The organism is Acrocarpospora corrugata, from assembly GCF_009687845.1.
Lineage (GTDB): Bacteria > Actinomycetota > Actinomycetes > Streptosporangiales > Streptosporangiaceae > Acrocarpospora > Acrocarpospora corrugata.
Genome location: NZ_BLAD01000050.1, coordinates 56,416 through 114,086, shown reverse-complemented (window position 1 = coordinate 114,086; position 57,671 = coordinate 56,416). Strand labels below are relative to the sequence as shown.

The window sequence follows — 57,671 nt, the reverse complement described above, 5'->3', positions numbered from 1 at the left end:
GACTCGGTCCCGGTGGTCCTGCATGCCCTCCTGTACGGCACGCCCGACCTCTCCGGTGTCCCCGACAATTTACGCCCCCTTATCGCGAAATGTCTCGACAAAGAGCCCGGGAACCGGCCCACCGCCGCCGACCTCGTCCGAACCCTGACCGGCGACGACGCCCCGGCACGCACCCCCGCACCCGACCTCCCCCTCCCTCCCACGGCGCACCTCCCTCCCACCGAGCAGCGCACCGAGCAGTCCACGGCGCAGCCCACAGAGCAGCTCCCTCCCTCGAAGAGGTCCAGGCGGCCGGTCCTGCTGGGAACCGCCGCTCTCGTGGCCGCGGCGGCGGTGCTGACGGCCTACATCCTGTGGCCCCAGAACGACCCCGCAGACCCCACCCAAGCCACCACATCAACCCCGAGAGCCGGCACGACAACTCCACAAACCAGCACAACCCTTGTGCCCTTCGGCGCCCCCGTCGGCCCCCCGATCAGCGTCCACACCGACGACGTCCGCACCATCGCGATCGGCCGCCTCGGCGACACCCCCATCTCCGTGACCGGCTCCGACGACAACACCGCCCGCGTCGTCGACCTGGCCAACGGCACCGAACTGCCGCCCACCCTCACCGGCCACACCAAATGGGTGCGCTCAGTCGCGATCGGCACCCTCGACAACGCCCCGATCGCCCTGACCGGCAGCGACGACGGCTCCGCCGTGATCTGGAACCTCGACACCCACAAGCGCAGCGGCCCGCCCATCGACGCGAACCAGGGCGGCGTCAAAGCCGTCGCCCTCGGGGACCTGGACGGCACCCCCATCGCCGTCACCGCCGGCGTCGACGAGACCGCCAGAATCTGGAACCTCCGCACCCGCGAACAGATCGCCGAGCTCACCGGCCACACCGGCACCGTCTGGGCCGTCGCCCTGACCCGCCTCGACGACATCCCGGTCGCGGTCACCACCGGCGACGACAGCACGATCCGCGTCTGGAACCTCCGCACCGCCCGGCAGATCGGCGCCCCGATAACCGGACATCAAGGCTGGGTACGCTCGGTCGCGGTGGGCGAACTCGACGGCAAGCCCATCGCCCTCACCGGCGGCGAGGACAACACCGCCCGAATCTGGGACCTCTCCACCGGAACCCAGCTGGGCGAGCCCCTCACCGGCCACACCAGCTTTGTCTGGGCGGTCGCCCTGACCCAGATCGGCGGCAAACCCGTCGCCCTCACCGGCAGCGAGGACAAAACCGCCCGAGCCTGGGACCTGACCACCGGCGAACCGCTTGGCCCCCCGCTCACCGGCCACACCGAATGCGTCTGGAGCGTCGCGTTCGCCGAACTGGACGGCCACCCGGTCGCCGTCACCGGCAGCAAGGACGAAACGATCAGACTCTGGCGTCTCGCCTAGCGCGGCGAATTCGCCGGATCGAAGTGGCTCCCCGGGTGATTTCACCGGATCGAAGTGGCAGCCGCGATCGCGGCTCCCCGATCGCGGCTCCCCGATCGCGGCTCCCCGAGCCGGTGAATCAGTGCCCGCCGCAGCACGCCCGTGGATCGAGGATCTCGAACGGCACCAGCCCGATCGACCCGTCCGGCAGCAGTCCTGGCGTCGTCGCCAGCGTCAGCACGCCGGTCTTCCGTTCCGGCCGCAGGTATCCCCGCGTGTCCAGCATGATCTCCGGTTCGGCCGGGTCCGGCGAGGCCAGCACCGACACTTGCTCGATCGCCGACCGTTCGAGCAGTTCGGCCACCGTGAGCACGCCGGACAGGCCGGGGGAGCCGGGGAAAACGACCGCACGCCCGCCGCCCGCTTCGAACTCGGCCAGTGCCTGCCCGGCTCCGGCCGCCAGGTCCTCAGGGCCACTGCGGTGGGAACCCCAGGCGACGCCGTACTCTGCCGGAAGTTCTCCCGGGGCGAGCACGAGGGTGATCGCGACGTGGGGCCGGCCGACCCGCACGAAGTGCGTACAGGCCAGGACTGGCGGGCCGAGCACCGTCGCCACTTCGTGGATCAGGTGCTCGGCCGAGGCGACGTCGGGGCTGCCGGCGTCGACTGCCAGGATGGTCATCCGCGCGGCCGCACCCAGAGCGGGTTGCTGTAGAACCACAGGTCGAGCCACGGGTCGGCGTCGCCGAGCACGTCCATCTTCGGCCCGGCCGGGTCCACGCCGGGGCCCAGCAGGCCCACCTCGGAGCGCTTGCCGTCGGTGCCGCGCACCCGCAGGTAGATCGGCCGGTCGACCGGGCCGAGGCCGTACACGAACCGGATGGAGCCCTTCGCGCCCGGGGTGACCTCGAAGGACTTGATCACCTTCGTGGCCGGGGTGGTGAACACGTCGGGGTTGGCGGCGGGGCCGGTGACCTCGCCCTGGATGACGTCCACCCGGGCCAGCACCGGCACGAACTGCGCCCAGTTCGGCTCGGCGGCCAGGTCGATCTCGATGACGAGCTCGATCGGGGTGCCCTTGCGTACGGTCAGCGTGTCGCCCAGCGTGATGCCGGGCTCCGAGCGGTGCCCGGCGGCGCGGGCGCGCACGTCCAGGCCCTTGATCAGGTTGCCGTGGTCGACCCAGACCCTGCCTGCGCGCAGGCCGCGCATGACGGCCGCGTAGGAGAAGTCCTCGGCGCCGACGTTGGTGCGGCTGTAGAAGCCGGGCCAGAAGTCGCCGGCGGTGACCTGGGTGGGCTGGCCGTAGACGGGGTCGTTGTAGCGCCCGTTGGCCTCGAAGTCGCTGTTCGGGCCGCGCTGCGCGGTGTCGCCGTACACCTGGTGGGCGTCGGAGTTGGCGGTGATCCACCAGGGCTTGCCCTCAGCGAGCAGGCTGTCCCAGAGGCCGCCGACGGTGGAGGTCATCCAGTCGAAGCCGCCGAAGGTGCGGTAGCTCTCGACCGGGTAGCCGGGGAACGAGGCCGCGCTCGGGCTGCCGCTGTAGAAGCCGCGCCCGCTGCCGGGACCGAGCGGCGCCTTGATGCCGGCCGCCTGGTGGCCGGGCGCGCCTTCGAAACCGACCGCGATGCTCGGGTCGGAGTCGCGCCAGGCGCGGATCTCGTGCGGGGAGTCGACGCCGCGTCGCGCCGGGTGGTTGGCGAAGAACAGCGCGTCGGGGATGCGGCGGCGGCGGACCTGCTCGCCCAGGAACGCGATCCCGGCCACGGCCAGCGCCTCGTTGGCCGGGGTGCCGTCGCCGGCGTTCTTGACCGTGCCGTCGTAGGCGTTCTCGAACTCCTTCAGGACCGCGACCTCGTTGCGGCCGGGGTGCACGAAGACGGTGGCGTGCTCAGCCGCCGGAATGTTCCACTCCAAGCCCTGAAAAATCAGGACATCCTCGAACGCCTCGCGGGCCTGGACGATGTCCGGATTCACCTTCTCCACACCGATCCTGGCGTGCGCCACACCGCCGTGGTCAGTGATGACCATCCAGTCCAGCCCGTACGCGTTGGCGTGCCGGACATGGTCGACCACCCGGTAGTAGCCGTCGCTGCTGTGCTGGGTGTGGATGTGGTGGTCGCCCGCCAGCCACTGGTAGCCGTGGCGCGGCTCCCGCCCGGGGTGCCGCGTGGTGGCCGCGGCGGCCGGCGTGGCGACCGCTCCCGCGGCCATCGCCGCCGCGCCGAGCAGCCCCGCCCGGCGCATCAGCGACCGCCGGTTCAGCTCGCCGGGCTCCAGCTCCCGGTCCGGTACGGACAGGTCGCCCGCGTGATCGTGCCCATGATCGTGCTGGTCATCGTGATGATGGTGGTGGCCCATGATGTCTCCGTTCGGTCCGGTACCGACCGACCCTGGGCCACCGGGGAGAACACGCGATGACAGAGATCAATCCGCTGAGTGAAGCGTGTCCGTTGATCGGGGCCACTGGTTTCCCCAGGAGACGTCGCGGGCCCGCTGGTAGAGCTCGCCCTGCCGCTTGGACACGATCTCGTCGGTGATGCCGGGTTCCGCCATGCACAGGCGCATGGTGACCATGCCCTTGCGCAGGGTGGGGTGGCGCAGGACGCGGCCGGCGGCGCGGGGCCAGGGCCGGCGGGCGGCGGCGACGTAGGAGAACTTTTCGTCCTCGAAGCTCAGGGCGCCGACCTTGATCTGGCGGTGCAGGGCGGTGCGGTTGAGCCGTACCGAGAAATGGCACCAGTCGCGCCCGCGCGGGATCGGGCAGGCGCGGTCGTGCGGACAGGGCGCCACCAGCGACAGACCCTGATTTATCAGGGTCTGTCGGGCGGCGAGGATTCTGGCGTATCCGGCGGGCGTGCCGGGTTCGACCAGCACGATCATCTCGGCGTCGGCGGCCACCGAGCGGACCACGCTCTCCTGCACGGCGGGCGGCAGCTCACCCAGCACGTACGACATGGTGACCAGATCCGCCGGAGGTTTATCCACAGAGCTGTGGATAACTCCGCGCTTCCACACACCCGACCGCACGACCGCGCTCTCAGACCGTTTCGCCAGCCATTCCCCCATGGCGATGGCCTTGGGAGACTGCTCCAGAACCGTCACGCTCTCCAGCGAGGACCAGACCTGCGCCGCGGCCCACACGGACGCCCCCGTGCCGCCACCGATATCCACCTGCGTCCGCGGCGCGAACCCCGGCGTCAACTCCGCCGTATGCCGCAAAGCCGCCGACACCGCCGCGAACGTGGCAGGCATCCGATACCCGGCATACGCCGCCACATCGATGGCCGAATCGAGGATGACATCCGCCGGAGCGCCGCCCTCCCGGTACTGCCGCATCAGATTCTGTACGGATCGCGCCATGTCAGCGGGAGCGAATCTCCTGAGCGCCGCGTCGAGTGCGTCATAGAGATCGCCCGGCAGCCCGGCCGTGACGGTCATGAGGTTGTCGCTCCAAGGTCCAGGACGGCCATGCGTCAGTTCAGTAGGTGACCTCCTAAGGTCGTGTCGATGATAAAGAACGGTGAGGGGGTGTCGCGATGCCGAAACCAGCGTGGTCACAGGAGGAGAGCCGGCGCCACAATCTCGGCGATCTGCTCCGGCAGGTGCATGTGGCGGGCCCGCTCTCCCGGTCGGCGCTGGCCGAGCGGATGGGCCTGAACCGCAGCACGATCATGGGCCTGACCGCCGAACTCACCGCCGCCGGCCTGGTCCGCGAGGAACTCCCCGGGGAGACCGGCCGGGCCGGCCGCCCGTCCCTGGTCGTGCGGGCCGAGTCCGACCGCGTCTACGTGCTCGCCTTCGACGTCCGGGTGGACCGCCTGGTCGCCGCCAGGGTGGGCCTGGGCGGCAAGATCCTCGACCGCCGCGAAACGGTCCGGCAGCGGGCCGGGGCCGACCTCGACGATGTCGTCGGCGTGCTCGCCGAGTTCGGCCGGGAGATGTACCGGCGCTCGGACGGGCTGTGCGTGGGCGCCGGCGCGGCCTACTGCGGCATGATCCGCCCCGGCGACGGGATGGTGCGCTTCGGCCCAAACATGGGCTGGGTCGACCAGGCGTTCGGCGCCGAACTGGGCCAGCGGCTCGGGCTCGGCCTGCCGGTGCCGGTGGGCAACGAGGCGCACCTGGGCGCGCTGGCCGAACACGTCAGGGGCGTGGGCGCCGGCGTGCAGAATCTGGTCTACCTGCACGGGGACGTCGGCGTCGGCGGCGGGATCATCGTGGGCGGCAAACTCCTGGACGGCGACGGCGGCTACGGCTGCGAAGTCGGCCACATGATCGTGAACCCGTACGAGGGACGTCCCTGCGGGTGCGGTTCGCGCGGCTGCCTGGAGGCGGAGGTCGGCGAGCAGGCCCTGCTGGAGATGGCCGGCCGGTCCGCGGAGCTGGTCGGCCGTGACGGTATTTCGGCCGTCGTGGACGCCGCGGCCAACGGCGACGAGGCGGCGGCCGAGGCGCTGCGCCGGATCGGCGACTGGCTGGGCATCGGGGTGGCCAATCTGGTCAACCTCTTCAACCCCGGCATGGTGATCTTCGGCGGCATGTTGCGCGAGGTCTACCGGGGTTCCGCGGCCCAGGTGCACAGCCGGGTGGCGGCCAACGTGCTGATGATCTCCCGGGAGAAGCTGCAGCTCAGAACGGCGGCCCTCGGATACGACTCAACCCTGGCCGGCGCGGCCGAACTGGCCTTCGCCGAGCTGCTCGCAAGCCCGCTGGAGGTGCTCGCCCGGCTGGAATCCGCATAGCCTGCGAAGATCGTTCAACCTCTGTACGATCAGTTGGAACTTGTCACCTTTTCGGTAGGTAGTCCTCACGGGCGGGATCGGCGACCATGAGTCGGCCGAATCGGGGGCTTAACCGGAGGGGACCTACCGCGTGCGAAGCGATGCCTCATTACCCAGCTACGAACGGCTCTTCGGAGAACTGGACTTCCGCGAAGGGGATGAGGCAAGGTCGGTCTACTCGCCGGCCGCCTACCTCGCCGACCTGCTCAAACTGCTGCAGGACACGTTCGACGACACCGACCTGCTGCGCCGCAGGGCCGATCTGGGGCAGATCCCGCTCGACACGAAGAACACCTTCACGCTGACGCCGTACCTGGACATCGTCAACCGGATCCTGGAATCCCTCGTCGACGACGTGCCGTACGAGAAGCTGCGGCAGCTGAAGCACCCGTTCGGGTTGCCGTTCTCGCTGCGGAACGCGCGGCTGGCCACCTATCTGCGCCATCTGCAGATCGACCCGGTGGAGTTCTACCGGCTGTTCGCGGCGCGGGTGGACCGGGACACGGTGGCCAGGGAGTTCCTCGGCCTGACCCCCGAAGACGTGCTGATGGTGACGAGCGTACGCGGGACGGACGTCGGCGAGGTGTACGGGCTCGCGCCCGGCGAGACCACCGCGGTGCTGGCCGAGGTCGAGCGGTTCCTGGCCGCGACCTCGATGACCGGCGCGGAACTGCGCGAACTGCTCTACCAGGACCCGCTGCTGGAGCGTTCCGCCGCGACCTTCTTCGTGCACCAGGGCGGCCAGGTGGTGACGGTCGCCCCCGACGACCTGACCCTGGTCGCGAGTGACGGGCCGATTCCGGCCGCCTGGTTCGACCGGGCCAACCGGTTCGTCCGGCTGTCCCGCCGGACCGGCCTCTCCTTCACCGACCTGGACCTGATCCTCACCTCCTGCTGCGGCAACACCCTGAACACCGCCGCGCTGCGCGCCGTGGCCGCGGCCGTGCACCTGAACCGCGTGCACAGCCTGCCCTTCGACACGATCGCCGCGCTGACCGCCAGGACCCTCCCGGTGACCGTCAACGACGTGCCGATCCCGTCCGGCGACATCCTCGCCCCGCAGAACCGCGAGTATCGGCGTCATTTGGCACGATCCATCGACCTGGCCGAGGCCGACATCGTCGCGGTCGTCCAGCGCTACCGGGACCGGTACGCCGACCCCAACGAGTCCAGCCCGTTCGACCGGGACCTCGGCCTGGACGCGCTCTCGCTGCTGCACCGCGCCGGCCGGCTGGTGGACGCGCTCGGCGTCTCGGTCGACGAACTGTTCGGCGTGCTGGCCGCGCTGGAGGCCGACCCGTCGCTCCAGCGGTACACCTCCTTCCCGGTGCTGCCGGTGACCGAGCCGGGCAGCTACGACTGCTACCGCATCCTGGAACGCGCCGACGCCGCCTCCAGCCTGTGGCTGGTCCAGACCCTGTTCGCGGTCGTCACCTGGATGCGCACCTGGGGGTTCAGCGGCCAGGAGCTGACCGAGATCCTCGGCGAGCCGGCCAAGGCCGAAGCCGAGGAGGAGAAGCAGGCCGTCCTGACCGGGATCACCGAACGGTTCGAAACGGTCGGGCTCTCCCCGGAGGTGTTCAGCTCCGACCGGTTCGACGAGCGGGCCGCGCAGACCATCCACGACGTGCTGATCGCGCACGACGACGGCGTCGTCTCGCCGCGCGACTCCCGGCTGCTCCGGCTCGACCCGGCCAAGGCGCCCGCCGCGGCCTACGACGCGGTCGCCGACCTGGCCGTGCTCGTGCCGGAGGACTTCCTGGGGATCGGCCTGGCGGAACGGCCGGCCGCGAAGATCTTCGCCAACCTGGTCATCGCGGGGCTGCTGCAGGCGGACGGCCTGCTCACCACCGACGAACTGCCCGACGAGCTGGTGCTCTCCAGCGACTTCGACGAGCTGACCGGCGACCTGTTCGCCGCCCTGGCCGGGCTCGAAGGCGGCTTCTACCCCTCCGATCTGGCCAACGCGTTCCCCGACCTGACCGAGGCCGAGCAGACCGAGCTGTACGACAACCTGATCTACCACGGCTACCTCGACGAAGCCGGTGAGCGGCCCGACCCCGAGTTCTTCGCCGAGCCGGGCAACGCCGAGCTGTTCACCCCCAGCGTGCTGCTCGACGACATGGCCGAGGAGGTGCTGACCGCGCTGCGGGACAGGATCGCCTGGTTCCGGACCAGCAAGACGCCGATCGACCTGGGCGTCTTCGCCGACCTGCGGCTGACCGAGACCCAGCTGCTCGCGCTCACCGAGAGCCTGCGCTTCAACGGCGTGCTCGACCAGAACGACGCCATCAACGACGTCGTCGCGCTCGGCGCGGTCGCGCTGGACGACTTCGGGATCGCGCTGGAGTTCTATCCGATGCGCCGGCCCATCCTGGACGCGTTGAAGGGCCAGATCTCCGCGCACTGGGCCGAACTGTTCACCTTCACGCCCGACGACTTCCTGTCCATCGCCGACGACGCGATGGCGCAGCGGGTCGTCGAGCGGCTGGAGGGCACCGCCACCGAGGAGGGCCGGGTCCGCGAGGACGTCCGCGACCTGTTCACCGATCCGGACGGCTGGCTCGACCTCGGGGAGGGCTTCACCGGCGACGACGGCGCGCTCGTCTACGGGCGGATCGCGGCGATCGTGCGGGCGCAGGCGCCGTACCGGCTGGATCTGGCGGCGGTCACCGAGCTGGGCTTCGACGAGGAGGAGCTGACGCTGCTGGTCGCCATGCTCGCCGACGCCGGCCACCTCAACCCGGCGCTGGGCGTGCCGCAGGAGCGGCTGGACTACTTCCGCACGGTCACCAACGCGCTCGACTTCACCCTGCCCGGCGTCGAGGACTACAGCAAGGACGTCTTCTTCCTGCTGCACGCCGTCGCCAACGAGCTGGCCGCAGGCGTCGACGAGGTGGCCGAGCGCCTCGGCGACCTGGCCGGCAAGCAGCGCCGCGCGCTGCTCACCGTCCTGCAGGACGTGTTCGGCATCTCCGCCCCGGTCGTCGAGGCGATCTGTACGGCGGTCTCGCCGGACGCCGTCGACATCCTGGTGGCCCCCGCGCTGGCCGAAGCCGGCACCCCGGAGGAGCCGCACTTCCGCCGCTCCTACCGGCGGATCCGCCGGTTCGCCCGGCTGGCCGGCAAACTGGGCCTGGACCCGGTCGAGGTCGGCGTGGCCTTCCGCGACCAGGACCTCACCGGCAAGTTCCCCGAGCCACTGGCCCTGCCGCCCGGCATCGACCGGTTCGACGCGCTGCTGGCCGGCGGCGACGGCAAGATCTACCTGTTCCTCGGCACCGACTACTGGATCTACTCGGCGACCAGCTACGAACTGGCGGACCCCCGGAAGAAGCCGCTCACCGAGCTGTCCGCGAACTTCGCCGGGCTGGCCGGGGTGGACGCCGCGTTCGTCCAGCCGGACGGCACCGAGTGGATCGTCGGCCGGAGCCTGGACGGCCTCTCGCGGGCCTTCGTCCGGACCCGCGGCGGCACCCGGTGGGCCGGCAAGGAGCAGGTCTGGGGCAAGGTCAGGAACAACTTCGCCGAGCCCAAGCGGATCGACAGCGCGTTCGTGGACGGCGAGGGCCGGACCTACCTGTTCTGCGGCGACCAGTACCTGCGCTACTCCGGCTCCGACTACAGCTTCGCCGACGAGGGCTACCCTCGGGCGATCACCGAATGGTGGGAGGGCGAAGGCCACGACGTCCCGCTGCCTGAGGCGTTCCGGCGCACGGTCGACGCCAGCTTCCAGGGCCGGGACGGCCGGACCCACCTGTTCACCGGCGAGCGCTGGATCGCGGTCGGCGACGGCGCGGCCGAGCAGCCGCTGGTCGAGCGGTGGGGACGGCTGCGCAACACCTTCGCGACCGCCGAGCGCGTCGACGCGGCCTACACCGACGCGGCCGGCTACCTGCTGTTCGCCGGGAACCAGGTCGTCCGCTACACAGACAGCCTGGAGAACGACGAGGTCAGGGTGGCCGACGGCTACCCGAAGCGGATCGAGGCGTGGCGGCCGGACGTGCCGGTCGAGTTCGAGGGCGCGGTCGAGGCCGCGTTCGCCGACGGCGCCGGGACCGTGCACCTGTTCAAGGACGGCAAGACGGTCTCGCTCGGTTCGACCGGGGTGTCGGCCGCGCCGACCGCGGAACGCTGGGGGCTGCTCGCGCCGGTGCTGCCGAGCGGCACCGTGGACGCCGCGTTCGTGGGCCTGGACGGCAAGACCTACCTGTTCAGCGGCGACCGCTACCTGCGCTACTCCACCGCCGACTACTCGGTGGTGGATCTCGGCTATCCGCGCGCCATCGCCGGGGACTGGGGTGGCCTGGACCGGGTGGACGCGGCGTTCGTGATGGACGGCGCGACCCACCTGTTCGGCCCGGTCGGCCAGATCCTCGACCTGCCCGCCGACTACGAGGCCGAACTCGCGGCCGGACGGCTGTCGCCCGCGCTGCGCCGCCGCCTCGCCGAGCACGGCGTCAACGTGGCCATGGACGCGCCGGTCACCGGCCAGTCACCGCAGTGGGAGGTCACCGCCGACCGGTCGATCCGGCTCACCATCCGCCGCGCCGGCGACCGGATCAAGGTGTCCGGCGACGACACCCCGTTCTACGTCCGCTACTCCACCAGGAACTACACGACGCCGGACGCCGGTTACCCGAAGCCGCAGTCCGACAACTGGTGGAACCTGCCGGTGACGCTCGCCGACGATCCGGAGTTCGCGCAGATCGACGCGGTGTTCACCGCGCGCGACAACCAGACCTGGCTGTTCTCCGGCGGACGCTTCGTGGTCTTCGACACCCGGCACCGCTGGTGGTCGGAGCCGCGCACGCTGGTCGACGACTGGGACAGCATCCCGTTCCTGAAGGTGGACGCGGCGTTCGTCGGCAAGGACGGCAAGACGTACGTGTTCTCCGGCGCGAAGTATGTGCGGTATTCGACCGCGAACTACACGCGGGTGGATGATCGTTATCCGGCGACGGTGTCGGTGTTCTGGGGCAATGTGGTCAACACCATCACCCGGACCGGGCGGGTGGACGCGACGCTGGTGATGGACGCGGTCGAGCTGGCGGACGGGGTGGAGGTCACCCGCACCTACACGTATCTGTTCTCCGGCGATCAGTATGTGCGTTATCTGAACCACGACTACAAGGCCGTTCAGCACGGTTATCCGCGGGCGATCTCGGAGCTGTCGAAGGAGCCCCGGCTGGCCGCGCTGACGACGCCGCTGGACGGGGTGGACGCGGCGTTCGCCGACCGGCGCAACGTGTACCTGTTCCGGGGCGGGCAGTGGCATGTCGTCTCCGGGACGCTCTACCGCAAGTACGACGATCTCGATCTGGCCGGGATCTCGTGTGCGTACATCGAGAACGGCGCCGTGCTGGTGGAGGGCCCCGGCGGGTGGCGGCGGCACTCGGCGCTGGAAGGGCGCGCGTCGTCGGCGGCGGTTCGGCCGCTGGCGCTGCGGGGGGTGCCGGCCGAGTTCAGGACCGGCCTGGACGCGGTGCTGACCGGCGCGGACGGGAACACCTACCTGTTCAGGGGGGCGACCTGCTTCAACACGGGGATCAACCGGGCCTACCCGCTCACCGAGGAGTGGGGCCGACCCCGTAACGCGATTTATCAGGACAACGCGGTTGATGCGGCGTTTGTTGGGCGGGATGGGAAGACCTACCTGTTCAGCGGCGACCAGTTCGTCACCTACTCGACCGCCGACACGATCGACGGTGAGCCCCGCCAGATCGCCGAGCACTGGGGCGGGCTCGACAGCGTGGCGCTCGCCTACCACCGCAAGGGCGTCACCTACCTGTTCGAGCACGCCGACGAGGACGGCGTGATGCGGCACGTCGCCTACACCGGCGAATTCGGCCCCTACCTGGAGCCGGACCCCGGCTACCCGGTCACGGTCGACGAGACGTTCTGGCAGGCCCCGGACGGGTTCGGCATCCCGGACGCGGTGCTGTTCGAGGGCGACACCATGCTGCTGCTCGGCGGCGAGCGCTGCCTGCCGTTCAACGAGACGACCCGCCAGTGGGCGTACGCGCGGCCGGTCGAGCGGATCTGGCCCGGTCTGGGCCGGGGCCTGGAGCCCGAGGACACGGTCCGGGCCGCGTTCACGGCGGCCGACGGCTCGACGTACTTCTTCTTCGGCGAGCAGTACGCCCGCTACACCGGCCAGCAGGTCGGCCCGCTGGCCCAGATCCGGGACCGCTGGGGCAAGTCGCTCAACCCGTTCGTCCCCGAGGACGGCACCGGCACGGTCGACGCCGCGATCGTCTTCGGCGACGACACGACGTTCCTGTTCTCCGGCGGGCAGTATGTCCGTTACACCGGGTCCGAGTACCGCTTCGTCGACCCCGGCTACCCGAAGGCGATCGCCGTCAACCTGCGCGCCGAACCCGCGTTCGCCAACCTGCCCGAGACGTTCGAGGACGCGGTCGTGGCCCGGGGCGCCGGCAAGGTGGTGGACGCGGCCGTGGCCAACGACCGCACGGCCTATCTGGTCGTCGGCGGGGCCCTGCACGTCGTCTCGCGCGCTCCGGCGGCCAGCTATCCGATCGCTGCGCTCGGCAAGGTGCGCAACACCATCGCCGACAAGCGCAAGGTGGACGCCGCGCTGGTCCGCGACCAGTACACGTTCCTGTTCTCCGGCGACCAGTACGTGCGCTACTCCGGCACCGAGTACGCCTTCGTGGACGAGGGCTACCCGCGCACGATCGCCCCCTCATTCGCCGAGGAACTAGGCGTCAGTCCGCTGCCCGAGGAGTTCGAGGACGGCCTGGACGCCGCCTTCCGCGCCGCCGACGGCCGGGTCTACCTGTTCAAGGGCGAGCGCTTCCTGGCCGGCGACACCGTGCGCCCGGTCACCGAGCAGTGGGGCAAGATCCGCAACGCGTTCACGGCCGGCGCCCCCCTCGACGCCGCCTTCGTCTCCCCGGGCGGGGAGCTGTACGCCTTCCGCGGCACCCAGTTCATCCGCTACAGCCCCGGCGTGCTCGACCTCGTCGAGCAGGGCTACCCGCGCACGATCGACGACGACTGGGGCGACCTGCCCGACACCTTCGAGGCCGGCATCGACGGCGCGTTCACCCTGGAAGGCGCCACCTACCTGACCAAGGCCGACCAGTACGTCCGCTACACCACCCGCTACGACGTGCTGGACCGCACCTTCCCGCAGGCGTTCCGGCACCGCTGGTCCGAGCTGGTCGACTACCGGCTCAGCGACGTGCACACGATCGTCAGGTTCGCCGAACTCTCCAGGTCCAGGCCGGGGCTGGCCCCGCTGCTCGGGGTGGGCGCGGCGGAGCCGCACGAGCGGCTGGCCGGGCTGTTCGGCTGGGATGTGGACGAGCTGCGCTGGCTGAAGCGCAACGCCGGGCTGCTGACCGCGTTCCCGGCCGAGGAGGAGCGCTTCGAGATCGAGTTCGTGCTGAAACTCGTCGAGGTGTTCGCGCTCGCCGCGAAGGCGGGCACCGGGCCGTCCCGGCTGTATCCGGATGTGTGGACGCGGATCTGGTCCCGTACCGACCTGGAGGCCGCCGCCGACGCGCTGTTCCAGCTGCTCGAACGCAAGCACAGCCCGGCCGACTGGCTGGTGCTGGACAAGACCATGCACGACGAGCTCAACCTGCTCAAACGGGACGCGCTGCTGGGCGCGGTGCTGCACCTCCACCCCGACCTGCGCAACAGCCGCGAGCTGTACGAGCACCTGCTGGTGGACGTCGAGATGGGCGCGGTCGCCACCACCTCGCCGGTCCGTGAGGCCATCGCCGCCACCCAGCTCTACGTGCACCGCTACCTGCTCGACCTGGAGCAGGTGACGCCGCAGGTCGGCGTCGACGAGGAGCGCACCCGCCAGCAGCTCAGGGCCTGGTGGTCGTGGCTGAAGAACTACCGGATCTGGGAGGCCAACCGGAAGGTCTTCCTCTACCCGGAGAACTACATCCGGCCCGAGCTGCGCGACACCAAGACTCCGGCGTTCAAGGAGCTGGAGAACGACCTGCTGCAGGGCGAGATCACGGCTGACGCCGTGCTGGGCGCCTACAAGCGCTACCTGGACGAGTACACCGAGGTGTCCCGGCTGGAGATCGCCGGCGCGTACGTCTACACCGAGGACCACGCGCCCGCCAACACCCGCCGGCTGGTGCTGTTCGGCCGGACCAGGACCGAGCCGCGCCGCTACTACTACCGGAACGCGGAGTTCCGGGACGGCGTGAAGCTGTCGGCGACCTGGGAGCCCTGGCTGAAGGTCGACGCCCAGATCGAGGCGGACCGGGTCGATCCGGTGCACGCGTTCGGCCGGGTGTTCGTCTTCTGGACCGTCGTCGAGACCGTCCCGCCGGACACCGCCAACACCACCACGATCGTCACCAAGGTGGACGGCAACAAGCAGGACGTCGCCGCGCCGCCGCCCAAGTACCGAGTCCGGATCTCCTACTCCTTCTACAACCTGAACAAGCAGTGGGTGTCGGCCCAGCTGCTGCCGCCTGGCACCCTCGCGGACGGCCCGATCACCGACGTGCGGCTGTCGGTGCGCGCCTCGGCCACGCTCTCCGGCGACACCCACGACTCCATCGTGATCACCTGCACGTACAACGTGCACAAGCCGGGCGGGCCGGTCCCCGGTCAGACCGCGTTCGCGCTCACCCCCGAGCTGTACGCGGTGCCGGTGCCCGGGATCGCGGAACCGCCCAAGATCGTCGAACTGACGAAGATCTTCAAGGAGCCGGTCGAGGAGAAGTCCCTGGTCCGGTTCAACAGCCCGGCCGGCTCCACCGACGGCCCCTGGTTCAGCGTCGACCACAAGGGCGGCAGCCTGCTCTGCCGGCCGATCACCGTGGTCCCCGGCGAGGACCCGCCGCTGCTGGCGCTGAAGAACAACGGCAACCGGCTGCCCGACTGGACGCGCATCGACGCCGCCTTCGAGATGGCCGACGGCTCCCGCTACTTCTTCGACAACCTCAACAAGCAGTTCCTGGCGACCAAGACCAAGGGCAAACTGAACGCCACCACGGAGCCCATCAAGAGCCGGTGGGGGATCACCGGCAACGCGCTGACCTCGACCGGAATCGTCGACGCGGTGCTGATCCGCAGGGACGTCACCTACCTGTTCTCCGGTCGCGAGTACTACCGCTTCAGGGGACGCCCGTTCGGCCCGGTCGACCCCGGCTACCCGAAGCCCATCGAGGACAACACCGAGGACCTGCCGCACTGGTCGAAGATCGACGCCGCGTACACGGCCGCCAACGGCGTCGAGTACTTCTTCGCGCACCACCCGGACGGCACGGTGTACGTCGAATCTGGCGCGCTCGACCAGCCCAAGCAGGTCAAGGACAAGTGGCCGGTGCCGACCAGGCATCAGGTCGAGGCCATGTTCAGCAAGAGCGGCAAGGTGTTCGTCTTCTACGGCGAGCACTACCTGCGCTATTCGACCGAGGGCCGGGTCGACGAGGGATACCCGAAGCGGCTCGCCGAAAACGAGGACGGGCTGCCGCGCTGGAGCCGGATGGGGACGGCGTTCAACTACCGCAACATTTCGTACTATTTCGACAACAACGATGGCATCTACCTGGCGCTGACCGGCCAGGAGAAGCCGGGCAGCACCCCGGAGCGGCACTCCAGCCGCGAGCTCGGCAAGATCCCGACGGCGATCACCCGGACCGAGTCGGTTGACTCCGCCTACCTCGCCAACGGGTACCTCTACCTGACCTGCGGCCAGGAGTACGTCCGCTACACCATCGGCGAGAACGGTGTCATCCCGGACATCATCGACGCCGAGTATCCGAAGCCGCTGGCCCGGCGGGTCAAGGGCGTGTTCCGGCGCGGCGACATCCGGTACGTGTTCGCGGCCGGCGAGTACGCGACCCTCGACGCCACCAAGGAACTCGACACCCTGACGGTCACCTCGTTCCACCCCTTCGCCGACAACTGGCGCTCGCTGCCACAGAACTTCCACCTGACGTTCACCGGCGCGATGGACACCGAGACCGACCTCTTCCTGTTCCTCGGCGACCACTACGTGGTCAACCCCAAGAACGCGCCGGTGCCCCGCCCGTTCGAGTTCACCACCCTGCCGCACGAGGTGGTGCGGCTCACCTCCAGCACCGCGTTCGAACTCAACCGGAGGCTGCTGGTCGGCGGCCTGCCCGCGCTGCTCGCCCCCGAGACCCAGGAGATCAACGAACTGCCCGGGTTCACCCGGGACGCGGCCGAGGCCGACGCCACCACCATCCTGGTCCAGTCGTGGGTGCCGGACATGCCGGTCAGCTCGCACCTGGACTTCCAGAGCCCCAACGGCCGCTACTACTGGGAGATCTTCTTCCACGCGCCGCTGCTGATCGCGCAGGCGCTCAACACGGCCCAGCGCTTCGAGGACGCCCGGCGCTGGTACGAGTACGTCTTCGACCCCACCGAGCAGGACAGGTACTGGCGGTTCCTGCCGTTCCTGGCCATCGACGTCACCGCGCTGGTCCACGCCATCCGGCTGGAGATGGGCGCGCTCGGCTCCCAGGCCGCGACGCTCGGCCAGATCCTGGACGAGGTGGCGGCGATGGCCCCCGTCTTCGACCAGGCCCGCAAGTGCAGCCCGGAGGAGCTGGCCTTCCTGGTCCAGCTGCCCGCCCGGCTGCGCCCGCTGGACGGGGCGCTGGCCGCACTTCCCGCGCTGAGGGAGAAGGTCGCGATGGTGGCGCGGCTGGAGCAGCAGTACGAGTTGATGGGGGACCGGGAGGCGCTGCTCAAGGCGTACCTGGACGATCCTTTCGACCCGCACGCGATCGCCGAGCTGCGGCCGACCGCCTACCGGCGGGCGGTCGTGATGGCCTACATCGACAACCTGCTGGACTGGGGCGACATGCTCTTCCGGCAGTACACGATGGAGACCATCGACGAGGCGCGGATGCTCTACATCTTCGCCTACGACCTGCTCGGGCAGCGTCCCGAGGGCATCGGCACCCGGACGCTGCTGCCCACCCGCACCTACAACGAGCTGCACCAGGCCAATGAGGTGACCGATCCGTACGCGGTCCGGCTGACCGCGGGCGGGAGCATGCTCGACGGCCTGGGCGCCATCCACGCCAGCGTGGCCGCGCCCTACTTCTACATCCCCGACAACACCCTGCTGGACGACTACTGGACCAGGGTCGAGGACCGGCTGCGCAAGATCAGGCAGTCGCTCAACATTCTCGGCATCAGCCAGCCGCTGCCGCTGTTCGAGCCGCCGGTGGACGTGATGGCGCTGGTCAAGGGCGCCGCAGCCGGGCTCAGTCCGGACCAGGCGGGGGCGGGCCTGACCGTGCCGGTGCCGCACTACCGGTTCGGTTTCGTGCACCGCAAGGCGCAGGACCTGGTCGATCGGCTGCGCCAGTTCGGCAACGACCTGACCAGCGTGCTGGAGCGGCGCGACAACGAGGAACTGACCGTGCTGCAGAACCGGCAGGCGGGCGCGATCCAGACGATGACGCTGGCCATCCGGGAGGCCCAGGTCAAGATCGCGACGGAGAACCTGAGCGAGGCCGAGGCGTCGCTGGCCGCCGCGAAGGCGCGGGCCAAGTACTACGCCGACCTGATCGAGGCCGGCATCTCCTCGCTCCAGCAGGCCCAGCTGGACTCCATGAACAGCGCCATGATCTCGCACTTCGTGTCCAGCGGCCTGAAGATCGGCTCGGCCATCGCGTTCGTGATCCCGGAGATGCTCATCGGGCCGTTCATCATGGGCACCTCGTTCGGCGGCAAGCAGATCGGCGAGGCGCTCGACAAGGGCGCGGAGGTCGCCGAGTCGTTCGGCGAGGCGTTCAGCGTGCAGGGCGAGATCTACGGGGTACGGGCCGAGCACGAACGGCAGGACGGCGACTGGAAGTTCCAGAAGCAGATGGCCGAGGCGGACATCGTCCAGCTCGGGCACCAGGTCACGGTGGCCGGACACCAGGTCGGCGTGGCCAAGCGCGAGCTGGAGGTCGCCAACCAGGAGGTCGAGCACACCCGGGAGGTGGCCGCCTTCCTCAACGACAAGTTCTCCAACGTCGAGCTTTATCAGTGGATGTCGGGGCGGCTGTCGGGGCTGTACTTCCAGTCGTACAACATGGCCCACGAGATGGCGAAGACGGCGGAACGCGCCTACCACTACGAGCGCGGCGTCACCGACTCCTTCATCCAGCCGGTCTACTGGGAGAGTCGGCGCAACGGGCTGCTCGCGGGCGAGACCCTGAGTTCGGATCTGGAGCGGCTCGGCAAGGCGTACGTGGACAACGACAGCCGCGGGCTGGAGATTACCAAGAAGGTGTCGCTGCTCCAGCTCGACCCGCTGGCCGTGCTCACCCTCAAGAACGAGGGCCGCTGCGAGTTCACGCTCACCGAGGCCCTGTTCGCGCGGGACTTCCCCGGCCACTACCGGCGGCGGATCAGGACCGTGTCGGTGTCGTTCGGCGGCTTCGAGGGGCCGCTCGGCGTCAACGCCACCCTCACCCAGACCGGCCACAAGACGGTCCTGTCGGCCGACCAGAAGGCGGTCAAGTTCCTGCTCGACCCGAAGGGCGCCGCGCCGGCGTCGGTCCGCGCCGACTGGCGGCCCAGCCAGCAGATCGCCCTGTCCGACCTGGAGGAGGGCCGGGACAACAACGGGCTGTTCGAACTGCGCTACGACGACGACCGGTACCTGCCGTTCGAGGGGACCGGCGCGGTGTCGAGCTGGCGGCTGGAGGCCCCGAGCCGGCCGGCCGACCTGTTCGACGTCACGATCACCGTCAAGTACACCGCCGAGCAGGGCGGCGAGGTCTTCGGCAACGCGGTCAAGGGCATGCTCAAGCCGTACGCGGCGGCGCGTTACGTCGACGTGGCGGGCGAGTTCCCGGATGAGTGGGAGGCGTTGCTCACCAGTGCGGAGGGCTCGCTTTCGCTGCCGCTGACGGCGGAGATGTTCCAGAGCATGAGCGGACGGCAGATCTCGGGCGTCTACGCGACCTACACCCTGGCCGAAGGCGGCACCGCCCGATTCCTGCTCAACGGGGACCAGCGGCTCGCCCTCGACGAGGGCAAACTGCTCCGCACCCCCGGCCTCAACGTGGGCGGCGCACCCTGGTCACTCGTCCTTGAAGGAGACCGGGAGGCGCTACTCAACGTCGGCCTGATCCTCAACTACCGGGCGCAATAGTTAGATCGGGGCGGCCGGGCCTGGCCGCCCCGATCAGGCGTCACCCGGCGGGCGGGACGTTCTGGTTCAGCCGGAACACGTTCTCCGGGTCCCACGTCCGCTTGACCTCGGCCAGCCGTTCGTAGTTGCCGCCGTGGGCGCGGCGGATCCCGTCAGGTCCTTCGTCGCGAGGTGGTTGGCCTCGGCGCCGACCGACCACGGGCGGGTGGCCGCCCACAGCTGGTCGGCCCATTCGGCGTGCCGCCCCGGGTTCTCTTCGTCGGCGGACCAGGCCGCCGCGATCTCCAGGCAGTAGGCCGCGCCGCGATGCCAGAACGCGGTCTCCTCGGGGGCGACCGCGCCGGTGGTCCCGCCCATCGGCAGCAGCAGGATCAGGTTCTCCGGCGAGCTCGGCCGGCCGCCGAAGTCGACCAGGGTCTCAATCAGCTCGGCGGTGATCGGGCCGCCCAGGTGGGAGCGCATCCGGTAGGGGGTGGGCGCGGACTGCGCGTCGAAGAAGTGCTGCAACACCTCGAACGAGGTCGGCCCGACCAGGTCGGCCAGCGGCTTGCCGACGGCGCGCAGCGCGGCCAGTTCGCGTACGCCTGCGGGGATATCCCCGACGTAGCAGACGGCCAGCGCGAACACCGGCTGGCCGTGCAGCTCCGCCGGGACGAAGGGGGCCGGCGGCGCGGCGAGGATGGCGGGGGCGACGTTGACCTCGTCGTCGGGGGCGTCGTACTCGGCTAGGAAGCCGAGCACCTCGGGCGCGTCTTCCAGCCGGTACATGAGCAGGCCGCCGAGCAGGTCGCCCACCGGGTGCAGGCGCAGCGTGAACTCCAGCACGACGCCGAGGTTGCCGCCGCCGCGCAGCCCCCAGTACAGGTCCTGGTTCTCGTCCGGGCCGGCCCTGACGATCTCGCCGGCGGCGGTGAGGACGTCCGCCGCCAGCAAGTTGTCACAGGCCAGCCCGAAGACCCGGGCGAACCAGCCGTTGCCGCCGCCGAGCGTCAGCCCGGCCACGCCGACGTCGGCGACGTGCCCGCCGCCGCGTACCGCGACCTCCAGCCAGTTGGACCAGACTTCGTCGCGCCAGCCGGTGAGGGTCTGCCAGTAGCGTTTGAGGACCGTTTCGACCCTGCGGGGGACGGCGCCGGTGGAGTTGCTGTTCAGGTAGAGGCAGGTGTCCAGCAGCGGGAATTCGGCGCGTAAGGAGTCGTGGTCCATCACGTCTCCGTGTTCGCGGTTCGCGTCGCGCCTGGCGCGTATCCGCCGTCCCGGTTCCAGTTGGCGGTCATTTGCTCGCGGACTCGCCACAGTTGGCGGAAGAGCGGCTGCGTCATGCGGCCGGGCAGGACCTGGGTGGATACGCCGTCCAGTGCCGCCGTGTTCCGGCTGACGCCGATCGTCCGGCGGACCAGCATGAAATGGGTGAAGAGCCAGGTCTGATACGCCTCGTCCACGTCCACCAGGCATTCGAGGGTGCGCTTGAGGTGAGGGTGGGCTGACCACCATCCGGCTCCGGCTCACGCTCATCTACTCCGGGCTCTACCTGGTCAGCTCGATCCTGCTCCTCGTCATCGTCAACCTGCTGCTCCAGGACGCGCGGCACAGCCGGATCGGGCGCGGGCCGCAGGCACCGGAGGCGCCGGCCTTCGGGCAGCCACGGCCGCCGCTGCCCCACCTGGTGGACGACGTGATCCACTACCAGTGGGAGGTGACCCTGCTGGCCGCCGGCGTCCTGTCCCTGGTGTCGGTGATCGTCGGCTGGCTGGTGGCCGGCCGCATGCTGCGTCCCGTGCACCGGATCACCGCCACCGCGCGCCTGCTGTCGGTGTCCAACCTGCACGAACGGATCGGGCTGGCCGGCCCGAAGGACGAGCTGAAGGAACTGGCCGACACCTTCGACGCGATGCTCGACCGGCTCGAACGCTCGGTGACCGGGCAGCGGCGGTTCATCGCCAACGCGTCACACGAGCTGCGGACCCCGCTCGCGGTCCAGCGGGCGGCGATCGAGATCGGCCTGCCCGAGGACATCGGCGAGATCCGCGACAAACTGCTGTTCCACAACCACCGCACCGAGAACCTGATCGACGCGCTGCTCATACTGGCGCAGGCAGAACACGGCCTGGACCGGCGGAAGCCGGTGGCGCTGGACCAGGTGATCCAGCTCGCGCTCACCGAAACCGCCCCGGCGGACGTCACCGAGACCTCGCGGACCGAACCGTTCATCGTCTCGGGCGACTCGGTGCTGCTGAACCGCCTAGTCGCCAACCTCGTCGACAACGCGATCCGCTACAACCATCCCGGCGGAACCGTCGACGTGACTCTGTCCCACGGCGTCCTGACCGTCCGGAACACCGGTCCTGAAGTGCCGAAAGAACGCTTCGGCGACCTGTTCGAGCCGTTCCGGCGGCTGCACACGTCCCGGCAACAGGGCAGCGGCCTCGGCCTGTCGATCGTCGCGTCGATCGCGAAAGCCCACGACGCCGACGTACGGGCCAGACCCAACCCGGGCGGCGGACTCGAACTCACGGTGGCCTTCCCGGGACATCGGGCCCGTTGACTAGAATTCCCGCATTCAGTCGAATGTGACGCGTGCGGCGCCGGTGAGGGGCGAGACGTGGACGAGACTTTCACCGCGCGGGACGCCAGAACCGTTCTCCGCACGGCGGCGTCGTTCCAGACGATCACCCAGACGTTTCTCGCGGACCACAAGCAAGCCCACGATGATGTCAAAGCCACGCTCTCCGTGGTCCGCATCGACGCCGCCCAACGGGAGCTGGCTTCGATTCCCTTGAGCCGCCTGAAGGATGTGACGGACGGCCGCCTCCGGCTGGGGCCGCTCGAACAGGCCGGCTACACGACGGTGGGGGACGTCCTGCGGACGACGCCCTACGCGTTACAACTTCTCCCCGGCGTCGGCCAGCGTTCGGCGCGGCAGATCCACGCCGCCGCACGTCAGATCGAACGCGCCGTCGCCGACACCGTCAGCGTCGAGATCGACATCGATCGTCAGACCCCGCACACCACCGACCTGCTCAAGGCGCTGCTACGGCTGGTGAACGCCGGCCCGAGCCTGGAGCGCGCCCACCGCCTCGCCGCCGACACCGAGAAACGCCTGGCCAAGGCCATCCCCGCCGCCAAGCCCGCGGGAAGCCGCCTGCGCATGCTGCTCGCCGGCCGGGACGGCCGCCGCCGGGCGCGCGAGGCGGTAAGCGAGGTCGCGTCGCTGCTCGCGGAAGCCGCCGACACCGAAGCGCGGATTCTCTTCGCGCAGGCTTCGGTGGACCTGCTCCGTCCGATCACGAGCGATTTCGAAGCCTGGACGGACTATGAGATCCAGTCCCCGGAATACCACGGCCTGCTCGCCGAGATCGCCGGACTCGAACCGGACGGCTCAGCCGCCGAAGGATTCCTGTCCGACGGCATCGCCGCCCGGGTCAAGGCCCAGGAACTGGACGACACCCACCGGAGAGTGTCGCTGCGCGGATACCAGGCTTTCGGCGCTCGCTACGCGCTGGCCCAGCGCCGAGTGATCATCGGCGACGAGATGGGGCTGGGCAAGACCATCGTCGCCATCGCCGTCCTCGCCCATCTGAAGGCCGACGGCGGCGGCCATTTCCTGGTCGTGTGCCCGGCCAGCGTTCTCATCAACTGGTTACGCGAGATCGAACGCCGCAGCACCCTCACGGCGTACCCCGTGCACGGCCGGGACCGGGAGGCCGCGCTCGCGGAATGGCGGCGGAACGGCGGCGTCGCGGTGACCACGTTCGCCATGCTCGACGAGATCGACATCGACGAGCCGGCCGTGGCGATGGTCGTCGTCGACGAGGCGCACTACATCAAGAACCCCGCCGCCAAACGTTCACAATTGGTCGCCCAGTGGTGCGCGCGCACCGAACGTGTCGTCTTCTTGTCCGGTACGCCCATGGAGAACCGCGCCGACGAATTCCGCAACCTAGTGACCTACCTGCGGCCCGATCTGGTCTCCGAACTCCGGGTCAACGGCAGCGTGGTGGGCGCCACCGCTTTCCGCAAGGCGGTCGCCCCCGTCTACCTGCGCCGGAACCAGCGGGACGTCCTCGAAGAACTCCCCGACGTGGTGCACGTGGACGAGTGGGTCGAGATGAGCGCCACGGACGCGGCGGCCTACCGCAGCGCCGTGGCGGACGCGAACTGGATGGGCATGCGCCGCGCCGCCTACACCGTCCCGCGCGAGTCGGCCAAACTCGAACGGCTCCAGCAGATCGTCAAAGAAGCCGCCGACAACAACCTCAAAGTAGTCGTCTTCTCCTTCTTCAAGACCGTGCTCGCCACTGTCGGAGATGCCCTCGGCCCCCAAATCCACGGCCCGATCACCGGCAGCCTCCCGGCGGCCCGGCGGCAGCAGGTGGTCGACACCTTCTCCGCAGTACCCGGCCACGCCGTCCTGCTCAGCCAGATCGTGGCCGGCGGCACCGGCCTGAACCTCCAGGCCGCCTCCGTCGTGGTCATCTGCGAACCCCAGGTCAAACCCACCTTGGAGCACCAGGCCATCGCCCGAGCCCACCGCATGGGCCAGATCCGTACGGTCCGCGCCCACCGCCTGCTCACCGTGGACAGCGTGGACGAGCGCATGCTCCAAATCCTGGACACCAAGACCCAAGTCTTCGACGCCTACGCCCGCCGCAGCGAGGTCGCCGAAGACATCGCCGACGCGATCGACATCTCCGACCCGTCCCTGGCCAAACAGATCGTCGAAGAAGAACAGCGGCGACTGTCGGTCGTGCCGACGCTGGACCAGACCTGATCGTCGGAAAATGTCGTTGATCTCCTCTACGCTCTCGCCAACTGATCACGAGAGTGGGAGATGACATGACATATCTCGAACTGTCCGAGGACAGCGGCAGCGCGCACAAGTTCTACGAGGTCGTCGTCTCCGGGACTGATGTGTCGATCAGTTATGGGCGGATCGGGGTGCCGGGGCAGGTCAAGGTGTCGTCCTTCGCCACCCCGGCGAAGGCGCAGGCCGCGGCGCAGAAGAAGATCGACGAGAAGATGCGCAAAGGGTATGCGCCCGCGGTGCGCGGGGTGCGGTTGCGGCGGGCGGTGACGCATCGGCCGACGGTCAGCCGGGCTTCGACCGCGAAGAGGGCGCCGGTGTTGTGGCGGTTCGCGAGTGGGTCCGCGGCGTTCGGGATCTTCGTGGATCAGGAGCGGTGCTGGGTGGGGAACCAGCGGGGAGACGTCTACAAGGTGACGCACGACGGCACGGTGGTCGGGCACTTCAAGTTGCCCGACGGGGTCAAGTGCGTCGTGGGTGATGATTTCTGGATTTATGCGGGTGCGGATGACGGGCGGGTGTACGACCTGTCGGGGAAGGTGCCCCGGGTGGCGTACGAGATCGCCGAGGACGTCGACATCTACTGGCTCGACATCTGTGACGGCGTGCTCGGGGTCTCCGACGTCGCCGGGCGGGTGACCGCGATCGACCACGAGGACGAGTTCCAGTGGGAGCGCAAGAGCGACGGTTCCTCCGGGTGGATGGTCCGGTGTGACCGGGACGGGGTCTACCACGGGCACTCCGAGGGCGTCGCGCGCTACGACGCCGGCAGCGGCCGGCCGGTGTGGCAGGCGCGGATTCCGGGCGCGGTGCTGTTCGGCTGGCAGGAGGAGCGGTCGGTCTACGCGGGCACCACCGCCGACCGGGTGGTCCGGCTGGCCAAGGCCGACGGCCGGGTCGAGGCCACCTACCACTGCGACGACACCATCTACTCGTGCGCCACCGCCGCCGGCGGCAAGTACGTCTTCGCGGGCGACAGCTCCTCCTCGGTGTACTGCTTCGACGAGAACGGCACCCGGCTGTGGAAGCTGGCCACCGGCTGCGGCTCCGCCCTGTCGATGCAGTACCTCGACGAGCGGCTCTACATCGTCACCGGCCAGGGCACGCTGGCCTGCATCGACGCCTCCGAGGCCGCCATTCTGGCCGCGCAGGCGGGCACCGTCCCCGACCCGGTGGACGTGAAGGCCGCCGCGGGGCTGGTCCCGGTGGTGCCGACCCTGGTGCTGGAGACGGCCGCCGACTCCGACGAGGGCGTGATCGTTGAGTGCTACGGCGAGGGCGACCGCCTCCGGGTCCGGGTGCTCTCCCCCGGATACGACCAGGGCTGGCACGTGCAGTTCCCGAAGGGCATCCGGGAGGCGGGGGCGCGGTATCTGGTGGAGGGCATCCGTACCTCGGGCGGGGGCGGCTTCTACCGCGCGTACGGCGAGATCCGCCGCGTCCGCTGAAATATGGCGCTATTCGTCCATGAACTAGACTAATTACTAGTTAAATAGGATGGTCACCTAAATAGAAAGAAATCTGCCCCTTGCGCGGTGGCTCCTGGTTGAGTACTCCAGTGATCGTCACATCTCTGGATCCAGGGAGCCACACGGACAGCGAGATCTGGGAATCGGTGGAAATCGTCTACTTGGACGATGAAGGCCGGTCGAAGGCCATGGCCTCGGTCTTTCAGCCCGATGCCAGGCTGGCCGAGCGGATGGCGGAGCCGGGGATGGCCGGGGAGCCTGATCTCGATCTCCGGTTGCGCGCTCTCGGCGCGGTCCCCGTGCACGTGCTCACCCTCCGGGTCGACCTGGCGGGCCATTTCGATCGGGAGGTCCGCGTCCTCGATATCCGGCCGGTGATCCTGGAGCGGATCCCCCCGCTGAATGGAACACTCTTCTCGGTTCCCCCGCAGGCGGGGACACCCGCCATGGACATGACCTTCGACATGGACGAGTTGTCGCCGACGGCCCGCGAGAGCGGCCAGGGCACCCCATTCTTCGAAAAGCAGTCCATCTCCTTAACGGACAAACAGCAAGAAACCATAACCATCCGCACGTTCGCCGAGCAATACTGCGTAACGTTCTTTCTTCGGATGAAGTACCTCGTCGGCGATGAAGTCAAAGAAAAGGACCTCTACGGCCAAGGACAACCATTCCGCGTCACCGGTCTGAGTCGCGACATGCGCTACCGGCGGGCATTCGCCGTCATCGGCGACTCCCTCCAGCAGGCGCCCGATCCCGCTGCCCTACAGTCATGAGCCGTGACCGTCGTCCGCTCGCTGATCCTGTTCGTGCTGGCCGCGCTCGCTGAGATCGGCGGAGCCTGGCTGGTCTGGCAGGGCGTGCGGGAACAGCGCGGCCTGCTCTGGGTCGGCGCGGGCGTGATCGCCCTCGGCCTGTACGGCTTGGTCGCCACCTTTCAGCCGGACGCAAATTTTGGACGAATCCTCGCCGCGTACGGTGGCGTCTTCGTGGCGGGTTCGCTGCTCTGGGGCATGCTCGTGGACGGCTTCCGTCCCGACCGCTGGGACGTGATCGGCGCCGTCATCTGCCTCGTCGGCGTCTTGATCATCATGTACGCCCCCCGCGGCTGACGTTCGCCCAGTTCATAAAGCGGTTTTCCACCCGTTGACGCGTCCGTAGCCCATATGTAACATTTGGCCAGCGCCGCGCAAAAATCTTGCATACAAGTGTTCATTTCCTCGCCGTTCCTCGCAACTTCAGGGATGCACTGCGTCCGTGCACCTGCCCCCGCCTCTATGAGCGGTGAAGGCGCATGCCTTCAAGCCCAGACCAGTCGTGCCTGACGAGAGATAGAGAACGCGAATGAGACAGCCGAACGTACTGTTACGGCTGGTGGCGACCACGGTCGCCGCCGGCCTGCTCGTGCTTGGGTCGGTAGTCCCGGCCTCCGCCGCGGGCGGACCCAACCTGTCGCTTGGAAAGGCGACCCTGGCCAGTAGCGCCACCGCCGGACACGCGGTGTCGGCCGTGAACGACGGCGACCAGTCCACCTACTGGGAGAGCGCCAACAACGCCTTCCCGCAGTGGGCCCGGGTCGACCTGGGCGCCGCCACCAGCGTCGACCAGATCGTCCTGAAAGTCCCCGCCCCCGCCGCCTGGCAGATCAGGACCCAGACGCTCACCGTCCAGGGCGGCGCCGACGGCAACACCTTCGCCAACGTGGTGGCCTCGGCCGGCTACACCTTCAACCCGGCCACCGGCAACACGGTCATCATCAACTTCCCGGCCGCGAGCCACCGCTACTGGCGGATCAACGTGACCGCCAACACCGGCTGGCCCGCCGCGCAGATCTCCGAGTTCGAGATCTACGGCGCGGGCGGCGGCGGTGGCACCAACCTCGCCTCCGGCCGCACCATGACCGGCAGCAGCGTCTCCCAGAGCTACGTGGCGAGCAACGCCAACGACGGCAACCAGGGCACCTACTGGGAGAGCGTCAACAACGTCTTCCCCGAGTGGCTCCAGGTCGACCTCGGCTCCAGCGTCGCGGTCAACCGCGTGGTGCTGAAGCTGCCCGCCTCCGGCTGGGCGACCAGGACCCAGACGCTCGCCGTCCAGGGCAGCCAGAACGGCTCGACGTTCACCGACATTGTCGGCTCCGCGGGTTACGTCTTCAACCCGGCCAACGGCAACACGGTGACGATCAACTTCACCACGGCGTCCACCCGGTACGTCCGGCTGAACATCACCGGCAACACCGGCTGGGCGGCCGGCCAGATCTCCGAGTTCGAGGTGTACGGCCCGACCACCGGTGACACCCAGCCGCCGACCGCGCCTGCCAACCTGGCCTTCACCGAGCCTGCCGCCGGCCAGATCCGCCTGACCTGGACCGCCGCCACCGACAACGTGGGCGTGACCGGCTACGACATCTACGCCAACAACACCCTCCGGGCCAGCGTCGGCAACGTCCTGACCTTCACCGACACCCAGCCGGCCAGCGCCACGGTGACCTACTTCGTCCGGGCCAAGGACGCGGCGAACCTGGTGTCGGGCAACAGCAACTTGGTCACCCGCCAGGGCCAGAGCGGCGACACCCAGAACCCGACCGTGCCGGGCAGCCTCGCCTTCACCCAGCCGGGCGGCGGCCAGATCCGGCTGACCTGGACGGCGTCCACCGACAACGTGGGCGTGACCGGTTACGACATCTACGCCAACAACACGCTGCGCTCCAGCGTCGCGGGCAATGTCCTGACCTACACCGACACCCAGCCGGACAGCGCGACCGTGACCTACTTCGTGCGGGCGAAGGACGCGGCGGGCAACGAGTCGGGCAACAGCAACAGCGTGACCCGCAACGGCACCGGCGACCCCGGCTCCAACCTGGCCATCGGCAAGGAGATGGTGGAGTCAGGGCACGTGCACTCGTTCGTGGCAGCCAACGCCAACGACAACAACACGGCCACCTACTGGGAGGCCAACTCGGGCGCGTTCCCGAACACGCTGACCGTGAAGCTGGGCTCCAACGCCGTGGTCAGTTCGGTGGTACTGAAGCTCAACCCGAGCGGCGACTGGGGTTCCCGTACCCAGAACATCCAGGTGCTGGGCCGTGAGCAGAGCGCGACCGGCTACAGCAACCTGGTGTCGGCGGCCAACTACACCTTCAACCCGGCCGCCGCGAACACGGTCACCATCAACCTGAGCGGGACCGTCGCCGACGTCCAGCTGAAGATCAACAGCAACACCGGCGCGCCCGGCGGGCAGATCGCCGAGTTCCAGGTGTTCGGCGTCCCGGCCCCGAACCCCGACCTCACGGTCACCAACCTCACCTGGACGCCGGCCTCGCCGAACGAGACCAGCGCGATCACCCTGTCGGCCACGGTGCGCAACTCCGGCACCGCAGCCTCGGTCGCGGACAGCGTCAGCTTCTACCTGAGCGGCGCGCTGGTCGGCAGCGCCGCCATCCCCGCCCTGGCCGTCAACGCCACCGCGACGGTGAGCGCCAACATCGGCACCCGCGCGATGAGCAGCTACGAGGTCAGCGCGCGGGCCGACGTGGACAACACCGTGTTCGAGCAGAACGAGACCAACAACACCCTGATCGCGCCCACGCAGCTGGTGGTCACCCAGGCTCCCGGCCCTGACCTGCAGATCACGGGCATCACCTCCAGCCCGCCGAACCCGGCGGTCGGCTCCGCGGTCACCTTCACCGTGGCCGTGAACAACCGCGGCACCACCGCGTCGGGCGCGACCACGGTCACCCGGGTCACGGTGGGCGGCACCACGCTCAACACCAACACCGCCTCGGTCGCGGCCGGGACCACCGCGAACGTGGCCATCACCGGCAGCTGGACCGCCACCGCGGGCGGCGCCACCATCACGGCCACCGCCGACGCCGCCAATGTGGTGACCGAGACCAACGAGGGCAACAACACGCTCTCGCAGGCGATCGTGGTCGGGCGCGGCGCGGCCGTGCCGTACCTCAGCTACGAGGCCGAAGCCGCCAGCTACCAGGGCGTGCTGCTGACGGCCGACCCGCTGCGCACCTTCGGGCACACCAACTTCGCCACCGAGTCCTCCGGCCGCCGGTCGGTCCGCCTGAACAGCAGCGGCCAGTACGTCGAGTTCACCTCGGCCAACCAGGCCAACTCGATCGTGGTCCGCAACTCGATCCCCGACGGCGCGGGCGGCGGCGGCATCGACGCCACGATCAGCCTCTACGTCAACGGAACCTTCGCCCAGAAGCTCAACCTCTCCTCGAAGCACAGCTGGCTCTACGGCAACACCGACCAGCCCGAGGGCCTGACGAACACTCCGGGTGGCGACGCCCGGCGGCTGTTCGACGAGTCGCACGCGCTGCTGGCGCAGAGCTATCCGCCCGGCACGAAGTTCCGGTTGCAGCGTGACGGCACCGACAACGCGCCCTTCTACATCATCGACATGATCGACCTGGAGCAGGTGGCCCCGCCGACCGGCCAGCCGGCCGGCTGCACCTCGATCACCCAGTACGGCGCCATCCCCAACGACGGCCTGGACGACACCACCGCCATCCAGCGCGCGGTCACCGACGACCAGAACGGCGTCATCAGCTGCGTCTGGATCCCGGCGGGCCAGTGGCGCCAGGAGAAGAAGATCCTCACCGACGACCCGCTGAACCGGGGCCAGTTCAACCAGGTGGGCATCAGCAACGTCACCATCCGCGGCGCGGGCATGTGGCACTCCCAGCTCTACACGCTGACCGAGCCGCACCTGGCCCAGGGCAGCATCAACCACCCGCACGAGGGCAACTTCGGCTTCGACATCGACAACAACACCCAGATCTCCGACATCGCCATCTTCGGCTCCGGCCGGATCCGCGGCGGTGACGGCAACGCCGAGGGCGGCGTCGGCCTGAACGGCCGGTTCGGCCTGAACACGAAGATCAGCAACGTCTGGATCGAGCACGCCAACGTCGGGGCCTGGGTCGGCCGTGACTACGACAACATCCAGGACCTGTGGGGTCCGGGCGACGGCCTGGAGTTCACCGGCATGCGGATCCGCAACACCTACGCCGACGGCATCAACTTCACCAACGGCACCCGCAACTCGAAGGTGTTCAACTCCTCGTTCCGTACCAACGGTGACGACGCGCTGGCCGTGTGGGCCAACAAGTACGTCAAGAGCACCTCGATCGACGTCGCCCACGACAACCAGTTCATCAACAACACGGTCCAGCTCCCGTGGCGCGCCAACGGAATCGCGATCTACGGCGGCTACGGCAACAAGATCGAGAACAACCTGATCTACGACACCATGAACTACCCGGGCATCATGCTGGCGACCGACCATGACCCGCTGCCCTTCTCCGGGACGACGCTGATCGCCAACAACGCGCTCTACCGGACCGGCGGCGTCTTCTGGAACGAGGACCAGGAGTTCGGCGCGATCACCCTGTTCGCCCAGGGTCCGGACATCGTCGGCGTCACGATCCGCGACACCGACATCTACGACTCGACCTACGACGGCATCCAGTTCAAGACGGGCGGCGGCAGCATCCCGAACGTCGCGATCTCGAACGTCAAGATCGACAAGTCGAACAACGGCGCGGGCATCCTGGCCATGAGCGGCGCTCGTGGCAGCGCGACCCTGACCAATGTCACGATCACCAACTCGGCCACCGGCGACATCGTGCGGCAGCCGGGCACCCAGTTCGTGATCAACTGATCCATCTGAGGTAGAGCGACCGGCCATGCGGGCATCCGCATGGCCGGTCGTTTTCGTTTCCCCCGGAACAGGCCGCCGGTCATCTCTGATCGCTAAGTACCAAGAAGTGTTCTATTGACACCAAACCAAGCGTGATGTTCCAATGGCACCACTTAAATGGCAGGTAAGCGACGCCCCCCGCTTGCCATTCTCACTAGGAGCGGCGCGATGAAGCCCCAACCCTTCGCAGCCGGTGTCTCCGCAGCACTTCTCGCCGTCACCCTGGGTGCCTGCGGCGCCAGCGGCACGGACGGCGAGACCGGTTCCGGCGATACTGCGGTCACCCTCACGTACTGGGCCAGCAACCAGGGCGCGAGTCTGGAAAACGACAAAGAGATCCTGACGCCGGAACTGGAGAAGTTCACCCAGCAGACCGGGATCAAGGTCAAGTTGGAGGTCGTGCCCTGGTCCGACCTGACCAACAACACGCTCGCCGCGGCGGTCAGCGGCCAGGGCCCCGACGTGCTGAACATCGGCAACACCAACGCGACGACCTTCCAGTCGACCGGCGCCTTCTACCCCTTCGACGACGCCGCCCTGCAGAAGATCGGGGGCAAGGACCGTTTCGTGGCGAGCGCCTTCGCCTCGGCCGGCCCGGCCGGCTCGCCGCCCACCTCGATCCCGCTGTACAGCCAGGTCTACGCGCTCTACTACAACAAGAAGCTGTTCGCCGACGCCGGCCTGCAGCCCCCGGCCACCTGGGAGGAGCTCGTCTCCACCGCCCAGAAGCTGACCAACCCGGCGGAGAAGAAGTACGGCGTCGTCATCCCCGGCGGCACCGTCAACGTGAGCATGCACTTCTCCTACATCTTCAGCGAGCAGCACGGCGGCGCGGCCTTCGACGCCGCCGGCAAGCCGACGTTCACCTCACCCGGCATGATCAAGGGCGTCAAGCAGTACGTCGACCTGGTCAGCGCCAACAAGGTGGTCAACCCCAGCGCCGCCCAGTACACCGACTCGGCCCAGGCCGCCGGTGACTTCGCCCGGGGCGACGCGGCCATGTACATGGCCCAGACCTCCGGCATCAACGTGCTCACCAAGAACGGCATGACCCCCGACCAGTACGGCATCGTGCCCATCCCGGCCCCCGCCGGCGGCACCAAGATCTCCAGCTTCGTGGCCGGCACCAACGTCTCCATCTTCAAGAACACCAAGCACCTGGACGCGGCGCTGAAGTTCGTGGCGTTCCTCACCAGCGACGAGGAGCAGGCGATCCTCAACAAGTCGTACACCACCCAGCCCACGGTCACGGGCGCGAACGCGTCCTTCACCGACGACCAGGAGAAGCTGGACGCGTTCACCACGATCCTGGCCGAGCAGGCCAAGCCGCTGCCCCTCATCCCCGGCATCCAGGCCTTCCAGGCCAACGTCGGCGGCGCGGTGGTCGCCCTGATCGGCAAGGCGGCGACCGGTACCGCGGTCAGCGAGGACGACGTGAAGGCCGCCCTGGAAGAAGCCCAGCTGAAGATGGGCGCCAGCTGACCCCTCTGATCCCCCGAGCGAACCACGGTTCGGCGTCGTCCCGGTCCCGCCGGGACGATGCCGGCCCGAGGAGAATCACATGGCATTGACCTTCCTCAAGCAGGCCGCACGCAGGCCGGCCGAGCCGAGCCCGCCCGCGGCGCAGCCCGCCAAGCGGTTCACCTGGACCCGGCTCGCCCCCTACCTGCTGATTCTCCCGGCAGTCCTGTTCGAACTGCTCGTCCACGTGATCCCGATGATCGTCGGGATCTTCATGAGCTTCATCCAGCTCACCCAGTTCTTCATCACCAACTGGTCGGCGGCGCCGTTCGTCGGCACCGGCAACTACGCCGTCGCGCTGGACTTCTCCGGCCCGCTCGGCTGGCAGCTGGTGCGCTCGTTCCTGATCACACTCGGCTTCACGGTGCTGGTGGTCGGCATCTCCTTCGTCTTCGGGATGTCGGCGGCACTGGTGCTGCACCGGCTGGGCCGGGGCCGCGGGTTCCTGCGGACGCTGTTCCTGATTCCGTACGCGCTGCCCGCGTACGCCGGGATCATCATCTGGAAGTTCATCCTGCAGCGCGACAACGGGCTGCTGAACCAGCTGCTGGTCGACGGGCTGCACCTGGCCAGCGAGCGGCCGTTCTGGCTGATCGGCGGCAACGCGTTCGTCTCGGTCGTGGTGGTGTCGATCTGGCAGCAGTGGCCGTTCGCGTTCCTGATGTCGATGGCCGGCATGCAGGTGATCCCGGAGGAGCTCTACCAGGCCGCCGCGATCGACGGGGCGAGCACCTGGCAGCAGATCAGGTTCATCACGATGCGGATGATGAAGCCGCTCAACGCGGTCCTGTTGCTGTTGCTGTTCCTGTGGACGTTCCGGGAGTTCAACACCCCGTACGTGCTGTTCGGGCCGACGCCGCCGGAGGCCGCGGACCTGCTGACCGTGCACATCTATTCGAGTTCCTTCATCACCTGGAACTTCGGCCTGGGCTCGGCGATGTCGGTGCTGCTGATGCTGTTCCTGGTCGTCGTCGCGGGTCTGTGGGCCCTGTGGAACAGGAGAGTGAACCGCGATGCGTGAGCAACTGTCATTCCGCATCTTCCGCTGGGTGGTCCTGGTCCCGCTCGCGATCTTCACGGCGGTGCCGCTGTACGTGATGGTCACCTCGGCGCTCAAGCCGCTGCAGGACGTCCGGGGGGACTTCCAGTGGTGGCCGACGAACCTGACGTTCGAGCCGTTCGTCGACATGTGGTCGACCGTGCCGCTGGCCGACTACTTCGTGAACAGCGTGGTGGTGACCAGCATCGCGACCCTGTTCAGCGTGGTCATCGCGATCTTCGCGTCGTACGCGATCTCGCGGTACCGGTTCCGTGGCCGGGGGGTCTTCTCCGGGGTCGTGCTGTCGACCCAGATGTTCCCCGGCGTGCTGTTCCTGCTGCCGCTGTTCATCATCTTCGTGAACATCGACCGGAGTCTCGGGTTCTCGTTCCTGTACCAGACCAGGATCGGGCTGATCGTCACCTATCTGACGTTCACCCTGCCCTTCTCGATCTGGATGCTGGCCGGGTACATGAACGGCATCCCGCGCTCGCTCGACGAGGCCGCCAAGGTGGACGGCACGACCGCGATCGGCGCGCTGTTCCGGATCATCCTGCCGGCCGCGCGGCCGGGGATCATCGCGGTGGCCGTGTACTCCTTCATGACCGGGTGGGGCGAGATCCTGTTCGCCTCGCAGCTGACCAACAGCGACACCCGGACGCTCTCGGTCGGCATGCAGAGCTACGCCACCGAGACCAACGTCTACTGGAACGAGGTCATGGCGGCGGCGCTGGTCGTGAGCGTGCCGATCGTGGTCGGGTTCCTGATCCTGCAGCGCTACCTGGTCAGCGGCCTCACCGCGGGCGCGGTCAAGTAGGCGTGAACATGGCACTGGACGTCATCTGCGTCGGAGTCGTCACCGTCGACACGATCACCACCGTCGAGCGGGTGCCCGGCGCGGACGACCGGGTGACCGGCGAGCCGTTCGCGGTGGCCGGGGGAGGGCCCGCCGCGACGGCGGCCGTCGCCCTGGCCCGGCTGGGGGTTTCTGTCGGCTTCTGCGGTGTGGTCGGCGACGACGACGCCGGTGCTCTCAGCCGGCGGTTGCTGGACGCGGAAGGCGTCGACACCCGCTGGCTGCGGACCCGCGCCGACGCGCCCACCCCGCAGAGCATGATCATGGTGTCGCGCGGCTCCGGCGCCCGCTCCATCGTCACCACGCCGTCCCGCCCACCGGACCCGGATTCCGTGCCGATCCACGCGGCCCGCTGGCTGCACGTCGACCAGACCGGCTACCCGAGCGTGCGCGCCGCCCTGGGCGGCCGATCCAGTCCCGCCCTCAGCATCGACGGCGGCAACCCGATCCCCGGCCTGGACCTGACCGCAGTCGCGCTCTACGCGCCGACCGTCACCGCGCTGCGCGCCGCCTTCCCCGCGCCCGACCTGGCCCTCAGCCTGCGCGCCGCCGCCGCGGCCGGAGCCACGCACGTGGTGGCGACCGCGGGCGGCGACGGATGTCACGTCCTCGTGGACGGCCAGGCGGTGCTCGTGCCGCCGCCGGCCGTCGAACCGGTGTCCACCATGGGCGCCGGTGACGTGTTTCACGGCGCGCTGCTGGCCGGGCTGGTCCAGGGCCGGTCGCTGGTGGCGGCCGTGTGGCGGGCCAACGCGGTGGCGGCCCTGTCCTGCCGGGCCCTCGACGGGCGGAGCGGCGTCCCCGACGCCGCCGAGACCGACAAGTACCTGTCCACGGTGCGTCCCGCACCGTGGATTGATGGATATATGTGATCGGAGAGAGATGTCTGGGAACCGTGTGGCCCCGGATGATCAGGCGATGAATGAGCTGGTGGCGCCGCTCAGGTCGGCCGAGGGCGGATTCGCCATGCTCGCGCTCGACCAGCGGGAGTCACTGCGCCAGATGTTCCCCCTCGTCGACGGCCGGGCGGCCGGGGACGACGCGTTGCGCTGGTTCAAGGCCATGGCGACACGGGTGCTGTCACCAATGGCCTCGGCCGTGCTGCTGGACCGGCCGTACGCGGTCACCGAGGACCGGCCGGACAGTATCGATCAGGTGACCAGCCTGATTCTGGCCGCCGACGTGCTGGAGCAGCCGCCGGGCCAGGGGGTGATCGACACCAGCCTGGATCTGGACGTCACGCCCGAGTTCATCCGTCACGTGGGCGCCGCCGCCGTGAAGCTGCTGGTCATCTGGCGGCCGGGCGAAGGGCGCGAGGTGCGTACCCGGCTGGTGCTCGCGTTCCTGGAAGTCGCCCGCGAGGCGGGGGTGCCCAGCCTGGTGGAGGCCATCGTCCGGCCGCCGACCGGCGCGGAGTGGGAAAGCCCGAGCGCCCGGCACGAAGCCATCCTGCGGGCGGCGAGCGAGGTCGCCACGCTCGGCGGGACGATCTACAAAGCGGAGATGCCGGGCTACCTGCCGGGGGACGTCTCCCTGGTCAGGGAGCATTCCGAGCGGATGTCCTCGATCGTTTCCGGACCCTGGGTGGTGCTGTCCAACGGCGTCGACCAGCCCGACTTCGCCCCGGCCCTGCGCGAGGCCTGCCTCGGCGGAGCTCATGGATTTCTGGCCGGACGAGCCATTTGGGGGGACACTGTCGCCGATCCCGACACGCTCAGCGCGCTGACCCGGCGGTCGGCGGCACGGCTGCGCGAGCTGACCGCCATCGTCGCCGAGACAGCGCCGTCGAGAAGTGTCGCCAACGCCCGGAAATCGGAAGAGGGACAGGAATGAGCGAGGAGAACTACCGGTACACCTCGGCGCCGGAGCGCCGGGAGCGGCTGGTGCAGTTCATCTCGGATCAGGGGTACTGCACCATCACGGAGTTGTCGAAGGCCTTCGCGGTGTCCGAGATGACCATCCGCCGTGACGTGCTGCGCCTGGCCGAGCAGGGCAAGGTCCGGGCCTTCCGCGGCGGTGTGGGTTCGCTGTCCAAGCAGGACATGGAGGGCAGCGACTACCGCCTGCGGGACATGAAGATGGCCGACGCCAAGCGGGCGATCGCGGTCAAGGCCATCGACATGATCACCCTCGGCTCTGTGGTCGCCATCGACGCCGGAACCACCGGCCACCAGGTGGCCGAACTGCTGCCGCCGGACCGGGGCGTGACGGTCGTCACGAACTCGTTTCCGGTGGTGGCCAGCCTGATCGGGCGTACCGGCACGGAGGTGATGTGCCTGGGCGGGTTGTTACACCCGGAGTCGCTGTCCTTCGACGGGCCGGCCGCGCTGGCGGCCATCGCCAACCTGCGGGTCGAGACGCTGTTCCTGGCCGCCAGCGGGATCGGCGAGCGCGGCGCGTTCTGCGGCAACGGCTTCGACGCGATCACCAAGCGGGCGCTGATCGAGGTGGCGGAGCGGGTGGTGCTGCTCGCGGACTCCTCCAAGTTCTACGCCTCGGCGATGGTGAAGATCTGCGACTGGGAGGCCATCGACCGGATCATCATCGACGACGGCATCTCCGAGGAGCAGCAGCGCATGCTGGAGCAGCAGGACGTGGACGTCGAGGTGGTGACCGGGCAGGAGTTCGGCGTCACCGTGGAGGCCGTGCTGTGAAGCTGTACATCGACGGCGCTTGGGTGGCCGGCGCGGATGAGCGTCCGGTGCTGGACCGCTGGACGGGCGAGCGGATCGGTACGGTCGCGGACGGGCTGGCCGGGCATGCCGTCCAAGCCGTCGACGCTGCCGAGCGGGCCATGGCACAGGGGCTGGCCCAGCCGGCGCGGGCCAGGGTCCTGGCCGAGGCGGCCCGCCTGCTGGCCGCCCGCGCCGAGGAGTTCGCCCGATCCATCAGCGCCGAGACCGGGAAGCCGATCAGCGCGGCCCGGGTCGAGGTGGACCGGGCGACGCAGACGCTCGGCTGGGCCGCCGAGGAGACCAGGCGGCTGGCCGGCGAGGCGATCCCGCTGGCCGCGATCGAGTCGGGCGCCGGCACGATCGCCCTCACGGTGCCTGAGCCGCGCGGCATCGTGGCCGCCATCACCCCGTTCAACTTCCCGCTCAACTTGGTCCTGCACAAGGTCGCCCCGGCGTTGGCGGCCGGCTGCGCGGTGGTGCTCAAACCGTCCGACAAGGCGGTGCTGGTGGCCGGCCTGCTGACCGAGGTGTTCGCCGAGGCGGGCCTGCCGCCCGGCTGGCTGAACGTGGTGACCGGCGCGCCCGACGAGATCGTAGGCCCCTGGCTGGACGACCCCAGGGTCGCGGTGATCACCTTCACCGGATCGAGCCGCGTCGGCTGGGACCTCAAGGCACGCTCACCCCAGAAGCTGCACATCCTGGAACTCGGCTCCAACACGGCCATGGTCGTCACCGACAGAGCCGACCTGCCCCGCGCCGCCGCCGACGCCGTGACGGCCGCCCTCGCCAACTCCGGCCAGGCCTGCGTCTCCCTGCAACGCCTGTACGTCACCCGCGCCGTCGCCGACGAGTTCCTGTCCCTGCTCACCGGCGCCTTCAAAACCGTCAGGTACGGTGACCCGCGCGACGACACCACCGTGGTCGGCCCCCTGATCACCCCCGACGCGACCACCCGGCTCAAACGCGCGATAGACTCCGCCGGAGCCCGAATCCTCGCCGGCGGCGACATCATCGACGGCGTCCTCACCCCCACCCTGCTGACCGACGTAGACCCTGCCGACGCACTCGTCTGCGAGGAAGCCTTCGGCCCGATCGCCACCGTCCTCGTCGTCGACGACCTCGACCAGGCCCTCCAGGGCGTGAACTCCTCCAGATACGCCCTGAACACCGCCATCTACACGGCAGACCTGGCCGAAGCCATGCGCTTCGCCGCCGAGGCCCAGGCCGGCAGCGTCCTGGTCAACATGCCCCCGTCCTACCGCGCCGACCACATGCCGTACGGCGGCGTGAAGGAATCCGGCCAGGGCACCGAAGGAGTCCGCTACGCGATCGACGAACTCCTGCACCACAAACTGGTCGTCCTGAAGCCCTAGTCCTGCGTGAAAGCGGTGTCGAAGCGGGCGTGCGGTTGCTCCCACAGCAGCGATCGCACCAGGGCGAGCGCCCGCGGCGCACCGTGCAGCCGGCTCATCCCGGCGTCCTCCCACTCGATCGAGATCGGCCCGCGATACCCGATCGACTCCAGCGCGCGGAAGCAGTCCTCGAACGGCACGTCCCCGTGCCCGGCCGAGACGAAGTCCCAGCCGCGCCGCGGGTCACCCCACGGCAGGTGCGACCCGAGCCGCCCGACCCGGCCGTCCTTGGCCCGGATCCGGGTGTCCTTGCAGTCCACGTGGTAGATCCGGTCGGCGAAGTCGACGATGAAGTTGGCCGGGTTGATGTCCTGCCACATCATGTGGCTCGGATCCCAGTTGAGCCCGAACGCGTCCCTGCGGTCGATCGCCTCCAGGGTGCGCTTGGTGGTCCAGTAGTCGTAGGCGATCTCGCTCGGGTGGACTTCCAGCGCGAACCGCACGCCCTCGCTGTCGAACACGTCCATGATCGGGTTCCAGCGGGCGGCGAAGTCGGCGTAGCCGTCGTCGATGACCTCCTGGGGGACCGGCGGATACATGGCGACATAGCGCCAGATCTTCGAGCCGGTGAAGCCGGTGACCACCGACGCGCCGAGCTTGCGGGCCAGGATGGCGGTCCGCTTGACCTGCTCGGAGGCGCGGGTACGGACGCCGTCGGGGTCGCCGTCGCCCCAGGTGCGTGAGCCGACGATCGACTCGTGCCGGAAGTCCAGCGGGTCGTCGCAGATGACCTGGCCCTGGGCGTGGTTGGACAGGGCCCAGACGCCGAGGCCGTACCGATCCAGGATCTCGCGGCGGGAGTTCAGGTAATCCTCGTCGGCGAGGGCCCGGTCCACGTCCAGGTGCTGGGTCTTGCAGGCGATCTCCAGCCCGTCGAAACCCCACTCCGAGGCCAGCCTGGCCACTTCCTCGAACGGCAGGTCGGCCCACTGCGCGGTGAACAGGGTGACGGGGCGGGTTGACATCAGCTCTCCTGCAGGAATTCGAGTTGGTTGCCGAAGCAGTCGTAGGTGTGGAAGCGGCGGTGGCCGGGGAAACGGTCGTCGGGTTCGACGGTGTAGCCGTGCCGGGAGAGCCGGGCCGCGAGTTCGTCCAGGTCGTCGACGAGGATCGCCGGGTGGCCCAGCCTGTTCGGGCGGAAGTCGTCTTCGGGCAGGCCGTGGATCTCGACGCCGCCGGTCCGGAACCAGCAGCCCGTCCGCCTCATCGTGGCTGGTTTGGGGACCTCGGTCAGGCCGAGTACGTCGGCGTAGAAGGCGCGGGCCCGGTCCTCCGTGCCGACCGGCATGGTGAAGGTGGCGTGGTGAAGGTGCCGGAAGGTCATCGCCGGACCGGGGTGGCGTGCACGCGGTCGATCGCGTCCTTCAGGATCCGGGGCAGGTCGCGTTCCGGGATCGTGAAGGATGTCTCGTCGTCGATGGCCAGTGGCGCGCCGAACACCACGACGCCCGCGCCGATGGTCGGGCAGCTGACCGCCTGCTCGATGGAGAGGCCGCCGACCGCCTGCACGGGGACGGTGGTCGCCTCGACGATGCCGGGCAGGTCGGTGAGCGGGGACAGGTTCAGTTCCCGGTGCATGCCGCGGTGGTCGTGGCCGATGTGGTGGATGACCATGCCGACGCCGAGTTCCTGCAGGCGTTTGGCCTCGGCGACCCGGTCGTCGGCGCCCATGTCGTCGCCCATCACCAGGATGCCGAACTCGGCGCCGGCCTCGCAGACGCGCTGCACGGTGGCGTCGTGAGCGCGGCCCATCACGACCACGGCGTCAGCGCCGGCTTCGGCGTACATGCGGGCTTCGCCGTATCCGCCGTCCATGATTTTGAGGTCGGCGACCAAAGGGTGGTCGGGGTATTCGGCGCGTAGGGTGCGGACCGCGTGTGCGCCCTCGGCGAGCACCAGCGGGGTGCCGATCTCCAGCCAGTCGGCGCCGGCCTTGACGGCGATCTCGGCCATCCGCAGCGCGTCGTCCATGGTCTTCAGATCCAGCGAGATCTGCACGATGCCGTGGGTGAGGTCAGATCTCCGCAGCCCACTGATCAGCGTACGCATTCGTGTTCCTTCCGTATTAACCGGCGGCGAGTTTGGCCGCTTCGTGGTTGCGCACCCGGACGGCCGTCGAGCCGCCGAACCAGCGGTCCCGCGCGGCGCGGAGGAAGTTCACCGAGGCGCGGAGTTCGTCGATGCCGTTGACGCCGTCCTCGACGCTGATCCAGCCGTCGTATCCGGCGTCGACCAGGATGGTGAAGATGCGGTCGTAGTCGTTGAGGCCCCGGCCGATGACGCCGTGCTTGAGGGCGGGGGAGTAGCCGATGGTGCCGTCAGCCTGGCGCAGGTCGTCGAGCGTGGTCCCGGGCTCCAAGTAGCGGTCGGAGGCCTGCATGGTGACCACGCGGTCGATCACTCGGGTGAGGAAGTCGGCCGAGTCGACGCCTGCGACGATCGCGTTGGAGGGGTCGTACTGAATGCCGAAGTGCACCCGGTCGTCGATCGCGGCGACGAGTGCCAGGAAGATCTCGGGGGACTGGGCGAACTCGGGGTAGGTCCAGGTGCTGGCCTTGTAGTGGTTCTCGATGGCCAGGGTGACGCCGAGTTCGGCGGCCAGCGGCAGCAGCGCGGTGATCGACTCGGCCGCCCACTCCACGCCCTGCTGGACGGGGGTCTCCGGGTGGGCCTGACCGCTGAGCACGCGGCAGGTGGCCCCGGGGCCGCCAAGCAGCGCCGTGATGCGCACGAACTCCGCCTGCTGCTCGAACTCGCGCGCGCGGACCTCAGGGTCCGGGTGGGTGAAGTCGGGCGAGGCGCACATCATCGGCATCTCGAAACCCGCTGCCGCGATGGCCTCGCCGATCCGCCGCAGGTGCTTTTCATCGGTGGACCAGAAGAACCCGGTGTGGAGTTCCAGGCCGTCCACGCCGAGGGTTCGAGCCTCGTCGATCCACTCGAAGATGGATTTCGTGCGACGGACCACCATCTGTTCGAGGTCGCCCTTCGGGAACGCTGCGATCCGCACGTCCGCTCCTAACCGGCTCGCTATCTGAAGCGACACACTAACAGCAAAATGTGGGAGTTAACATACAGACTTTGACTGGTTTGTGAACTAATATTGGTGCGGATTGAGCATTCCTTGCAGTGAGTGGGAGAGATCGCCGATGAAGGCGTTGGTCAAATACGCGGACAGTGCGGGCGCGCTGGAGGTGCGCGACGTGCCCCGGCCGGTGGCCGGGCCGGGGACCGTCCTGGTCCGGGTGCACACGGTCGGCGTCTGCGGATCCGACATCCACATGTGGCACAACACCCAGAGCAAGAGCTCGGTGGGCGTGCTGCCGGTGACGCTCGGGCACGAGTCCGCCGGGATCATCGACGCCGTCGGCGACGGGGTGACCGGCTGGGCGGTGGGGGACCGCGTGGTGTGCGAGACCGCCGCGTCGATCTGCGGGGTCTGCTCGCTGTGCCGGGCCGGGCGCTACAACCTGTGCCCGTGGCGGGAGGGGTACGGCCTCAAGCGCGACGGCGCGATGGCCGAATACCTGGTGGCCGAGCCCCGGGTGCTGCACCGCATCCCGGACGGCCTCTGCTTCGAGGCCGCCGCCATGTGCGAGCCGTACGCGGTGGCGTACAACGCGGTCGTCGAGCGGGCCACCGTGCACCCCGGCGACCTGGTCGTCATCCAGGGCGCGGGCGCGATCGGCATCCTCGCCCTCCAACTCGCCATCCTGCGCGGCGCGGCCACCACGGTCGTGCTCGGCACCGACGTCGACACCCACCGGCTCGACACGGCCAAGCGCATCGGCGCCGACCACGTCGTGGACATCACCCGGCAGGACCCCGTCGAACTCCTCGCCCGCCTGCACGACGGCCTCGGCGCCGACCTGGTCGTGGACGCGACCGGCGTGAGCGCCGCCCTCAGGCAGAGCATGCAGCTGGTCCGCCCCGCCGGCGCCATCGCCAAGGTCGGCTGGGGCCCGCAGCCGCTCGACTTCACCCTCGATCCGCTGGTCAAGAAGGCCGTGACCCTGTACGGCTGCTACTCGCACACCTGGAGCACCTGGGAGAACGTGCTGCGCCTGTTCGGCGAGGGCAAACTCCGCCCGGAACTGGTCCTCGGCGGCGTCTACGCCATCGACGAGTGGGAGGAGGCGTTCGCCGCCATGCAGCAGGGCCGCAACGTCAAGTCCGTGCTCCGCATGCTCGCCGACTGAAGGGCCGACGGCGTGATCATCCGGATGGGCATTCTCGGCCTGGGCGCGGTAGCCCAGGCGGTCCACCTGCCGCTCCTGGCCAAACGACCCGACCTCTACGACATCGCCGCCGTCTGCGACCTCTCCCCCGAGGTCACCGGCGTCATCGGCAGCCGGTACGGCGTCGCCCGGCGATTCCACCACCTCACCGACATGCTCGACGCCGGCGGCCTCGACGCGGTCATGATCCTCTCCCGGGGCTCGCACGCCGCCGCCGTCCAGGCGATCTTCGCCCGGGGGCTGCCGGTGTTCTGCGAGAAGCCGCTGGCGTACACGACCGGCGAGGTGGACGAGCTGATCGAAGGCGACCACCCGGCGATCCTGCTCGGCTACATGAAGCAGTACGACCCGGCCGTGATCGAGGCCGCCCGCCTGCTGGCCGACGTCGACGACATCCGCAGCATCGAGGCGACGGTCCTGCACCCGACCGGGGCTTCCCAGCTGGCGTTCGCCCGGGTGGCCGGGCCGAGCACGCCGCTGCCGCCGCAGGTGCAGGCAGAGATGGACGCGGAGGATCTCGTCCTCCGCCGGGCCGCCGTCGGCGAAGCGGACGAGTCGCTGTGGCGGGCCTACCGGGGTGCGCTGGTCAGCAGCCTGGCCCACGACCTGTCGATCATGCGGAGCTTCGACTCGCCGCCCGCCACCGTGGACTTCGCCGACATGTGGCGGCAGAGCTCCCGGCACGCCCGCCGGGACGTCGGCCGGGACCGGAAATCCTTCGGCGACCATCCACCGTCGATCTCCGCGACCGGCATCCTCGCCGCGGGCGGACGCTTCACCCTGGCCTGGCACTACCTGCCCGACTTCCCCGCCTATCGGGAGACGGTCAGAGTCGTGCACGGCCGGGGCACGGTGGAACTGACCTTCCCCTCGCCCTACCTGCTGCACGCGCCGACCGAACTCGTCGTCACCACCCTCGACGGCGACGCCGAACGCCGCGTCGTCCGCCGCAGCGTCACCGAGGCGTTCGAAACCCAGCTGGAGGCGTTCCACGCCATGGTCCGCGACGGCGTCGAACCGCGCTCCGGCCTGGCCGCCGGCCGCGCCGACATCCTGGACTGCCAGCGCATCGTGGCGGCGTACGCGGCCCGCACCGGCACCCCCGTCGGCGGCGAAGTGGCCCGCCACCTGGAAAGGGCACTCTGATGGCACCCATCCGCACCGCGATCATCGGGTACGGTCTGGCCGGCAGCGTCTTCCACGCCCCCCTGATCAGCGCCGACCCCGCGTACGCGCTCCGCGCCATCGTGACCGGCGACCCCGGCCGGGCCCAGTCGGCGACCGAACGGTACCCCGGCGTACGGATCGTCCCCAGCGTCGACGACCTGGACGACATCGACCTCGTGGTGATCGCCTCCCCGACCCCGACCCACGTCGAACTCGCGGAACGCACGCTCTCCGCCGGTTTGGCCACCGTGGTGGACAAGCCGCTGGCCGTCCGCTCCGCCGACGCGGAACGCCTGATCGCCCTCGCGGACGACCGCGCGGTCCCGCTGACCGTGTTCCAGAACCGCCGCTGGGACGGTGACTTCCTCACGGTCAAACGCCTGATCGAGGAAGGCGCCCTGGGTGAGGTGTGGCGTTTCGAATCCCGCTTCGAATGGCTCAACCCGCGCCCCCGCCCGGCCTGGAAGAGCGGCACCAAGGGCCGCGACGGCGGCGGCGTCGCCTACGACCTGGGGGCGCACCTCATCGACCAGGCGTTGCAGCTGTTCGGCCCGATCGCCGACGTGTACGGCGAACTGGACCGCCACCGCGAGGGCGCGGTCAACGACGACGACTGTTTCATCGCGCTCACCCACACCTCCGGCGTGCGCTCCCACCTGGCGATGAGCAGCCTGGTCGCCCGGCGCGGCTTCCGCTTCCGGGTGCTCGGCTCCGCATCCGCGTACGGCAAATGGGGCCTGGACCCGCAGGAATCCCAGCTGGCCGCCGGCCTGAGCCCTTCGGACGACGCCTTCGGCGTGGAACCCCCCGAGGCGTACGGCCGCCTAGGCCGCGACGGCGAAGACGTCCCGCTACCGACAGAACGCGGCGGCTACCGCCACTTCTACGCCCAGCTGGCCGAAGCACTCTCCGGCCGGGGCCCGCTCCCCGTGGACCCCCGGGACACACTCGCGGCCATCCGCGTCATCGAGCAGCTCCAGAACTGAGCCGCGGCCCGGGGGCCACCCCCGGGCCGCGCCCAGCTCACAGCGTCCGCGCGTACGGATCCCAGTCCTCCGCGATCGCCGCCACCTCGGGAGCCGAACTCCGCACCGGCACGATCTGCCCGCCCTCGATCGACTCCGAGATCGCCGCCATCGTGTCCACCACGTGGTAGGCCAGCCGCCCGGACGCCCGATGCGGCATCCCGGCCCGGACGGCCCGCGCGATGTCCAGCGTCCCGAGCCCACGCCCGCCGACCGCACCCGCCGCGGGCACGACCGTCCAGTCGTCGTCACCGGCCCGCCGGATGCGCAGATCCCCGTCGAAATGGTTCGGGTCCGGGATCGACAGCGTCGCCTCAGAACCCACGATCTCCACGTGACCCACCCGGCGATGCGGTGAATCCCAGCTCAGCACGGTCGTCGCCAGCTGCCCGGACTCGAACTCGGCGATCACGCTCACATGCGTCGGCACCCGCACGCTGATCTCCTGCCCGGCCTTCGGCCCCACCTGGAGGACCCGGGTCGGCCGCGCGATCCGCCCGGCCGCCACCACCGACCGGAACGACCCGAACGACTGCGTGAGCGCGGTCAGATAGTAGGGGCCCATGTCCCACAGCGGCCCCGCGCCCCGCGACAGCAGCACCTCCAGGTTGGGGTGGTCGTCGACCGGGCCGGGCACCTCGAACAGGGTCATCCCGGTCAGCGGCACCCCGATGTCGCCGCGTTCGATCAAACGCCGGGCGGTCTGCAGGCCCGCCCCGAGGAAGGTGTCGGGCGCGCCGCCGATGCGCAGGCCCGCTCCCTCGGCCTTCTCCAGCAGTTCCAGCCCGGCCACCCGGTCGAGCGCGAACGGCTTCTCCGTCCACACGTGCTTGCCCGCGCCGAGCGCCGCCATGGACACCTCGGCGTGCGCGGCCGGGATGGTCAGGTTGACGATGATCTCCACGTCGGGGTGGTCCAGCGCCTGCCGCGGCGGGCCGGACTCCCGCACCCCGTAGGCGGCGGCCTGCTCGGCGGCCCGCTCGGTGAACAGGTCCGCGACGATGCGGACGTCCAGGTCGGGGAAGCGGGTCAGGTTCTCCAGGTACTGGTTGCTGATCTTGCCGGCGCCGATGACGCCGACGCCCACCCGGCCGGTCATGCCGTGACCTTCGGGTTCAGGTAGGCGAAGCTGGCGGCGATGGCGTGGAAGATGTCGCCGTCGTACTCGTCGAACTCGACCACCCCGGCCTCCAGCAGCGGCGTCGCGTCGAGGATCTCCGGGATGGGCAGCTTGCCCTGGCCGGCGGGGAGCTGCTGGATGTTCTCGCGGTTGATCGGGCCGTCCTTGAGGTGCAGGAACCTGACCCGGTCGGCCTGCCGGCCGAGCAGGGCGACCACGTCCTCGCCGCCGACCGCGACCCAGTAGGCGTCGATCTCCAGCACGACTTCGGGGCGGAGCTGGTCCACCAGGGTCTCCAGCGCGGTGCGACCGGCGAACTTCTTCTCCAGCTCCCACCAGTGGTTGTGGTAGCCGACCCGAAGGCCGTAGTCGGCCGCCTTGACCGCGGCCGCGTTCAGGTGACCGGCGATGCGGGTCACATCGGCCTCACTGGTCCAGAACTGTTCCGGAATGAACGTGTCCACCACCGTGTTCGCGCCGAGCTCGTTCGCCGCCGTGAAGATCGCGTCCAGGTCGACGTCCACCAGCGACGAGGTCAGCGTGGGCGAGATCAGCCCATTCGCGCGGACCGCGTCGGCGAACTCGGGGCCACGGGAGTAGAGCCGGTAGGAGGACTCGACCTGCCGGTAGCCGACCGCGGCGACCTTGGCGAGCGTGCCCGGCAGATCCTCGTCGAGTGCGTGCCGGACGCTGTAGAGCTGAAGGGACAGCGAGGGGAGAGGCACAGTGAACCTTTCGCCGGGGGGAGGCGTGTCGTTCGATACCGATCATCGGCATCCCCATATCTGTTACTAAAGTAACGAATATCTGTGCATTACGCATCACGTCAAGGGCATGGCTGTGCCCGGAATCCGCCCGGGTGCGGGTCAGCGGCCGGGCAGCTGGGCTTCGAGGCCGTCGAGGATGACCTGCAAGCCGTACTCGAAGCTCTTGTCGGGGGCGGCGCCGTAGTCGTTCTCGGTGAACGTCTCGCCGCGGGCGCGGAGCCGGGGGAAGCGCATCGCGATCTCGCCGGTCTTGGCCATGGTGTCGCGGAGCTGTTCCTCGGCGTCGCCGCCGTCCTTGCGCAGCCGCCTGGTCAGCGCCACCGTCGCCGATTCGCCGAGTGTGCTGCCGAGCACGAACATGAAGACGGTGGCCAGCGCCCGGTCCGCGTCGGCGCCGACGAAGCCGGCCTTCTCGTAGATCGCCAGACCGTGGTCGTCGTGGCGGGACTTGCCCGGACCGTACATCAGGTGCACGCCCATGGCCGGCACCAGCCACGGATGCCTGACGGCCATCTCGTAGAGGCCGTGGGCCATGGCGGTGGCCGCCGTCCGCCAGCCGGTCGTCTCCGGGTCAGGGAGTTCGATCTCGTTCCACACCTCGTCACCGGCGAGCATGACCAGGTTGTCCTTGTTCTTCACGTGCCAGTAGACCGCCGTCGCCGCGGCGCCGAGCCGCTCGCCCAGGCTGCGCATGTTCAAGCCCTCCAGACCCTCGGCGTCCAGCAGCTCGATGGCTGTCCGGACGATCCGGTCCGTGGTCAGTGTGTCGCGCGGCATATGCCCACGATACGTCATTGAACGTTGTGCAAGAGGAGGACTTGCACAAAGTTCAAGTCGCGACCTAGGTTCCCAATTGAACAAAGTGCAAGTTTCTCGGGAGGGCTGGAACAAGCCATGACGATCGCCAGGAAATCCCCGGTAATCACGGCCAGCGGGCTGCGCAAGTCGTACGGAGACCAGGTCGTGCTGGACGGCATCGACCTGACCATCGAGGAAGGAACGATCTTCTCGTTGCTCGGCCCCAACGGAGCACCCGGTCCCCACGCCCTGACCGATTCGATCACGATGCTGCGCCGCGACCTGAAGAAGATCCTTCGCTACCTCATCTTCCTGCTCCTGTTCGTGTACGTCTTCGGCGGCGCGCTCGGCACCTCGACCTCCGTCAGCGTGGACATGACCGAGGGCATCATCGCCAGATTCCGCACCATGGCGATCTTCCGCCCGTCCATCCTGATCGCCCGCGTGATCTCCAGCATGGTCCAGACCCTGTTCAGCATGGCGCTCATCTTCGGCGTCGCGTTCCTGATGGGCTTCCGGCCGACCGCCGGCCCCGGTCGACTGGCTGGCCGCGATCGGACTGCTGGTCCTGGTCATCTTCGCGCTGCTGATGGGCACCCCCATCGGCGACAACGCGCTCATCGCCATCGCCTGGTGCGCAGGGCTCACGATCCTCGGCTACACCTGGGCCAGAAGAACCTCCAACCGGGACCGCACCCAGTAGATCAGCCATTCAACGGACGAAACGACGCTCACCCCGCCACCTCGACGCTGGCGCGTGCCACGATCCTGGCCGCCAGCACGTGCTTGCACGGACCACGCGACCCGCGATGGTCCCACCACCACGGACAGGTGCACGAGCCGCTGTCCAGCCGGACCTCCCGCACCCCGCTCTCGGTCACCACCCGTGCCGAATCCCCGTCGATCTGTACGGCACCTGCCTCCACCAGTGCCTTCGCCGACGAAAGCCGAGGGTTGAGCTGCCGCACATGTTCCCGGTCATACGGCAGCTCACGATGGAAGTGCGCCGCTTCGGACAGGTCGTACCCGACCCGCCCGGCCGTGCCGAGCTGGGTGAGCGCGGCGCGCACCCGGGTGGGGGGCAGCCCGGACCGGTCGGCCAGCAGGCCGATCTCCACCTCCGGCTCGAAGTTGAGCAGCATTCCCACCAGGTCGGCGTCTCCTTCGGCCTCGTCGGTGGCGAGGTCGGCCAGGACCGCGCCCTCGCCGGAGAACCCGCGCCAGCGTTGTGGTGACAGCGCCAGCGTGTACCGCATCCCCGGTAGTTCGAGCTCCCAGGCGCTGGCCGCCACCTGGCCGGTGTCGGCGGGGCCGTACACCTTGAGGCTCTTCGCGAACCGGAGTAATGGCATCAGCGTCGCCAGCCGCCCGGCCCCCGCCAGGTACACCGCCCCTGGCCGATCGCTCACCTTCAGGTCACGCCCGACCTGTGTGACCCATAGGTCGGCCGTAGCCCGTTTCGGAAGTGACCGTAGGAACCGCACGGTGTTCATGCCCGAGAGTTCGCCCCGCAGATCCATCCCGGCCGCGATCACCTGCACCTCGGCGAACCCGCGCAGCCAGCGTTCCGGCAGCGGCACCTTCTTCTCGACGACCGCGCCGTCCAGCGTCGTCACGGTCAGTTCTTCGGCGCCCACCCCCAGGTGTATCGGATCCCGCGCGCCCACCCGAGCCAGCGCCTCTCGCAGCGGCCCGTTGACGTCGACGTTCGTCGTTCCCCGGTCGAACACCTCGCCGTCCAGCGCCGCACCGAGAACGTCGAGCCGCGCGTACACCCCGCCGCACGCCGAGAACGACTCGAATCTGAGCCGATCTCCCGAGCAGGTCACCACCGGATCCCGCGTCCAACCCGGGCGCGGCTGGTGATATCGGGCCAGCGCCACATCGGCCACCCCCAGCAATGCCGCAGCCGCCGACGCAGCCTCCGTCACAATCCCGCTGAAGAATCTGGGCGCTGCCACCGGCCCGCCGAGTGCCGTCCCGCCGGAAGTCGACAACCCCAGCCGCCCGTCCACCAGAGCGGACGGCGCGGCGTAACTGTAGGTCTGCGTCGTTGCCATGCCCCGGAGACTAGAGATCACCACCGACAAAAGTGCCGAGGGGATGGTGCGGGGCGCCGCCGTCCCGGGCTGCGGCTGCGTCCGCGGTGTGTACGCCAAGGAGCCGCTGATCGACGATGGTCCCGTGAAGGTATACCGAACCCTGCACCTGTACCACGCGCTCACCCGCCACCTCTACGCCAGAGTGACCGCATGACCCGGCGACACGTATTCGCCGTGCTCCGATGGGCCGTTGTCGTGCTCGTCCTCGGCTTCCTCGGCTACCAACTCTGGCGGGTACGGCACGGCGTGGCCGACAGCCTGCGCCTGGTCGGCTGGTCCAACGCCCTGCTCGCGGCGGGGTTGACCGCCATCGGCGGTGCGCCAGGCTTCTTCGGCTGGCGGATACTGCTGGCCGGGCTCGGCACGCGGCTGCCGCTCCCGGTCGCCGCGCGCGTCTTCTTCCTGGCCGGGATCACCCGGTATCTGCCCGGCGGGGTCTGGCCGGCCGTCGCCCACGCGGCGATGGCGCGCCCGCTCGGGGAGCCGTCCGCCCGGCTGGCGGGAGCGTTCGTGGCCAGTCAGGGGCTCGCGGTGGTGGCAGGGATGGCGGTCGGGCTGATCGCGCTGCCGTGGCTGGTGGCCGCCGACGCGATCTGGTGGCTGCTGCTGCCCGTGTTCGCCGGGGCGCTCGTGCCGCTGGTCGCGCCGCAGCTGTTCGGGCGGCTGCTCGGGGTGGCGCAGCGGGTGCTGCGCCGGGGCTCCGCGCCGATCGGGCTGCCCGGGCGGCGCACGCTGCTGGCGGTCACCGGGTTGATGGTTCTCGGCTGGCTGACCGCCGGGCTGCATGTCACCGTGCTCGCGGTCGCGCTGGGGGCCCCGCCCGCCGGGGCGCTGTCGGTGGGTATCGGGGGGTTCGCGCTCGCCACCGTGGCCGGGATCTTCTCGCTGGTGATGCCGTCGGGGCTGGGGCCGCGCGAAGCCGTACTCGGGCTGACGCTCGCCACCCTGCTGACCGGGCCCGGCCTGATCACTTTGGTCGCGTTGAGCCGGGTGCTGATGACCGTGGCCGACGTGGTGTCGACCGGTGTGGTACTCGGACTGCTGAGCTGGAACGCGCGGCGGGCTCCCATCACCGAAGGAGTCTCGTCATGACCGGTTCTCTCAAGCATCTGGGGCGGCAGGTCTCCGCTCCGGCACTCCGGTGAGTTGCCGAAACGATTCATACAAGGCTTTGACGGGCTGAGCCCGGTGATGGTACATATCGCCGTATCGATTCGGCACCCGGCCGGTCGAGGGGACGAGGAGGACCATGCCGACCATCGGCCGGGAAAACGCCGTCCTTTCGCGCATGACCGGATGGTCATCGTCAGTGTGCTCAAACGCACCGGAGTGTTTGAGTATCTGGCGATCTGGGCGGCGAAGCGGGCGCGCGGGCGGCCGTACCGGCTGATGGCGTTGCTGGTGGTGATCACGGCGGTCGCGTCGGGGATGCTGGACAACGTGATGACGGTGCTGCTGGTCGCGCCGGTGACGTTTCTGGTGTGTGAGCGGCTGGCGCTGCCGGTGGTGCCGTACCTGATCGCGGAGGCGATGGCCTCCAACATCGGCGGGACGGCGACGCTGGTCGGTGATCCGCCGAACATCAGTGGTGGACAACATCCCGTATGTGGCGACGATGAGCCCCATCGTGGCCGATCTCGTGCAGGCCAACGGGGGCGGCGAGCACGCGCAGGTGCTGTGGTGGGCGCTGGCCTTCGGCGCCGACCTGGGCGGCAACGCCACCGCGGTCGGCGCGGCGGCCAACGTGGTCGTGCTGGGCATCGCCGCCCGAAGCCGGCACCCGATCAGCTTCTGGGAATTCACCAAATACGGCCTGATCGTCACCTTCGTCACGGTGGCCCTGGTCACGCCGTATCTGTGGCTGCGCTACCTGGCCTGACGTGATCGAACTGTCACCCTCCCAGTAGGTTTCGCGCTCGGCGAGTATGGCCAACATGGGGTGAGCTCGGGGGAGAACGACAGGGGGTTCACTTATGTCATTTCCGTACGGCGATCCGTCCCGATACAAGTTGCCGCCGTCCAACCAGCCGACCCGGTCCACGCGGCGCAAATCGGGGGCCCCCAAGGCCAAGCCGAAGAAGGTGGAGAAGCGGCCGCTGTTCCGCAAGGTCGAGCGGACCGACTTCGACTTCGACGACATCGAGGAGTTCGATGACCCCCCGAAGCCCGTCGCGGACGACATCGAGGACATCGAGGACTTTGACGACTCCCCCCGGCCGGTGAAGTCCAGGGTGGTCGACGAGATCGAGGAGTTCGACGACCCCCCGAAGCCCGTCGTGGGCGTCATCGACGACGAGATCGAGGACTTCGACGAGCCGTTGCCGAAGCTCAAGCGCAGGTTGTCACCTGACCGGCGAACCCTGTCCCTGAAGGACACCGGAGATCGTTCGGGGGCGAAACGAGTGAGGCTGGTGGATCCGCGTCAGGTGACGTCAACGGTGGGATCCGGAGGTTTCGGCCAGGCCGGCAGCCTTTCCACGACGCGTCAGGTTCCGCGCATCGTCTCTCCGTCGAAGAAGTCGATCGTCATAGTCGACTCTGATGAGGAGGATCCGCCGAAACCTCTGTTCAGCGGCCTCGTAATCCCCGAATCACCACCCCTGACCAGACGTTCCTCCCTGGTTCGCGGGGACGACGATCTGTTCGGCGCGCCGAAGCCCACGATCACGACGAGCCTGCGCGTCAAAGATCGGCGTACCATCACGACGATTCCGCGCCCCATCACGACGATCAACCTGGTCGACGACGACGAACCTCCCGCGAAGGCGAAACTCCCCGCGACGAAGACGCTCAACCTGGTCGACGACGACGAACCCAGACGTCCCGAGTCGGGAATGCTGCTCGACGACGAGGACGACCTGGGGCTGCTGCTCAGTCCCGGCGTCAGGCCGTCGCCGATCCTGCCGGTCGGCTACCAGAAGCTCCGGGATCTGGAGCCGTTCCGGGATCTCGCGGACCTCATCGGGTTCGTCAACGACAACGAGGACCTGACGGCGCACCTGCTGAGCAATCCCGACGACCCGCTGGCGCAGTACTGGCTGGCGCAGGCCCGCAGGGTCGTGCCCGGCGACGTCGCCGTCCTCGCGAACCAGGTCGAGAATTCCCCCCTGGTCTGGCGGGTCATCGGCACGGCCCTGAACGTGTCCGCGCGGGACCCCGACGGCGTGCTCGCCGAGCTCTGCTGGCTCGGCGCCCGCAATCCGGCGGTGAGCCGGCAGGTGGACAAGCTGGCGACGCACCTGAAGCGGTGGAACCTGGACGCGACCTTCCGGCAGAAACTCGCGACGCTCCGGCGCGGCCAGCGGATCCCGGACGGGGTGGCCGTGGAACTGGCCTCGATGAAATACGGCAAGTGGAGCACGACGCGGGACAGCGCCCAAGGGTGGCTGCAGAAGAGCCTGACCACACGTCAGGAGGAACTGCTGGCGAAGCACAAGTCGCACGCGGCCTGGCTGAAGGAACTCGGCGAGGACCCGGACCTCGCCTACGACCGCTCGCTCGACCGGCTGGCCGACGTGATCACGTCGTTCAACGGCAATCGGGTGTGCGTCGCCGTCATCCACAACGGGCGCGAGATCGGAATCACCGCCAACCGTCCCGACGATCTCATGGGCGCGGACCTGGAGAGCTTGCTGCACGCCTCGCGTGCGGTGGGCGCCGAGGGCGAGCGGCGGATCAAGGCCGTGCTGGCCGACCTGAGCTCCGGCCGCGGCGGACGGCAGCGGCTGACCAAGCGGTCGGTGGCGCGGCTGGAGGTCCGGATGCGCAAGGCCATCGCCTTCCTCCGGACGCTGGAGGCTGAGCATGGCCGGATCCGGGTCGTCCCGTACAACGGTCCGCTGCCGCTGGCCGGGAACGGCAAGGAGCAGGAGGTCCACGCGGAGATGGTGGCGCTGATCATCGGCCTCCAGAATCCGGGCGCGAAGCTGGGCGTCGGCAAGCTGTGCTGTCTCAAGTGCTGGGTGATGTTGCAGGACGTCCACCCGGGCGTCTTCAATCGGCTGCTGGCCACGCACATGAACACCTATCCGTGGCCGCCGTCGAAGCTGCTCGAAGACGGTCCGACGCTGGAGCGGCTGTACGGCTCCGGCGCCGCTCCGTCGACAGTGCGGGAGGCGCTCAGCGACAGGAGCCGCTGGCCCGCGCTGGCCAGCGCGTTCTTCGGCGCGCAGGGGCTGAAGGGAAGCGACGACACCGGCTACGCGTCCAGCCAGGAGCCGTCCACGCCCGTGCCGTCCTCACCGGTGTTCCCGGTGCTGGAGCTCGACCGCGAGCCCGACCTCGACGATGAGAACTACCAGAACTACCTCGACGAAGGGGTGGCCCTGACCGAGCAGGAACAGCGGGCCTCGCAGGACCCCACGCCCAACCGGCGGCCCGACCCGCGGGACGAGGACGGGCCGCCCAGGAAGGAGACGCCCGTCTCCAGTCTCAAGTCGTCCCCGCGGTCACTCGTCCAGTCCAGCCCCAAGTCGCCCCCGCGATCACTCGTCCAGTCCGGGTTCAAGCCCCTCAGCACGCTCACGAAGCCGCCGGTGAAGGCGCCCGTGAAACCTGCCGCCAAGACCCCGGAGACGACACCCGATCACCGACCGCTGAGCACACCGGCGCCGACGCTCGGCTCTTCCAAGAAACCCACGAAGAAACTGCGCAACAGGAAGACGAAGCAGTAACGCGCGATTCTCGCCGGCCCCCGGGATCCCGGGGGCCGGACGCGCGATCGCCATCGAGCGTCCAACAGGGCTCGTCGTACAGGGCACCCCGCCCGGCCGAAAACCGTAGGCGAGAACGTTCCAGAATGTCCGTTATATACCGATATTGCGGGGATTTTGGTCCGCCGTCATATGCGGTACATCTGGATGTCGTGAGGATTCACCGCCAAGGCTCCACTTTCACACGCGCCACACCGATATTTCGCCAGGAAACCTCTAACGCGTAACCCAAGGTCGTCAGCCTTTCGCTGCTGCCTCGCCCAACCCTCCGGCGGGGATCTTCGTGAAAGGCCGTGCAACCGTGCCCAAGCTGTCGGCCTGGTCCGGCGTCGGCGTAGTCCTGGTGATGGTGGTCGGAGTGTTCTGCCGCCAGGATGTCGCGCTGGCCGAGACCCGGATAGTCAACGTGCCCTACGCGTGCGGCGGCAAGAACGCTGAACTCGATGTCACCCTTGAGCTGCCCAAATCCGCGTTACCCGGCGCTACGGTCACGGTGGTGTGGTCGGTGGGCGACGGCCTGGCCAACCTGGGCGACAAGACCGCGGCACCGGGCACCGAGATCGGCTCGTACGGCAGGCTCCGCCTGAACGGCGCCATCCAGGGCGAACTAGCCCCGATGACCGGCCGATCGTCCCTGACCACGTCAGTGGACCCGGGCCAACCCATCACGGTGCCCCCCATGACCGGATATATGACCATCCCCACCGACCTCCCGGCCGGCGCGGAAGTGACGGTCATGCCGGGCGACTTCCAGCTTGAGGTGCCCGGAGCGGGCCGGACCACCTGCGTCACCGACCTGACCGAGGGAACCCGGCTGCTGGTCGCCGCCGCCGCGAGCCCGTCCCCGTCGGCGAGCCCGTCCGCGACACCCACGCCGAGCGCGAGCGCCACTCCCAGCGCCACCCCGAGCGGGTCGCCGTCGGCCAGCCCGAGCCCGTCGCCGAGGCCCACGGTGACCATCTCCGTGACGGCCTCGCCGTCGCCCTCGGCCGTGCCGCAGGTGGTGCTCACCCCGCTCGGCGGGGCCGCGACCGGCGTCGAGACGGCGTCAGGGGCGCGCGGGCTGCTCGGCATGTTCTTGATCGTTTGTGGCGGCGCAGGTGCGGCACTCATCGGCCGACGTATCTGGAGGCGGGCGTGAACACGATCGAAGAACACCCTGAGCGGCGGCCCACCGGCTGGTTGGCCCGGCTTCGGGGAAGCGTCGCCGAACCGGACGCGGGCCTGATGGGCCCCGTACGGCTGGTCCTGGTGGCCGGGACGGCGGCCGCGGTCGTCACCGCGCTGATCGGCGTCGTCCTGGTGGCGACGGCTCCCAGCGAGTCGGCGGTCCGGGAGTCACTGGGCGTGGTGAACCCGCCGGGACCCGCGGGCGTGCTGAGCTTCCCGAACGAGGTGGGCCCCGGCGGCCCCGGGGCCGTGCTCACCGCGGCCATCTCCGACGCGCCGCCCCCGGCCCCGGCGGGACAGCCCGCCGCGCCGGTCGGGAAGGCCGCTCCGTCCAGGCTGGTCATCCCGGGAATCCGGGTGGACGCGCCGGTGCGGGAGGTCGGGGTGACCGAACGGCGGGAGATCGAGGTGCCGCCGCTGTCGGCCCGCAATCTGGCCGGATGGTTCAAGTACAGCCCGACTCCGGGGGAGGTGGGGCCGGCCGTCATCGTCGGCCACGTCAACACCCGGACCGGAGCCGCGGTGTTCCAGCGGCTACGCGAACTCTCGCGCGGACAGCTCATCAAGATCGGCCGGGCGGACGGTTCGGTGGTCACCTTCACCGTGGACGGCGTCGAACAGGTCGCCAAAACGGCGTTTCCGAGCGAGCGGGTGTACGGCAACACAACCCAGCCCGCGCTCCGGCTCATCACCTGTGGCGGGGTGTACAACAAGAAAACGCACAGTTACACCGACAATTTGATTGTGTACGCCACACTAACCTCCGTGACATCTACTTAACCTTGCTAATTAATTCAGTCTTTCTTGTGGGTGGTCATTGATGGTTCGGGTGCGGCATAAACGTTTGGCGACCCTGGGAATCGCCCAGATCTGGCTCGGAGCGGCGCTTGCCGTGGGCGCGCTGGCGGCGACCCCGCCGAATGCGTCGACCGCCAGGGACGTGACGGCGGGAACGCTGACGATCGGCTTGGCGGCCATCGTGGACGGAGACACCGGGCAGGTGTTCGTCGACGGCGGCGCGGAACTGACGCCGGAGGGCAGGGTCCGGTTCCACGCGTCGGGCGGGGCGTTCGATCCGGCCACGGGCGACGCCGAGGTGGACTACCTGGGGTCCGTGCGGTTCGTCGTCGGGGCCAAGACGGTGGTGGTCAAGGAGCCGCATCTGCGGATCGACGGCCGGGACGCCGTGGTCCGCGCCGATCGGGTGACCACGGAACCCAGCCCGTCGCCCAGCCCGACCCCCGGGCATCCCACCACCAGCCCGTCCCCTTCGCTGCTCACCAGCCCACCGGCCGTCGCCGATCTGATCCGGCTGGACGTGGGCGATCCGAACGTCGGCGAGGCGACCGTGAGCTGGCTGGGCACGGCCACGGCGGCCAGCCCGTCCCCGAGCGCGAAGTCCACCCCGGCCAGCACGCCGACCATCACCCCGGAGGTCACACCGACTCCGGACGGCAGCCCCTCGGCGAGCCCCCCGGCGACCGCTCGGTCGCTCACCTCGGACGCGTCCGTCTCGGTCCTGCTCACGCTGAGCCAGGTCGTACAGCCCAACGCCGAACTGCTGCTCACCGAGTCGAGCACCCCGTCGCCGTCCGCCAGCGCTTCGGCGAGCGCCTCCGCCAGCGCGTCCGCGAGCGCGTCGGCCACTCCGTCGCCACGCGCCTGCGTCACACCGTCGGCGAGCGCGTCCGCCAGCGCGAGCGCTTCGGCCAGCGCCTCCGCCAGTGCTTCGGCCAGCGCCTCCGCCAGTGCTTCGGCCAGCGCGTCCGCCAGCGCGAGCGCGTCGGCGAG

The 57,671-nt window shown here is 69.2% G+C and carries 40 protein-coding genes and 1 pseudogene (2 of these 41 only partly in view); 26 read left to right on the top strand and 15 right to left on the bottom strand.

The genetic code is table 11. From position 1 onward, the window contains the following. Positions 1-1,395 carry the 3' portion of a WD40 repeat domain-containing serine/threonine protein kinase gene (locus Acor_RS17350; protein ID WP_170316973.1) on the top strand. The gene continues 615 nt to the left of window position 1, outside the view, so only the last 1,395 of its 2,010 coding nucleotides appear in the window; its start codon lies off the left edge, out of view; its stop codon occupies positions 1,393-1,395. Between the two features lie 118 nt (positions 1,396-1,513). On the opposite strand, the gene Acor_RS17345 is transcribed toward Acor_RS17350, so the two are convergent. The 3 genes from Acor_RS17345 to Acor_RS17335 all read right to left on the bottom strand — a co-directional run bounded on the left by Acor_RS17345 (position 1,514) and on the right by Acor_RS17335 (position 4,815). After that, positions 1,514-2,056 carry a hypothetical protein gene (locus Acor_RS17345; protein ID WP_155337702.1) on the bottom strand — a complete coding sequence of 181 codons (543 nt, stop codon included), beginning with the start codon at positions 2,054-2,056 and terminating at the stop codon, positions 1,514-1,516. Continuing rightward, positions 2,053-3,735, bottom strand: a complete 1,683-nt coding sequence (locus Acor_RS17340) for a PHP domain-containing protein (protein ID WP_155337701.1) — start codon at positions 3,733-3,735, stop codon at positions 2,053-2,055. The genes Acor_RS17345 and Acor_RS17340 overlap by 4 nt, the downstream gene beginning before the upstream one ends. A 66-nt stretch (positions 3,736-3,801) precedes the next feature. Next, positions 3,802-4,815, bottom strand: a complete 1,014-nt coding sequence (locus tag Acor_RS17335; protein WP_155337700.1) for a small ribosomal subunit Rsm22 family protein — start codon at positions 4,813-4,815, stop codon at positions 3,802-3,804. A 98-nt stretch (positions 4,816-4,913) separates the two neighbouring features. Between Acor_RS17335 and Acor_RS17330 the strand changes: the two genes are divergently transcribed. Together Acor_RS17330 and Acor_RS17325 are read left to right on the top strand one after the other, a co-directional pair. Beyond that, a complete protein-coding gene (locus Acor_RS17330) occupies positions 4,914-6,119 on the top strand; it encodes an ROK family transcriptional regulator (protein WP_155337699.1) in 1,206 nt (401 codons plus the stop codon). A 130-nt stretch (positions 6,120-6,249) separates the two neighbouring features. Beyond that, on the top strand, positions 6,250-19,287 hold the full coding sequence (locus tag Acor_RS17325; RefSeq protein ID WP_155337698.1) for a hemopexin repeat-containing protein: 13,038 nt from the start codon (positions 6,250-6,252) through the stop codon (positions 19,285-19,287). Between the two features lie 40 nt (positions 19,288-19,327). On the opposite strand, the gene Acor_RS46300 is transcribed toward Acor_RS17325, so the two are convergent. Continuing rightward, positions 19,328-19,519 (bottom strand): BBE domain-containing protein, encoded by a 192-nt coding sequence (locus tag Acor_RS46300; RefSeq protein ID WP_155337697.1) that lies wholly within the window; start codon positions 19,517-19,519, stop codon positions 19,328-19,330. A gap of 973 nt (positions 19,520-20,492) precedes the next feature. Further along, the gene (locus Acor_RS17315) at positions 20,493-20,735 is read right to left on the bottom strand and encodes a hypothetical protein (RefSeq protein WP_155337696.1); all 243 of its coding nucleotides are present in this window, start codon (positions 20,733-20,735) and stop codon (positions 20,493-20,495) included. Positions 20,736-20,953: 218 nt separating this feature from the next. On the opposite strand from Acor_RS17315, the gene Acor_RS17310 reads away from it, so the two are divergent. From Acor_RS17310 to Acor_RS17250, 13 genes are all read left to right on the top strand, one after another. Then, positions 20,954-21,832, top strand: a complete 879-nt coding sequence (locus Acor_RS17310) for a sensor histidine kinase (RefSeq protein ID WP_246238700.1) — start codon at positions 20,954-20,956, stop codon at positions 21,830-21,832. A gap of 57 nt (positions 21,833-21,889) precedes the next feature. After that, positions 21,890-24,058, top strand: coding sequence for a DEAD/DEAH box helicase (locus Acor_RS17305; protein WP_155337694.1), 2,169 nt, complete (start codon positions 21,890-21,892; stop codon positions 24,056-24,058). Positions 24,059-24,123: 65 nt separating this feature from the next. Beyond that, positions 24,124-25,539: a WGR domain-containing protein gene (locus Acor_RS17300; RefSeq protein ID WP_155337693.1), complete on the top strand. Its 1,416-nt coding sequence runs from the start codon at positions 24,124-24,126 to the stop codon at positions 25,537-25,539. Between the two features lie 110 nt (positions 25,540-25,649). Continuing rightward, positions 25,650-26,336 carry a hypothetical protein gene (locus Acor_RS17295; RefSeq protein ID WP_155337692.1) on the top strand — a complete coding sequence of 229 codons (687 nt, stop codon included), beginning with the start codon at positions 25,650-25,652 and terminating at the stop codon, positions 26,334-26,336. 3 nt (positions 26,337-26,339) lie between these two features. After that, positions 26,340-26,672 (top strand): YnfA family protein, encoded by a 333-nt coding sequence (locus Acor_RS17290; protein ID WP_155337691.1) that lies wholly within the window; start codon positions 26,340-26,342, stop codon positions 26,670-26,672. Positions 26,673-26,904: 232 nt separating this feature from the next. Beyond that, positions 26,905-31,239 (top strand): galactose-binding domain-containing protein, encoded by a 4,335-nt coding sequence (locus Acor_RS17285; protein ID WP_155337690.1) that lies wholly within the window; start codon positions 26,905-26,907, stop codon positions 31,237-31,239. A gap of 207 nt (positions 31,240-31,446) precedes the next feature. Further along, positions 31,447-32,760 (top strand): ABC transporter substrate-binding protein, encoded by a 1,314-nt coding sequence (locus Acor_RS17280; RefSeq protein WP_155337689.1) that lies wholly within the window; start codon positions 31,447-31,449, stop codon positions 32,758-32,760. Positions 32,761-32,839: 79 nt separating this feature from the next. Then, positions 32,840-33,820, top strand: coding sequence for a carbohydrate ABC transporter permease (locus tag Acor_RS17275; protein WP_155337688.1), 981 nt, complete (start codon positions 32,840-32,842; stop codon positions 33,818-33,820). Next, positions 33,813-34,655: a carbohydrate ABC transporter permease gene (locus Acor_RS17270; RefSeq protein WP_155337687.1), complete on the top strand. Its 843-nt coding sequence runs from the start codon at positions 33,813-33,815 to the stop codon at positions 34,653-34,655. Before Acor_RS17275 ends, Acor_RS17270 begins: the two co-directional genes overlap by 8 nt. Positions 34,656-34,663: 8 nt before the next feature. Next, positions 34,664-35,566: a carbohydrate kinase family protein gene (locus Acor_RS17265; protein WP_155337686.1), complete on the top strand. Its 903-nt coding sequence runs from the start codon at positions 34,664-34,666 to the stop codon at positions 35,564-35,566. A 46-nt stretch (positions 35,567-35,612) separates the two neighbouring features. After that, positions 35,613-36,527 carry a hypothetical protein gene (locus Acor_RS17260; protein WP_170316971.1) on the top strand — a complete coding sequence of 305 codons (915 nt, stop codon included), beginning with the start codon at positions 35,613-35,615 and terminating at the stop codon, positions 36,525-36,527. Continuing rightward, positions 36,524-37,348: a DeoR/GlpR family DNA-binding transcription regulator gene (locus Acor_RS17255; RefSeq protein WP_155337684.1), complete on the top strand. Its 825-nt coding sequence runs from the start codon at positions 36,524-36,526 to the stop codon at positions 37,346-37,348. The genes Acor_RS17260 and Acor_RS17255 overlap by 4 nt, the downstream gene beginning before the upstream one ends. Beyond that, entirely contained in the window at positions 37,345-38,742 is a 1,398-nt protein-coding gene (locus tag Acor_RS17250) for an aldehyde dehydrogenase family protein (RefSeq protein ID WP_170316970.1), read from the top strand. The genes Acor_RS17255 and Acor_RS17250 overlap by 4 nt, the downstream gene beginning before the upstream one ends. Here the strand turns inward: Acor_RS17250 and Acor_RS17245 are convergent. Genes Acor_RS17245 through Acor_RS17230 form a run of 4 tightly spaced genes read right to left on the bottom strand, consistent with a single transcriptional unit; the run spans position 38,739 to position 41,791 of the window. Further along, the gene (locus Acor_RS17245; protein ID WP_155337682.1) at positions 38,739-39,746 is read right to left on the bottom strand and encodes a sugar phosphate isomerase/epimerase family protein; all 1,008 of its coding nucleotides are present in this window, start codon (positions 39,744-39,746) and stop codon (positions 38,739-38,741) included. The two genes, Acor_RS17250 and Acor_RS17245, sit on opposite strands and share 4 nt — an antisense overlap. After that, entirely contained in the window at positions 39,746-40,105 is a 360-nt protein-coding gene (locus tag Acor_RS17240; RefSeq protein WP_155337681.1) for a VOC family protein, read from the bottom strand. The genes Acor_RS17245 and Acor_RS17240 overlap by 1 nt, the downstream gene beginning before the upstream one ends. Further along, entirely contained in the window at positions 40,102-40,830 is a 729-nt protein-coding gene (locus Acor_RS17235; RefSeq protein WP_155337680.1) for an orotidine 5'-phosphate decarboxylase / HUMPS family protein, read from the bottom strand. Before Acor_RS17235 ends, Acor_RS17240 begins: the two co-directional genes overlap by 4 nt. A 16-nt stretch (positions 40,831-40,846) precedes the next feature. Continuing rightward, entirely contained in the window at positions 40,847-41,791 is a 945-nt protein-coding gene (locus Acor_RS17230) for a sugar phosphate isomerase/epimerase family protein (RefSeq protein WP_218034339.1), read from the bottom strand. A gap of 139 nt (positions 41,792-41,930) precedes the next feature. Between Acor_RS17230 and Acor_RS17225 the strand changes: the two genes are divergently transcribed. From Acor_RS17225 to Acor_RS17215, 3 genes are read left to right on the top strand one after another with little or no spacing between them, the layout of a single operon-like run. Then, complete coding sequence (locus tag Acor_RS17225; RefSeq protein ID WP_155337679.1) at positions 41,931-42,980, top strand: zinc-binding dehydrogenase; 1,050 nt, start codon at positions 41,931-41,933, stop codon at positions 42,978-42,980. A 12-nt stretch (positions 42,981-42,992) separates the two neighbouring features. Continuing rightward, complete coding sequence (locus Acor_RS17220; RefSeq protein WP_155337678.1) at positions 42,993-44,165, top strand: Gfo/Idh/MocA family protein; 1,173 nt, start codon at positions 42,993-42,995, stop codon at positions 44,163-44,165. Further along, positions 44,165-45,172: a Gfo/Idh/MocA family protein gene (locus tag Acor_RS17215; RefSeq protein ID WP_155337677.1), complete on the top strand. Its 1,008-nt coding sequence runs from the start codon at positions 44,165-44,167 to the stop codon at positions 45,170-45,172. Before Acor_RS17220 ends, Acor_RS17215 begins: the two co-directional genes overlap by 1 nt. A gap of 37 nt (positions 45,173-45,209) precedes the next feature. Here Acor_RS17215 and Acor_RS17210 read toward each other — a convergent pair whose 3' ends face one another. From Acor_RS17210 to Acor_RS17190, 5 genes are all read right to left on the bottom strand, one after another. Next, positions 45,210-46,310, bottom strand: coding sequence for a Gfo/Idh/MocA family protein (locus Acor_RS17210; protein WP_155337676.1), 1,101 nt, complete (start codon positions 46,308-46,310; stop codon positions 45,210-45,212). Beyond that, positions 46,307-47,056, bottom strand: coding sequence for a sugar phosphate isomerase/epimerase family protein (locus Acor_RS17205; protein WP_155337675.1), 750 nt, complete (start codon positions 47,054-47,056; stop codon positions 46,307-46,309). The genes Acor_RS17210 and Acor_RS17205 overlap by 4 nt, the downstream gene beginning before the upstream one ends. 141 nt (positions 47,057-47,197) lie before the next feature. Continuing rightward, a complete protein-coding gene (locus Acor_RS17200; RefSeq protein ID WP_155337674.1) occupies positions 47,198-47,875 on the bottom strand; it encodes a TetR/AcrR family transcriptional regulator in 678 nt (225 codons plus the stop codon). A 320-nt stretch (positions 47,876-48,195) separates the two neighbouring features. Then, positions 48,196-48,375, bottom strand: a complete 180-nt coding sequence (locus tag Acor_RS45890) for a hypothetical protein (RefSeq protein ID WP_308805660.1) — start codon at positions 48,373-48,375, stop codon at positions 48,196-48,198. Positions 48,376-48,627: 252 nt separating this feature from the next. Then, a complete protein-coding gene (locus Acor_RS17190; protein WP_155337673.1) occupies positions 48,628-49,956 on the bottom strand; it encodes an SWIM zinc finger family protein in 1,329 nt (442 codons plus the stop codon). Between Acor_RS17190 and Acor_RS17185 the strand changes: the two genes are divergently transcribed. The 7 genes and pseudogenes from Acor_RS17185 to Acor_RS17160 all read left to right on the top strand — a co-directional run bounded on the left by Acor_RS17185 (position 49,955) and on the right by Acor_RS17160 (position 56,660). After that, positions 49,955-50,152 carry a hypothetical protein gene (locus tag Acor_RS17185; protein WP_155337672.1) on the top strand — a complete coding sequence of 66 codons (198 nt, stop codon included), beginning with the start codon at positions 49,955-49,957 and terminating at the stop codon, positions 50,150-50,152. The two genes, Acor_RS17190 and Acor_RS17185, sit on opposite strands and share 2 nt — an antisense overlap. Continuing rightward, positions 50,149-51,090 carry a lysylphosphatidylglycerol synthase domain-containing protein gene (locus tag Acor_RS17180; RefSeq protein ID WP_155337671.1) on the top strand — a complete coding sequence of 314 codons (942 nt, stop codon included), beginning with the start codon at positions 50,149-50,151 and terminating at the stop codon, positions 51,088-51,090. The genes Acor_RS17185 and Acor_RS17180 overlap by 4 nt, the downstream gene beginning before the upstream one ends. A gap of 99 nt (positions 51,091-51,189) precedes the next feature. After that, a pseudogene (locus Acor_RS46650) lies at positions 51,190-51,522 on the top strand (SLC13 family permease); the annotation flags it as partial. 91 nt (positions 51,523-51,613) lie between these two features. Further along, on the top strand, positions 51,614-51,877 hold the full coding sequence (locus tag Acor_RS46645) for a hypothetical protein (RefSeq protein ID WP_425542202.1): 264 nt from the start codon (positions 51,614-51,616) through the stop codon (positions 51,875-51,877). Between the two features lie 94 nt (positions 51,878-51,971). Then, the gene (locus tag Acor_RS17170) at positions 51,972-54,671 is read left to right on the top strand and encodes a hypothetical protein (RefSeq protein WP_155337670.1); all 2,700 of its coding nucleotides are present in this window, start codon (positions 51,972-51,974) and stop codon (positions 54,669-54,671) included. A gap of 322 nt (positions 54,672-54,993) precedes the next feature. After that, a complete protein-coding gene (locus tag Acor_RS17165) occupies positions 54,994-55,851 on the top strand; it encodes a hypothetical protein (protein ID WP_155337669.1) in 858 nt (285 codons plus the stop codon). Next, entirely contained in the window at positions 55,848-56,660 is an 813-nt protein-coding gene (locus tag Acor_RS17160; protein WP_155337668.1) for a class F sortase, read from the top strand. Before Acor_RS17165 ends, Acor_RS17160 begins: the two co-directional genes overlap by 4 nt. 321 nt (positions 56,661-56,981) lie before the next feature. Here Acor_RS17160 and Acor_RS44375 read toward each other — a convergent pair whose 3' ends face one another. Beyond that, positions 56,982-57,671: the 3' portion of a hypothetical protein gene (locus tag Acor_RS44375; protein ID WP_246238699.1), read on the bottom strand. Its footprint extends 219 nt past the window's final position; 690 of the gene's 909 nt are visible here — the last part of the coding sequence; its start codon lies beyond the right edge, outside the window; the stop codon is at positions 56,982-56,984.

Bases quoted from the DNA above. Each gene is read 5' to 3' on its own strand.
- Acor_RS17345 (WP_155337702.1), bottom strand. From the start codon at position 2,056: ATGACCATCCTGGCAGTCGACGCCGGCAGCCCCGACGTCGCCTCGGCC.
- Acor_RS17340 (WP_155337701.1), bottom strand. From the start codon at position 3,735: ATGGGCCACCACCATCATCACGATGACCAGCACGATCATGGGCACGAT.
- Acor_RS17335 (WP_155337700.1), bottom strand. From the start codon at position 4,815: ATGACCGTCACGGCCGGGCTGCCGGGCGATCTCTATGACGCACTCGAC.
- Acor_RS17330 (WP_155337699.1), top strand. From the start codon at position 4,914: ATGCCGAAACCAGCGTGGTCACAGGAGGAGAGCCGGCGCCACAATCTC.
- Acor_RS46300 (WP_155337697.1), bottom strand. From the start codon at position 19,519: ATGGGCCGACCAGCTGTGGGCGGCCACCCGCCCGTGGTCGGTCGGCGC.
- Acor_RS17300 (WP_155337693.1), top strand. From the start codon at position 24,124: ATGACATATCTCGAACTGTCCGAGGACAGCGGCAGCGCGCACAAGTTC.
- Acor_RS17285 (WP_155337690.1), top strand. From the start codon at position 26,905: ATGAGACAGCCGAACGTACTGTTACGGCTGGTGGCGACCACGGTCGCC.
- Acor_RS17280 (WP_155337689.1), top strand. From the start codon at position 31,447: ATGAAGCCCCAACCCTTCGCAGCCGGTGTCTCCGCAGCACTTCTCGCC.
- Acor_RS17275 (WP_155337688.1), top strand. From the start codon at position 32,840: ATGGCATTGACCTTCCTCAAGCAGGCCGCACGCAGGCCGGCCGAGCCG.
- Acor_RS17270 (WP_155337687.1), top strand. From the start codon at position 33,813: ATGCGTGAGCAACTGTCATTCCGCATCTTCCGCTGGGTGGTCCTGGTC.
- Acor_RS17265 (WP_155337686.1), top strand. From the start codon at position 34,664: ATGGCACTGGACGTCATCTGCGTCGGAGTCGTCACCGTCGACACGATC.
- Acor_RS17260 (WP_170316971.1), top strand. From the start codon at position 35,613: ATGAATGAGCTGGTGGCGCCGCTCAGGTCGGCCGAGGGCGGATTCGCC.
- Acor_RS17255 (WP_155337684.1), top strand. From the start codon at position 36,524: ATGAGCGAGGAGAACTACCGGTACACCTCGGCGCCGGAGCGCCGGGAG.
- Acor_RS17245 (WP_155337682.1), bottom strand. From the start codon at position 39,746: ATGTCAACCCGCCCCGTCACCCTGTTCACCGCGCAGTGGGCCGACCTG.
- Acor_RS17240 (WP_155337681.1), bottom strand. From the start codon at position 40,105: ATGACCTTCCGGCACCTTCACCACGCCACCTTCACCATGCCGGTCGGC.
- Acor_RS17235 (WP_155337680.1), bottom strand. From the start codon at position 40,830: ATGCGTACGCTGATCAGTGGGCTGCGGAGATCTGACCTCACCCACGGC.
- Acor_RS17225 (WP_155337679.1), top strand. From the start codon at position 41,931: ATGAAGGCGTTGGTCAAATACGCGGACAGTGCGGGCGCGCTGGAGGTG.
- Acor_RS17215 (WP_155337677.1), top strand. From the start codon at position 44,165: ATGGCACCCATCCGCACCGCGATCATCGGGTACGGTCTGGCCGGCAGC.
- Acor_RS17210 (WP_155337676.1), bottom strand. From the start codon at position 46,310: ATGACCGGCCGGGTGGGCGTCGGCGTCATCGGCGCCGGCAAGATCAGC.
- Acor_RS17200 (WP_155337674.1), bottom strand. From the start codon at position 47,875: ATGCCGCGCGACACACTGACCACGGACCGGATCGTCCGGACAGCCATC.
- Acor_RS45890 (WP_308805660.1), bottom strand. From the start codon at position 48,375: ATGCTGAACAGGGTCTGGACCATGCTGGAGATCACGCGGGCGATCAGG.
- Acor_RS17185 (WP_155337672.1), top strand. From the start codon at position 49,955: ATGCCCCGGAGACTAGAGATCACCACCGACAAAAGTGCCGAGGGGATG.
- Acor_RS17190 (WP_155337673.1), bottom strand. From the start codon at position 49,956: ATGGCAACGACGCAGACCTACAGTTACGCCGCGCCGTCCGCTCTGGTG.
- Acor_RS17180 (WP_155337671.1), top strand. From the start codon at position 50,149: ATGACCCGGCGACACGTATTCGCCGTGCTCCGATGGGCCGTTGTCGTG.
- Acor_RS46645 (WP_425542202.1), top strand. From the start codon at position 51,614: ATGAGCCCCATCGTGGCCGATCTCGTGCAGGCCAACGGGGGCGGCGAG.
- Acor_RS17170 (WP_155337670.1), top strand. From the start codon at position 51,972: ATGTCATTTCCGTACGGCGATCCGTCCCGATACAAGTTGCCGCCGTCC.